Source organism: Streptomyces sp. NPDC007088 (genome assembly GCF_042869355.1).
In the GTDB taxonomy this organism is placed as follows: domain Bacteria; phylum Actinomycetota; class Actinomycetes; order Streptomycetales; family Streptomycetaceae; genus Streptomyces.
The window spans coordinates 114,524-172,194 of record NZ_JBIAFO010000011.1 but is presented as its reverse complement, the minus strand read 5'-3'; the positions used below and the strand labels follow the sequence as shown (position 1 = coordinate 172,194).

Below are 57,671 nucleotides of genomic sequence, written 5' to 3'. Positions count from 1 at the left end.
CGAGACCGACACCGCTCCACAGGTCGGCCCGCCGGTCCCGGGCGAAACGCCCGACCGCCTCGGCCACCGCGGTGCAGCGGCCCCCGTGGATGAACCACAGCGCGCGCCCGACGCCCTGGTCCACGGCGCGCGGGAAGTACCCGGGATGCCCCTCCCACGGGTACGGCTCGGGCCGCGACTGGCGCTCGACCCAGCGCTCCGTGTCGAAGTACGCCAGGTCGAAGCCGTAGCCGTCGACGGCCAGCCAGCTCATCGTGGGGTGAAAGGGGATCTCGCGCAGGTCGGGCATCACCTTGCGCCACAGCGGTCGCGGCAGCCGGGCCATGGCGAACCCGACGCCGATGCAGGCCAGGAAGTAGTGCGGGCGCCCGGGGCCGAGGATCAGCTCCCGGGTGCGGTGCCCGCGCACCGCGTCGCGCACGGTGCAGGCCATGACCGCCCCCTCGTACGCGAATCCGCGCAACTCGGGTTCCACCATGGCCAGTCGACGCTCGATCTCCTCCAGTCCCCGCGCCTCGACCCCCCATTCGAAGCCGACGACCACCGACTGCGGGATCGCCTCCAGCCGTGCGGTGGCCGGGGTCGGGGTGACCGGGAACCCCCGGCCGGCGAAGCCGACCGAGTGCAGCGAAGGGGCGAGCAGGAGCCTGCGCAGCGAGCCGAGCGGGGTGGCCATGGGCAACTCTCCCTGGGCGGTCGGTCGGGCGGTGTGGTCCGGGTCCAAGCACCCCGGACACCTGTGCCAGACATCGTCGTCGCCACGCGGGCGTCCCGGCTACTTCCGGAGTGCGCCGTCACGAGGAATCCGGGACCACCCCAAGTCGGCTTTTTGCGACCGGAGTTGCGTGGGCCCGGCCTCGCCGCACACCGCGGCCGAGGGCTCCGGTCCGGTCGTGCGCGCCGGCCGGACCGAGGGCGCGGGAGCGCGCGGGCCTCGGGGCGATCCCCGCCTCCGGTGCCCTTGGCGCGGGAGTGGGCGTACAGGCGCCCGGCCGTGTCGAAGGTGGTGACGCCGGGCGCCGGGCGCCGGGCGCCGGGCGCCGAGTGCCGAGTGCCAGGCGCCGAGTGCCGAGTGCCGCGCCCACGGGCACGGGCGGCGTCGGTCCCGGTCCGCGACCGGTGGGTGGTCCAGTTCCCGTGGGCCGGCACGCTGACCGTCAGGCCCCCTCGGCCGACGAAGCGGTACCCCATGTTCCCGGCCTCGCGGTTCAGCCGGTCGGCCTGCGGGTGTCCGGACACCTCGCTCGGGGCCCGCTCGCACGGACGGACGGACGGCGGGCCGAGGGCGCGGCGGACCACGGCCGCCTCCGGGAGACCTCCCGGGGGCGGCCTTTCGCGCTCCCGGCCCGCCGTACGCCTCAGAGGGCGAGCCGGCGGAATCCGCCGCCGAAGTACAGCAGCGGATCGTCCGTCTCCTCACGGCCGGTGTCGAGCACCGAGCCCAGGAAGATCGAGTGGTCGCCGCCGTCGTGGACCGCCGTGAGAGCGCACTCCAGCCAGGCCTGCGCGCCGGCCAGGAGCGGGGTCCCGGTGTGCCGTCCCGGTACGGTGCCGACCGTCTCGAACTCGCGTCGGCCCCGGGGCCTGCCGCGGTCGGCGAAGTGCCTGGCCAGGTCCTCCTGCCGTCCCGAGAGCATCGAGACGGCGAAGGCCTTCTCCTCCAGGATGGCCTCGTGGATCGCCGCCGTGCGCACGACGCACACCAGGACCAGCGGCGGCTCCAGCGAGACCGAGGTGAAGGAGTTCGCGGTCATGCCCCGGGGGGTGTCCCGGCCCGCGGTCAGGACGGTGACACCCGTGGCGAAGCGGCCCAGTACGGCGCGCAGTTCACCCCGGGCGCGACCGGGCTGCGACAGGTCGGCGAGGGGCGAGGGGCCGGGGCGCGCCGGCAGCGGTTCGGCGCTCACGCGCCGGCTCCGCTCGTCGCCGCGGCGGGCCGCGCGGCCGCCCCCGCCGCGTAGGGCGCGAGGGCGGTGCGCAGCGCCTCGGGGACCCGGGTCGGACGGGTGTCGGTGTTCGGTCCGCGCATGCACGCGATCCGCTGCCGCCCCTTGGCCACCAGATCCTCGGCGCCGCCCTCGCGCAGGCGGACGTAGTCGAAGCTGAAGGCCACCTGGGTCTGGGTCAGGTCGTCGAGGCGCATCCGGATCGACAACTCGTCGAAGGCCGTGATCTCCGCGAAGAACTCGCAGTCCACCTTGAGGGTGAACAGCTTCAGGTCCTCCCTGATGTCCGCGAGCACCTCGGGCGCGCGGTCCAGCAGGAACATCTCCCGGCATCTGCCCTGCCAGCGCAGGTAGTTGACGTAGTAGACGTTGCCGACGAGGTTGGTGTCCTCGAAGCCCACCAGATGGCGGTACTCGTAGTAGGGCCGCATCGTCAGTCGCTCCTCTCCACGGCCTGGGCCATGAGCGCGAACACCACGGGCCCGGCGACATCCCGCAGCGCCGTCGGGAAGGTCGCGATCCGGGCCGTGCCCGAGCGCAGCGACACCCAGCGGGCCTCGCCCCGGGGGGCGCTGTCCACCGTGAGCCCGGCGAGCGCGCGGCCGTTCTTGCGCAGGCACTCGACGGCGCTCCACACCCGGGTGGCCGCGAGGGACAGCTCCTCCTCGTGCTCGGCCGCGATCAGCCGGGCGAGGGCGAAGCCCTCCGCGCCCAGCAGCCCCCGCCACTCCTCGGCGGAGCGGGGCTCGGCCGTCTGCACGTCGCAGGCCACCGGTACCTCGCCGGTGACCAGCAGGGTCACCCCCGCGCCGTGCGAGGCGGAGACGTGGGGGCCGCCCGGGATCTCCGGCCGTCCGTCCGGGGCGTGGGTCACCTCGGTGGCCCGGCCCAGGGCCCAGCTCGCGGCCTGGTCGGTGGCCTTTCGGCGTGCGGCCACCCCCTGCGCGGGCTCCTCGTCGGGCCGGACGACGACGCGTACGGCGGCGGGCAGCAGCCGCTCGGCGCGCCGTTCCAGGTACGGGCCGAGCAGGGCGGGCTGCCAGGGCCCGGTGCCGTCCCGCTTGCGCACCGCCTGGAGCCGCAGCCCCTCCCAGCGTTCGACGAGCCTGCCCGAGCGGTCGCGGACGTCGAGGTCCCAGACGTAGCTGTCGCCCGTGCGGGAGCGCTCCTCGGCGTGCAGCGTCACGTGTTCCCGTCCGTGCGCCTCGGCCGGGTCGGCGAGGTGGAGGCGCTCGACGCTCACCGGGAGCAGGGTGGCTTCCGGCACGCAGCACTGGATCGAGTGCATCAGCGCGTCCCGGGTGCCCGGGTCGGCCAGGACGAGGGAACCGGGCAGGTGGTGCGCGAACCAGGCCCGGCCGGCGGTGTCCGCGATCTCCGCGACGCACCCCCTGGCGGACAGCCGGCGGTAGCCCACCAGCCGCTGGAAGCGCGGCCCCTGGAAGAGGACCGGCCCGTAGAGGTCGCGGTCCGGGGCGAGCGGGAGCCGCGGCGCGTCCCCGGCGAGGGGTACGGGCCCGGAGTCCTCCGGCTCCGGGCGGTCGTAGCGGAGCGTGGCGCGGAAGTGGTCGGCCTGGAAGCCGGTCTCACTGCTGCGGATCACGGCCTCCACCTCTCCGGCGTTCCGGGCCAGTACCGCGACCCGGACGGTGGTAGCCCCCTGCGGCGGGATGACGACGGGGCGCAGGAACTCCATGTCCTCCAGGGTGGGCGCCCCCTCGAACCCGGTGAGCGCCGCGGCGGCCTGCGCCATGGCCTCCATGCCGAGGACCGCGGGGAACAGCAGGTCGCCGTCCAGTTCGTGGTCGGCCAGGTAGAGGTCCTCCGCGGCGGTCAGTTCGGCGTCGACGACCAGCTCGATGCCCGGGTAGTGGGCCCGGGGGCGGTCGACGAAGCGCAGCAGCGGGAGTTCGCGCCGCTCCAGCGCCAGCGTCGGCAGCCCGCCCGCGCGCCCCGTCACGACCAGGGCGGCGGGCGCCTGCGGGTCGGCGAGCACCTGCTTGAGCAGGGCCACGCCCTCCCGCGTCGGGATCGGCTCGATGCCCTCGCGGATCAGCGACTCCAGGACGCCGAGCCGCTCCCCCATACCGGACCCGGACCACACGGACCACTCCAGGGCCAGGCAACGGCAGTGGGGGTAGTCCTCGCCCACCTGACGGGTCAGGTCGGTGAGCCAGTCGTTGGCGGTGGCGTAGTCCGCCTCGCCGCGCAGACCGGCCCGGCCGATGACGGAGCCGAAGGTGACGAGCAGGCGCAGGGCGGCCGGGTCGACCGCGGTGAGCACGTTCCCCAGGCCGGTGATCTTCGGGGCGAGGGTGCGGCGGAAGGACGCCTCGTCCAGCTGGGCGAGGGCGTGCGGCTCGTTGTGGCCCGCGCCGTGGAGGACGGCGGTGACCGGGCCGAGGGCCGTACGGATCTCGTCGACCGCCGCCTTGACCTCGTCGGCGGAGGTGACGTCGGCGCGGACGTAGCGGACGTTGACGCCCGCCGCGGTCATCCGCTCCAGATTGGCCCGCAGTTCGGGATCGGTGGCGGGGTCGGACCGGCCGAGCAGGGCGAGGCCCGCCCCGGTGGACTCGGTGAGGGCGAGGGCGCATTCGGCGGTGATGCCCTTGCCGCCGCCGGTCACGAGCAGGACGTCCCCGGCGTCGAGCACCTGTTCCGGCCCGGGTCCGGCGCCCGGCTCCCCGGCCGGGGAGGCGGGCGGCAGCGGGCGCAGCACCGGCACGGTACGGCGGCCGTCGGCCCCGTGGTGGACCTCGCTGAACCCGCTGGTCGCCGCGACGTCGCGTACGACGCGGGCGCTCAGCTCAGCGGCGTGTTCCGGCGGCATCCGCTCCGGGAGGCTCGCGGTGACCACGGTGGTCGCGATGCCCGGCGCCTCCAGGTGCAGGGTCTTGGCCAGGCCCGCCGCGCCCCGCCGGTCGCCGACGGCGACGAAGCGGGTGGCCCCGGAGCGGGACAGCGCGGCGCGGGCGGCGGAGATCATGAGCTGCGCGTGGTCCTCGTCGCAGTCCCGGGGCAGGCACAGGAGCACTCCGCCGCCGAGCCCCGCGGCGCGCAGGGCCTCGTGCAGGGCGGGGGCCAGCGGATGCCGCGCGGGGGCGAACAGCTCCCAGTCGCCCTCGCCTGAGGGACCGGCGGCGGGGGCCGGTTCGGCCGGCGTCTGGTCGACGGCGAAGGCCCGGACCCAGGGGGCCACGCCGAGGGGCACCGCGGGCTCCTCGGCCCCGCCCGTGTCCGTCTCGGCCAGCCCGTCGAGGAGTTCCGCGAGTTCGGCGAGGGTGGAGGTGGCGAAGGCGGTGGTGACCGTCGGGGCCGGGACGCCGAGTTCCTGGGTGGCGCTGTTCATGATCTGGGCCACGGTGATGGAGCTGAGATGCAGTTCGTCGAGCGGGTTGCTGTGCGGGCTGACGGCCTCCAGGGGCAGTTCGGCCCGCTCGGCGGCCAGGCGCAGGAGGACCGGGAGGCTGCCCTCCGCCCCGGACACCGAGGCGGCCGGCGCCTCGTCCTTCGTCTCCGGGGGAGGCGGTGCGTCGACGCGCACGCCCGCCAGGGGCAGCTCGACGTCCGGGGTCGACTCGCAGGGGCTCGCGAAGAAGCGGAACTCCTTGTCCAGGGGCAGCGGCCGGGTGAAGCGGTCCTCGAACAGCGCGGCGTGCCGCACGGGCGCGCCGAGGGTGTACGCGGCCGCGACCGCGGTCAGCAGTCCGGACAGGGAGGTGGAGTCCGCGTCGAGCGAGACGGCGGGCACCCCGGGCGCGATGTCCGCGGCCAGGCCCTTGAGGGTCCGCCCGGGGCCGACCTCGATCAGCAGGTCCACCTCGGCGGCCAGGGTCTGGACGGCCTCCGCGAACCGCACCGGCTCCAGCACCTGGCGGGTCAGCAGCTCCGCCACGTCGGTGCCGGGGGTGACCTCGCCCGCCGTCACCGTGGAGATCATCCGCCGGGCGGGGCGGGCGAAGCGCTGGGTGCCCAGGTAGGCGCCGAGTTCCTTGGCGGCGGGCGCGACGGCCGGGGAGTGGAAGGCGTGCGAGACGTTGACCGGCGCCGTGCCCAGGCCCCGCGCGGCGGCGAGGGCGCAGACCCGCCGCACGGCCGCGGCCGGACCGGAGACCACGGTCTGCCGGGGGCCGTTGTAGCCGGCGACGACGACCGGTTCCCCGGCGAGCAGCGGTTCGGTGTCGGCGGCGGCGGCGGCGATGCCCGCCATGGCGCCGTCCCCGTCACTCGCCTCGGCCATGAGCCGCCCGCGGGTCGTGGCGGTGCGCAGGACCGAGGACTCGTCGAGCACTCCGGCCCAGTGCAGGGCGGTGACCTCGCCGAGGCTGTGTCCGGCCGCCACCACCGCCTCGATGCCGAGCGCGGACAGCACCCGCAGTCCGGCGAGGGAGGAGGTGACGATGCGCGGCTGCGCCACGGCGGTGGCGGCCGGGTCGCCGCCGGCGGGCAGCGGGTGGGCGCGGTACAGCTCGTCGACCGGGGCGAAGCGGCGGCGCAGCGCACCGCCGTCCGCGCGCCGGCCGGCGCCCTGGCCGGGGAAGAGGAAGCCGACGCGGGGTCCGGCCGCCGCGCTGCCCAGGAAGACCCCTCCCGGGGTGTCGAGCACCGAGCGCGCCCCGTCGTCCAGCAGGGTGAGCAGTTTGCCGAAGCGCTGCTCCGCCTGTTCCGGTGAGGCCGCGAGGACGGCGGCCCGGACGGGCCGTGCCGCCAGCTCGCCCTGCAAGGTGGCGGCGAGGTCGCCGAGTTCGGCGAAGGACAGCCGCGGGACGAAGGCGGCCAGACGGGCGGCCTTGCCGCGCAGCTCGGCCGCGCTGTCGGCGTCGAGCAGCAGCAGCTCGGTGTCCTGACGGGACCGGACGAGCCTGCGGGTGACCCGGCCGACGTCCTCCTTGCGCACCCCGTCGGCGTGCTCGACCACGATGTGCGCGTTGATGCCGCCGAAGCCCATGGAGGAGGCGCCCGCGCGGACGGGGGCGTCGCGCGGCCACAGTTCGGCCTCCGCGGGCACCCGCAGGGCCGGCCGGTCGCCGGTCAGTTCGGGGTGCGGGTCGACGTGGCTGGTCGCGGGCGGGATGACCTGATGGCGTACGGCGAGGACGGCCTTGAGGAGACCGGCGACACCGGCCGCCGCCTTGGTGTGGCCGAAGTTGCCCTTGACCGTGCCGAGGGCGGCGGGCGGCGCGTCCGGGTCGGCGGCCCGGCGGGCCTCCGAGAAGGCGCGCAGTTCGGTGGTGTCGCCCACCGCCGTACCGGTGCCGTGGCCCTCGAAGTAGCCCACCGTCTCGATGCCGAACCCGGCGGAGGCGTAGGCGCGTTGCAGGGCGAGCCGGTGCCCGGACGCCTCCGGCCGGGTGATGCCGCCCCGGCCGTCGGAGGAGTAGCCCCAGCCGGCGATGGTCGCGTACCGGAACCTGCCCTGCGCGACGGCGTCCTCGTCGCGCATGAGCACGAGCATGCCGCAGCCCTCGCCGGGCCAGAAGCCGTTGGAGCCGCGGTCGTAGACGCGCATCTCACCGGTGGCGAGCGCGCCCGTCTTGGCGAAGCCGATCACCTCGAAGGGGTCGATGCTGAGGTCGACTCCGCCGGCCACGGCCACGTCGAGCCGTCCGTTCGCCAGCGCGTCGCAGGCCGTGGCGGTGGAGAGCAGCGAGGAGGAGCAGGCCCCGTCGACGGTGAACCCGCCGCCCTTGAAGTCGAAGTGGTTGCAGATCCGTCCGGCGATGGTGTTGGCCAGCCCCCCGGCCAGGGTGTCCTCGCCGATCGGCGGGAAGGGGCTCTTGTAGCGCTCTTCGAGCTGGTCGAGGAAGGCGGCCAGGGCGGTGTCCTCCCAGCCGTGCTCGCGCAGCGCCGCCCCGACGGTGCGGCGCACGTAGGGCCAGCGCAGCCGCATCAGGTTGGCCCGGCTGAACTCGCCGGTCAGGGTGTTGCCGACGACCACCCCGGTGTTGAGGTCGCCGAGGCCCTCGCCGAAGGGGAAACCGGCGTCCTCCAGGGCGCGCGCGGCGGTGTCGAGGGCGAGCCAGTGCGTCATGTCGGTGGCGCGGAAGGTGCTGCCCGCGACGCGGTACTTGACCCGGTCGAACTCGAACCCGTCGAGGACGGCGGCCTTGCTGGAGTAGAAGCGGTCGGGGGCGGCGGGATCAGGCGAGTAGTAGTCCTCGGCGCGCATCCGCTCCTCGGGCAGCCGGCGGAAGGCCCGCCGGCCGGCCAGGACGTTCTGCCACAGCTGCTCGGCGCTGTCCGCGTCCGGGTACCGGCAGGCGATGCCGACGACGGCGATCCTGGCGGGGGCGGTGGAGCCGGGGGCCGGGGGCGAGGAAAGGGGGGAGAAGGGCATCACGCGGCCACCGTCTCGATCGTGGACTTGTCGCCGAGCGCCGTACCGCGGCCCCCGGACCGGTCGTCCCCGGGCGCCTGGGGGCGTCCCTTGCGCCGCTGGACGAGATGGGCGACCCACCAGCCGATACCGCGCACCGCGCAGACCGCGGTGGTGGCGAAGAACAGGGTGTAGACGACGTTGAACAGCATCATCACGCCGTAGACGGTGGCGACCGAGGCGCCGAACACGAACTGGTTGCGCCCTTTCGTGGGGGTGGTGCCCGGGTCGCTGATCATGTAGTTCGTGAACAGGATGAAGGCCACCCCGCTCATCGGGCCGAGCGCGGAGGCGAGGGCCACGTCCCAGAACCAGTGCCGGATCAGGGCCTGGATCACGAATCCGCCGAGCCAGCCGACGATCAGCGCGGTGCGCTTGGTGAGCGCGGTGTTGATGATGGTTCCCGCGGTCGCGATGATCAGCGGGATCGAGGCGCGGAAGAAGGTGTTGGCGTTCTCGGTGAACTCGTAGGGCGGGGCGATGCTCACCCAGGAGCCGAAGCAGACCAGCGAGAGGGTGATCCCGAAGTTGGAGGGGTTCATGAAGTGCCGCATACGGCCCGCGACCGGGGCCTGCATCGCGTGCTTGCCCGCGACCCCCACGAACACCGCGAAGAGCACCGGGAACAGCTGGTTGTTCGCGTACAGCAGCATGTTCGCCGCCAGCGCGGTGATGTGGGCGGGCAGCAGGAACTCGTAGACGCCGCGGAAGCCTTTGCCGGTGAAACGCGCCGGCCTGCGCTGGGCCCAGGCGCTCAGCATTTCGAGGAGGATCTCGGTCGTGTAGCCGGCGGCCACCGCGACGAACGGCCACAGCCAGGGCTGTTCGAAGCCGAGCACGGTGTACCCGAGGATGTTGAACACGCTCATGGAGAGGGCGAAGTTGCGCAACGCCAGGTAGCGCGGGTCGCGTGCGGCCGCCGGAGGGGAAACGGCTGGTGAAGGGGTGACGGTGGTCATCGCTCGGCGACCTCCTGCGCGGTGTCGGTCAGCAGATACGTGTGGGTTCCGGGGGTGAGCTTCTGGGTCGTGCGGTGCCGGCCCCCGTCGGCGTCCCGCCAGGACAGCTGCACGGTGGCCGGACCGTCGTAGGAACCGAGTCCGAAGTGCACGTCGAAGCTGCGGAAACCGCTGTGGCCGCCGCCGCCGTCGAGCTGGGAGACCTGGGTGCCCTCGGGGGTGGTGACCTTGACGGTGGCTCCGTAGGCGGGGGTGCCGGTGTTCGCGATGCCCTCGCCCGCGTCCGCACCGGGGCCGGTGGCGGGGCGGTACAGGCGCAGACCCAGGTAGTTCCCCTTCTCGGGGGCCTGGTTGGCGTAGAAGGCGGGCGGTCCCCACTGGCGCGCGACGGCGAAGTCGAGGACGCCGGTCCCGGTGGTGTCACCGGTGGCGAGGGCCCGCGTCGGGATCTTGACGTCCAGCCCCAGCTGCTTGGAGACGTTGGCGTACTCGCCGCTCTCGGTCTTCGCGTAGAAGCCGAGGACGTCGTCGCCCGCGATGTCGTCGCCGGGCTGGACGTGCGGCCACATGGCGGGGTTGGACAGCAGGTTGTCGTTGCTCATGGCCAGCTCCTGGAGCCAGGGCCAGCGGTCGGTCTTTCCCTTCACGAAGCCGGTGGCCTGCATGATCGACACGTCGCCGTCGTTGAGGAAGTCGGCCATCTTGGTGTCCCAGCCCCAGCCGGTCCAGGCCACGCCGTGCTCCTGCGCCTCCTGCTCGAAGGGCGCCTCTCCGGACTCCAGCTTCCGGCGCGCCTCCTCCTCGCTGCCGGCCTTGTTCATCCAGAGGAAGTTGCTCTCCTCCAGGCCCCAGGCGGCGGTGATGTTGCTGACCATCATGTCGAAGCGGCCGTTGCGGTCGACGTCGGCGAAGTCGACGCCCATGCCCTTGAAGGAGCCCTTGCCGAGCACGAAGGACTTGGGCGTGGTCGGTGTGCGCTTCCCGGTGGCCTCCGAGTACCTGATGTGTCCCGGCGTGGACCGGTTGTACAGCAGGTGGTCGTGGCCGAAGTCGTCGGCGATGTACATTTCGGGCAGGTCGTCGCCGGTCAGGTCGGCCCCGGAGACCGCGAGGGTCCAGCCGGTGGACGCCCCGTAGGGGATGGCGCCCTTCTCCTCCACGAACGAGACGCTGGGATCGTCCCCGGCGCGGGCACCGGTCCAGCGCATGACGTGGTCTCCGCCGGCGTTCTTCGCGTTGGACAGGGAGTCGTTCATCAGCACGTTCTTGAGACCGTGCGGGTCGAGTACGTCGGAGTCCGGGAAGTAGTTCCCCACCACGATCGACGGGTGGCCGCTGCCGTCGAGGTCGCCGACGTAGACCGCGTCGGTGTTCCAGCGGGGGCCGTGGTAGGCCCCGTCGTCGCTCCGCGAGGCCACCACCTCGCGCGGCACGTAGGAGGCGGGAGACAGGTCGTTCGCACTCGCCTTGGCCAGGAACACGACGGGGGTGCGCCCCCAGTACGAGACCAGCAGGTCCATCCTGCCGTCGCCGTTGAAGTCTCCCGGGGCGCAACCGGTCGGCGCCATCGCCGCGTCCGTCGGAAGCGGGGCCGCGTCGAGGACGAACGGGGTGAACCGGTCCGCCTCCGGCGCGGTCGGCGTGTACGTCACCACGACCTGATCGGTCCGGGTGTCGACGATGCACATGCCGTCGGCCTTCCCGTGCCCCATGAGGTCGTTGACGGCTATGCCCGCGCCGACCGAGGAGATCCAGGACCGGATCTTCTGATACGCCGGATTCACCTTGCGAACCGTGTTCATGGGCTGTGACTCGTAGCCCGGTGGCAGCGCGATGGCCATTTCCTGGAACTTGTACTTCGCCGCGGCCTCGTCACCGCCGGCCACGGCTACGGAAGTCCGGACCGTAAAGAACAGTGACGCGGCCACCAACACCGTCACCACACCCGGTGTCATTCTGCGGAATCGCTCGCGTCGATCCATCGCACTCCCCCTCACTTACCGCCCAAAAGGGACAATTGCTCGGCTTGAGTTCGCATTCCGAGAATGGGTGACGGCAGATCGCGGTGCCTCTCCGACATTGCCCGAAACAGCCGGGCCGTCGCGGCGCGCCGAACGCGGAGAGGAAAACGGCAGGCCGGAAGAGAGCCGCGCGCAACCCCGGGCCCGGACCACGGAAAACCGCCGCCGGACCCGTCACGCCTGATCAGCCCGCATTCACCGGGAAAGCGAGTGAGGCGGGGCCCGGGGTGCGGTCGGGGGTGCGGTCGGGGTGCTGTCGGGGTACGCCGAGGTGCGCGGGAGGGACGGCGGCGGCGCTGCCGGGAGGCATCGCGGTGGCGGGCGGCCGGGAGGGGACGTCACGCCTCAGCGGAGGAGGGCGACTCGCACCGGCGGACGAGGACGTCACCCGCCGGCGAACAGCCGTCGAGCGGCCCGCGCCGCCGGCGGGAAGCCCGGCCAGGACCCGCCCGGCCAGGACCCCCGGCCAGGACCCCCGGCCGGGACCCGCCCGAGCCAGGCCCCCCGAGCCCGGCGGGTCGCTCAGCGGCCGCCCCCCGTGCCGCCGCGTCCCCGGAACGCGGCGGCCGCCTCGTCCCGGTCCGCCCCGGCGCTCACGAGGAGGCCGACCACCTCGGCCTCCAGGCAGACGTCCGCGTCGTAGGGCTCGATCAGGTAGCCCCCGAGCTCCAGGGTGACCAGGCCGTGCAGCGCGACCCACAGCTGGTGGGCCACCAGATGCGCGTCCCCCGGGCGCAAACCGCCCGCCTCCATGGCGCGTTCGACCGCCAGGACCAGGACGTTCAGCGTGTACCGGCCGTGCTGGCGGTCCTCCTCGGACAGCGAGAAGCCGCCCAGGCTCGCACCGCCGAACATCACGCCGTAGAGGTGGCGGTGCTCCAGCGCGTTGTCCCGGTACGCGGCCCCGAGGGCGCAGATGTCCGCGACCGGGTCCGAGGACCGCGCCACGCCCTCGAAGCGCCGGTCGAGCAGCCGGAACCCCTCCTGGACCATGGCCCTGACAAGATCGTTCTTCCCCCCGAAATGGGTGTACACCGCCGTCGTGGAGGTGCCCACCGCCGCGGCCAGGCGCCGTGTCGACAAGGCGGAGGGCCCCTCTTCGGCGAGCAACTGCGCCGCCGCTTCGAGGAGTTGGACGCCGAGGGCGGGATTCGCTGTCCGTGGGCTCACCGTTGACATCCTCTCACGGGGGTGCGATTTTGATGTAACGATGTTACGTAACAGTGATTCCCGAGGACGGACAGCGATGCCCACTCGTCACCAGAACAGCACGTCACATCTGCTGAGCAGCGGCTACCGGCCCGTCACCGAGGAAGTCACCGTGCTCTCCCCGCCAGTGCGCGGAGAGCTGCCCTCGGAACTCGACGGCACCTTCCTGCGGATCGGCCCCAACGCGCTGGGCGGCCACGACCCGGCCCGCCACCACTCCTTCCGCGGTGACGCGATGGTGCACGGGCTGCGGCTGCGCGGGGGCCGGGCCGAGTGGTACCGCAACCGCTGGGTGCGCACCGACCGGGCGGCGCGCGCTCTCGGCGAACTGCCCACGCCAGGGCCCCGCCACGGCGCCTCGGACAACACCAACGCCGGCCTCGTGCGGCACGCCGGGCGCACCCTCGCGCTCGCCGACGGCGGGGCGCTGCCGACCCGGCTGGGCGAGCGGCTGGAGACCCTGGACCGGGTCGACTTCGACGGCACCCTGCCCGGCGGCTTCAGCGCCCACCCCGTCCTGGACCCGCTCACCCAGGAGATGCACGCGGTGGCCTACGCACCGGGCCGGCCCGGCGTCGACCTGCTGACGCTGGACGCGTCCGGCCGGGTGCGGCGCCGCGAGAACATCACGGTGAAGGGCACCCCGATGATGCACGCCTTCTCGCTGACCGACCGGCACGCGCTGCTCTACGACCTGCCGGTCACCTACAGCGGCCGGGCCGCGGCGGCGGGCTCGGACGTCCCCTACGCCTGGGACGACGGGCACGGCGCCCGCCTCGGCGTGCTGCCCCGTGACGGCGGGGACGCCGACGTGCGGTGGGCGGAACTCGCCCCCTGCTACGTGTTCCACCCGGTCAACGCCTACGAACAGGGCCGGTACACCGTGGTCGACGTCATCCGCCACGAGCGGGTCTTCGACCGCGATCCGCTGCATCCCAGCGAGTCCTCGCCCACCCTGTGGCGCTGGATCGTCGACCGCTCCGGCGCCACCGTGGCCGAGCACCCGCTCAGCGAGGCGGTGCAGGAGTTCCCGCGCATCGACGACCGGTACGCGGGCTCCCCCTACCGCTACGCCTTCACCGTCGGGCTGCGGCCCGGCCGGGGCGCCGCGCTCGCCGGACCGGCGCTGCTGCGCCACGACCTCGTGACCGGCCGGGCCGACCGGCACGACTTCGGCCCGGGACGCGAGGGGGGCGAGGCGGTCTTCGTACCGCGCCACGGCGCCGCCCCCGAGGCGGACGGCTGGCTGCTCAGCCTCGTCCACGACACCGCCACCGGCCGCGGCGAACTCGTCGTCCTGGACACCGCCGACTTCACCGGGCCGCCGCTGGCCACCGTGCCGCTGCCGGTGCGCGTCCCGCACGGACTGCACGCCCAGTGGACGGCCGGCGGCTGACCGGCCCCGTACCGGTGAGGGCCGCGCCCGGTCCGGCGGGCCGGGACCGGACGATCCGCGCGCAGCCCGGGAGGCGGGCGGACCCGGCAATCTGCGAGAAGCCACCGCCCCCTGTCGCCCCACACGATGACACGCGTGTCGCACCGGACGAGGACGGCGACACCGGCAACCGCCGCCCCTTCCTTCCGACACGTCACCGAGGGATGCCATGTCCGTTTCCAGCTCAGGAAGAACAGCCCGCCACCGCGGTACCGCCGGCCGCGGCTTCGAACACCCGTGGGCCTTCTGGACCGGCGCGCTGGCCTGCACCACGGGGGTGCTGCTGCACCTGCCCATGTACGTGAGCGCCCGGAGCATGGGCTACCACATGAACGGTATGCGGGCCGACGCCCCGATGATCACCGGCATGGCCCTGATCGTCGTCGGCCTGCTCGCGGTGCTGTACGGCCTCGTGCCCCGCGACGGCCGGGAGATCGGGCGCAGTTCGGCGCGCATCCGGGTCCGCGCCCTGGACGACGCGCCGGTCAAGGGCCAGCACGTGGCGCTGCTGATCGTCATGGCGATCGCCGTGACGATCGACGTGATGAAGCCGACCACCCTGTCCTTCGTCGCCCCCGGCGTCGCGCACGAGTACGGGCTGAAGTCGCCCCTGAACCCGGGCGGGGACATCCCCGTGGCCTGGCTGCCGCTGGCCGGTATCACCGGCACGGTGATCGGCTCGCTGGTCTGGGGCTGGCTCGGGGACCGCATCGGGCGCCGGGCGTCCCTGCTCTTCGCCGGGATGCTGTTCGTGACCACCTCGGTCTGCGGCACCATGCCGGGGTTCACCTGGAACCTCGTGATGTGCGCGGTCATGGGGATCGGCGCCGGCGGCATGCTGCCCATCACCTTCACCCTGCTCGCCGAGACCGTACCGGCCCGGCACCGCGGCTGGCTGCTGGTGCTGATCGGGGGTGACATCGCGGGCGCGTACGTCATCACGAGCTGGCTCGCGGCGGAGCTCACCCCCACCTACAGCTGGCGCATCCTGTGGCTCGTCGGCCTGCCGACCGGGCTGCTCTTCATCGCCCTGAACCGGTGGATACCGGAGTCTCCGCGCTACCTCCTGGCCCGCGGCCGCCGCGAGGAGGCCGCGCTCGTGCTGGAACGCTACGGGGCGGTCGCCGAGGAGGACGGGGAACCGGAGGAGACGGTCCGCCAGCCGGCCGGGCACGGCAGCTATCTCGCCCTGCTGCGCGGCCGCCTGCTGGCGCCCACCGCCGCGATCGGGATTCTCGGCCTGGGCACCGGCCTGGTGACCTTCGGCTTCCAGCAGTGGGTGCCCACCAACCTCCAGCATCTCGGCTACTCCGAGGTGAACTCGGACTACGTCGTCCGCAACGCCGCGCTTCTCGGCCTGCCGCTGACCGTGCTCACGGCGTGGATGTACGGCGTCTGGGGCAGCCGGAAGACGCTCGTCACGGTCTCGGCCGTCACGGCGCTCACCCTCGTCGGCTGCGTCGTGGCGGGCGACGCCATGGGCAGGGACCACGTCCTGGCCTCGCTGCTCCTGGTCGTCCCGCTGTCCGGGGTCAGCTCCGTCGTGGCCGTCGTGGCGGGGTACGCCGCCGAGGTCTACCCCACCCTGGTGCGCTCGCGCGGGACGGGGCTGGCCGCCGGGATGACCAAGGTGGGTGGCGTGCTGATCCTCGCGCTCACCGTCGCGGCGGCGACGGTACCCTCGATCGGCGTGACCGCTCTCATCGGCGCGGTGCCCCTGCTGCTGGCGGCGGTGATCTTCCTGTGGGTCGGCCCGGAGACCAAGGCGCGCCGGCTGGAGGACATCAACCGGGAACTGATGGCCCCGCGGGCCTGAGCGTCCGACGCTCCGGGTGGCGGGCCGCCGGTTCTCTCCCGAGCCGGCGGCCCACCGGGCCAAACGATCAAACGTGCAGGTTGAATTTACCCATTCCCGTCCGGAATTCAAGATGGCCGACAAAGACCCTGACGGTGTCCTAAAGGTAATGAACCACCACGTGGCGGCCCCGGTCGAAAATCCGTGCTTGACGCCGGACTTGATCTCCACCTTTAATGGGCCCGTCTGAGAGCCCTCAGGAATTCCGCAGTACAAGCAGTCGCTGTTGCAACCAAAGCAAATGAGATGCTTCACGGGGCAGGTGCAGTGTACAGGCAAAGACTACTGAGGTATCTCCCGCATTCCGGCGGTCGCCATCCCATCGCCGACCTGCCCCTTTCTCTCCGGACGGCCCCGTCACGGGCCTCGCGCGCCGGCCTCCCCCGAGGACGCCGGCGTGGCTGAATTCCGGCTCGCGGTCCGCACCCGCCCGCTCCCCGGACGGGAGGCCGAATACCACGAGTGGTACGACGGCTTCCACCTCGACGAAGTGCTCCGGGTACCCGGATTCGTCGCCGCCGAGCGGTACGCGCCGCTGCCGGACGGCGTCGGCGCGGGGAGCGCCGAGGACGGCGACTACCTCGCCCTGTTCACCATCGAGTCCGAGGACATCGCGGCGACCGTCGCGGCCTTTCGCGCTGCCCAGCGCACCATGGCTCAGCCCCCGTGCCTGGACCCCGACAGCGTGGTCCTCGCCTGGTGGCGTCCGCTCGGAACCCGCAGGACGAGACCCTCCCCCGCCGACGCCCCGGGCACGTGACGCCCCCGGGCGGGCCGGTTGCTCCCTCTCACGGACGACGACGTCCGCCGTACCGATGGCCATGTCAGTCCCCGACACCCCCAGGCCCGGCGCCCACGTGCCCGTCCGGACGAAAGGCATGACGACATGACAGCCCAGCTCGACTCCGCACACCACGCGGTGCCGCCGACCCCCGAAGCCCAGGACCCGGCCGGCCGGCACGGATGGCGGGTGAGCACGAGCAAAGAGGTCGCCTACGAGGTCCGCCTGGTCGCCGGGCTCCTCGACCCGGAGAACCCGGCGCTCGCGACGGCGGGCGCCCCCGCCTCCTCCCGGCCGGGCCGCCGGCTCGTGGTCCTCGACGCCACCGTCCACAAGCTGTACGGGGACCGCGTCCGCGCCTACTTCGAGAAACAGAGCGTCGAGTACGCCCCGTGCGTCATCGACGCCCACGAGACCGTGAAGAACATGGAGACGGTCTTCGAGATCGTCTCCGCGATGGACGCCTTCGGGGTCTCCCGGCGCCGCGAACCCGTCATCGCCGTCGGGGGCGGCGTCCTGACCGATCTGGTCGGCCTCGCCGCCAGCCTCTACCGCAGGTCGACCCCGTACGTCCGGGTCCCCACCACGCTCATCTGCATGGTCGACGCCGCGATCGGCGCGAAGACGGGCGTCAACTTCCACGAGCACAAGAACCGGCTGGGCACCTACCACCCGTCCGCCGTCACCCTGATCGACCGGGAGTTCCTGGGCACCCTGGACCGGCGCCACATACGCAACGGGCTCGCCGAGATACTCAAGATGGCCCTGGTCAAGGACGCCGCCCTGTTCGAGCACCTGGCCGCGTACGGGCCCCGGCTGGTCGAGGAGCGCATGGCCGTGGAGACCGCCAGCGGCGACGTGGCCACCGAGGTGATGCGGCTGGCCATCGCGGGCATGCTGGAGGAGCTGGAACCGAACCTCTGGGAGCACGACCTCAAGCGCCTGGTCGACTTCGGCCACACCTTCTCGCCCACCGTCGAGATGCACGCCCTGCCCGAACTGCTGCACGGCGAGGCGGTCTCCGTCGACATGGCGCTGTGCGCGGTCCTCGCCCACCGCCGGGGGCTGCTCGACGACGCGGCCCTGCACCGCGTCCTGGCCGTGATGGCCGACCTGGGCCTGCCCGTGTGGCATCCGGTGTGCACCACCGAACTGATCGTGCGCGGGCTGGAGGACACCGTCCGCCACCGCGACGGCAGGCAGTTACTGCCCCTGCCCGAGGGCATCGGCCACGTCCGCTTCGTGGACGACGTGACCCCCGCCGAACTCGACGCGGCCCTGCGGGTCCTGGCACGCACCGCCGAGGGGGCCTGAGTGGACGGCGTACGCGCGGTACTCCTGGCCGGCGGGGAGGGCCGCCGGATGGGCCCCCTGGGCCGCGGGCGGCTCAAACCCCTGGTGCCCTTCGGCGGGATCAGCCGGCTCATCGACTTCAGCCTCGCCAACACCCGCGACTCCGGCTTCCACGAGGTGCTCCTGCTCTCCCAGTACGAGGAGCGGCAGCTCATGGACGACCTGCACACCGTGTGGAACCGGACCCCCTCCCGCCACCGGGTGCACTTCGGCCCCTACGACGCCGCCTACCGCGAGGCCGGGGACCAGCTCCCCCTCAGCCTCCCCGAGCGGACCTGGCCGCAGGAGCGCGGCACGGCCGACGCCCTCATCGCCAAGGCCCCCTACGTGTTCGGCCCGGACACCTCCGAGGTGATGGTCCTGCACGCGGACCACGTCTACCGCTTCGACTACGGCGACATGATCCGCCGCCACCGGGCCGACGGCGCCGCCCTCACCGTCTCCTACCAGCGCATCGAACGGCGCTGGGTGCACCTGTTCGGCATGGTCGGCTTCGACGCCTCCGGCAACCTCACCGAGTTCGTCGAGAAGCCCGAGAACCCGTCCAGCGATCTGGTGTTCGCCGCGTTCTGCGTCTTCGACGCGAAGGTCCTGCGGCGCTACCTCGAACAGCTCGACGGCACCGACTGGCAGCACGACATCAGCCGCGACGTCATCCCCGCCATGCTCGCCGCGGGCGAACGTATCCGCGGCTACGAGGTCACCGGGTACTGGGACGACATCGGCACCGTCGAGCGCTACCACCGCGCCCACCGCGGCCTGCTCGCCGACCCGCCCACCCTCGCGCTGGACGAACTGCCGCGCACCGTACGGCCGCAGGTGCCCCGGCGCCGGGTCGCCGAGGAGGCCGGGGTGCGCGCCAGCCTCGTGGCGGCCGATCTGGTCAACGAGGGCCGGATCGAGGACAGCGTCGTCTACCCGGGGGTCCGCGTCGGCCCCGGGGCGCGGGTGCGCGACTGCGTCCTGCTCCCCGGCGTCCAGGTGCCCGCGGGGGCCGAACTCACCTCGGCGATCGTGCTGGAGGACGGCACGGTCCAGCAGTGCGAACCCGTCCCGTCCCCCGGAGGTGCCGCCTCGTGACCACCGCGCCCCCACCCACCCAGGACCCCCGGGCCCGGGTCGTCGCGGACCTGGGCGGCACCACCCTGCGCCTGGGCCGGGTCACCGGCGGCGTCCTCGACCCGGGCTCGGTGCGCCGGGTCCCCACCGAGGGCATCGGCCGCCACCCCGGACTGTCCCCGCGACTCCTCCAGGAGAAGGTCGTCACCCAACTCGCCGACGAACTCGACGCCTACCTGCGTTCCCCCCACGGCGTGGGCGCGGACGCGGTGGGCGTCTCCTTCGCCGGGCCGATGACCAAGGACGGCACGGTCCTCGCCGGCCCCACCCTGTGGGGGAGCGCGGCGGCCCCCCTGCCCGTCGGCGCCCTCCTCGAACGCCGCCTGCCGCTCCCGGTGTTCGTCGCCAACGACATCACCGCCGCCGCCTGGCGGTACGCGGCCACCGAGCCCGAGCCGTACTGCCTCGTCACCATCAGCTCCGGCATCGGCCACAAGGTGTTCCGGCACGGCGAGATCCTCGTCGACGACGCCGGGCACGGGGGCGAGATCGGCCACTGGCGCGTCGACGCCTCGGAGGACGCGGTGCCCTGCGAGTGCGGCGGGCGCGGCCACCTCGGCGCGATCGCCTCCGGCCGGGGCGTCCTGCTCGCCACCCGCCGCGCCGCCACCGCCGACCCGGAGGGCTTCGCCGCCTCCGCGCTCGCCGGACCGGCCGGGCGGCGCCCCGGCGGCATCACCAACGAGGCGATAGCGGCCGCCCTGCGCGCCGAGGACCCCTTCGCCACCGCGGTGCTGAACGACTGCCTGCTTCCGCTGGCCCAGGCGGTGAACTGCGTCTTCACCGCCATCGGCGTCCGGCGCTACCTGTTCATCGGCGGGTTCGCGCGGGCCGTCGGCCCGCGCTTCGTCCGCCTGCTGGGCGACCACCTGACCCGGCTGGGCTGCTTCGGACTGAGTGAACAGGAGACCCGCGACATGCTCGCCCTCGGAGCCGACGACGACGACCACAGCCTGATCGGGGTGGCCCGCATGGTCGACCACGCGCTGCCCCTGCCGGCCGGGGCCGGCCGGTGAGGGCCCTCGTGGTCGGCAGCGGCTTCGTGGGCCGCGCCGTCGCCCGCCACCTGCTCGCCCGCGGCGAGGAGGCGGTCCTCGCCTCCCGCACCCCGCCGCTCGCGGACGGCCACCCCGTCGCCCCGCCCTGGGTCCCCCTCGACATCACCCGCCCCGGCGCCTTCGCCGCGGCACTCGCCGAGGTCCGCCCCGACAGCGTCGTCCTGGTGCACGGCCCCTCCGACGTCACGTGGTGCGAGAGCCACCCCGAGGAGGCCATGGCCGGGCACGCGGGCGCGGCCCGCGCGGTGGCCGAGGCGATCGGCGGCCGGCGGCTCGTGTTCGTCTCCACCGACAACGTCTTCGACGGCACCGCCACCACCTGCACCGAGTCCTCCCCCACCCGGCCCGCCAACGCCTACGGACGCGCCAAACTCGCCGCCGAGCAGGTCCTCTCCGCGCTGCCCGGCGCCGTCCTGCTGCGGGTGAGCCTCATCTACGGCTGGGAGGCCGCCGACACCCCGAAGTGGCTCAACTTCTTCGCCTCCTGCGTGCACCGGCTGCGCTCCGGCGAGACCGTCACGGCCCCCTACGACCAGTGGACCACCCCGGTCCTGGTCGACGACGTCGCCGAGGCCACCCACGCCCTGGCCGCCGCCCCCGAGGTCCCCCCGCTGCTCCACCTCGGCGGGCCCGACCGGCTCTCCCGTGCCGACTGGGCGGCCGGTATCGCCGCCGGCCTCGGACTGCCCCCCGGACGCGTCGTCGCCGAGCCCCGGGCGGCCGGCCGCTACGCCAACCGCCCCGCCTCCACCTGCCTGTCCAGCGAGGTGCTCGCGACCCACCCCGCGACCGCCGCGCTGCGGCCCCGGACGGTGCGCGAGGCCACGCGGCTGCTGCTCGACGCCCATGTGACCCCGAAGGCGAGGAGCGCCGGATGACCACCCACACGGACCCCCGCGGCCGGCCCGGCACCGCCGGGGTGCCCACCGCCCGCCGCGTCGACCACTTCGCGCTCACCGTGCCCGATCTCGACGCCGCCGTGGACTACACCGTCCACGGGCTCGGCGGTGAACTCGTCTACCGGCTGCCGCCGCTCAGCCACGAGGACGACTGGATGCGGGCCCACCTCGACGTGCATCCGCGCGCCGCCGCCGAGATCGCGCTGGTGCGCCTGGGGCCCACCACCAACCTCGAACTCTTCGCGTACACCGCGCCCGGCCAGGTCGCCACGGCGCCCGCCCCGCACGCTCCCGGCGCCCCGCGCCTGGGCCTGCGGGCCGACGACATCGAGGCGGCCCTCGACGCCCTGCGGGCCCGCGGGTACCCCGGCGCCCAGGGACCGGTGCGCACCTGCGGGGCCGGGCCCTGGGCCGGGACCCGGTGGGTACGCGTCCCCACCCCGCTCGGGGTCCCCCTCGAACTGCGCTCGGTCCCCGGAAAGGCTCCCCGCGCGGCGCGCCGGTACCGGGCGGCCGGCCCGTGGACCAACCGCGAGGACGGCGCCGCCTCCCCCACGGCCCTGCCCACCGTGCGCGGGCTGGACCACCTGGGCTGGACGGTGCCCGACCTCGACGCCGCCGAGGACTTCTTCGTACGGGTCCTCGGGGCGGAGCCGCTCGGCCGCACCACCCACGACCTCGCCGACCCCGCACTGGCCGCGGCGCACGGCGTACCGCCCGGCGGCGTCCTGCACCACAGCGCGCTGCGCGCCGGGCCCACCGACAACATCGAGCTGTCCGAGTACCGGGGAACGCCCGGCCCCCGCCCCGCCCGCCCGCGCAACAGCGACGTCGGCGGCACCCATCTCGCGCTGTACGTCGACGAGGTCGACGCCGCCGCCGCGTACCTGGCCGGGCACGGCTGCACCGTCCTGGGCGCGCCCGAGACCATCGACGAGGGCCCGCTGACCGGGGACCGCTGGGTGTACGTGCGCACCCCCCTCGGCCTGTACGTCGAGGTGGTGCGGATGCCGGACGGCGAACTGCCCTACGAGCGGGGCACCGAGGCCAGGCGGCGCGCCGCCCACGGCCTGCGCTGGGAGGACCGATGAGCACTCCGGCACCCGACGGCCACCTCCGGCCGACCGAAGGAAGGACGCCTGTGGAGACCCTGACGCCCAGCTCCGCCGAGACCCTCGCGGCGGCAGTCGTCACCACGCTCGCCGTGGACGCCGATCCGCAAGCCCGCGAGGCCAGCATCTTCTACTGGGAGCGCGGACTGCGCCACCGGGAGGCCGTGGTGGCGGCCGCCGCGCGCACCGGGGACGCCGAGACCGGCGCCCTGGCCGCCGCGCTGCGTCAGAGCCCGGCCGATCCGCGACGCCACCACGCGCTCACCCGGCGGCTCGTCCTCGCCGCCGGGCAGCACCCGACTCCCGGGCTCAGCGCCCTGTTCGAACTCGCCTGGCGGGCCGAGGCCAACTCCCGCCTCGGCTACCACCTGGGCCCGTCCTACACCACCGCCGGCCGGCCCTCCCTCACCCGCGAGGAACTCGGCGAGCGCCCCGGCGGCCCCCGTCTCGCCGAGGGCGACTCCCCCGAGGTCCTGGTGGTGATCCCGTTCCGGGACCAGGGCTCCGGGCGGCGGCTGCGCAACCTCCTGGCCTGCCTCCAGGCGCTGCGCGACCAGAGCGCGCCGCGCGGCTTCTACCGGGTCGTGGTGGTCGAGACGGACGTAAGGCCCCGCTGGCGCGAGGCGGTCGAACCCTACGCGGACCACTACCTGTTCGCGCACAAGCCGGGCGCCTTCAACAAGTCCTGGGCGGTCAACGTGGGCGTGGTGAACGCCCCCGGCCGCGCCGAGATCGTCTGCGTCCTGGACGCCGACGCGCTCGCCGACCGGGACTTCGTGGCCCGCAACGCCGCGCGCTTCCGGCGCCCCGGTGTCATGGGCCACCTCAGTTACCGCGACATGTGGTGCCTGGACGAGACGTCCACCTCGCGCGCCGTCGACGAACGCCTGTGGCGGGGCGCCGCGCAGGCCGACGCGGACGGACTGCGCGCCTTCGTCCTGCGCCGCCCCCCGGGCTGCTGCGTGTGGGTCCGCACGAGCGCCTTCCACCGCATCGGCGGCATGGACGAACGCTTCGAGGGCTGGGGCGGCGAGGACAACGACTTCGCCTACCGCATGGACATCAACTCGGCCTTCGACCACTACGACGACCCGTTGCTGCACATGTACCACCCGTCCTCGGCGGTACTGCGGGAGGACGGCGAACTCGTCAACGCGCACATACCGGCGCTCAGTTGGGGGCCCTCGGAGACCCCCATCGGCGATCCCGACCGCTTCGCGCCGCAGCCGGCGGCGGCGGACGCCTCCTAGACAGCGCTCCGGCCCGCCCCACCCGAGACGACGAAGGGCAGAGAACCATGTCACGCGCCATACCCCTGCTGGACCTGAGCGAGTGGCGGACGGCCGACGCCGCCCGGCGCAGCGCGATCTCCGCCGAACTCGACGCCTCGCTGCGCGAGACCGGCCTGTTCCTGCTGGGCGGTCACGGAGTGCCGCCGGAGGTGACCGCGCGGATGCGCGCGGAGGGCCGCTCCTTCTTCGGCCTGCCCGCCGAGACCAAGCAGCGGTACGCCGTCGCCCGCCCCTACGACAACGGCTGGCGCGGACTGGGGGCGCTCGACGTGGGCGCCGTCGAGGGCATGTCCGGCGCCTCCGACCTGCACGAGGCCTTCCACGTCGGCCCCAGCCACCGCACCGGCGACGCGGCCTTCGACGCCGCCTACTACCCGGCCAACAAATGGCCCGGCGAACTGCCCGCTCTGGAGGGGACCGCGCTGGAGTACACGGGCCACATGACCCGGGTCGCCCTCGGGGTGCTGGAGATCCTCGCGGCCACCCTCGGCCTGCCCGAGGACTACTTCACCGCCAGGTCCCAGCGCGCCACGTGGACCCAGAACGTCAACTGGTACCCCTCGCTGCACACCGTGGGAGACGTGCGGGAGGGCCAGATGCGGGTCGGCCCGCACACCGACTTCGGCACCATCAGCCTGCTCGACCGCCAGCAGGGCGTCGGCGGCCTGGAGGTGTGGAACGAGCGGGAGGGCTGGTTCGCGCCGCCGTTCGTCGAGGGCACCCTCGTGGTCAACCTCGGCGATCTGATGCACCTGTGGACCGACGGCCGCTGGTGCTCCCTGCGCCACCGCGTCCTCGCCCCCAGCGCCCAGGCCCCCGACGAGGAACTCGTCTCCCTGGTCTGCTTCTTCGAGGCCGACCCGGACACCGAGGTCGTCCCGCTGGCGGCCCCGGCGGGCGGCGGCGCCGGCATGGAGACCGTGGTGGCCGGCGAGTACATCCTGGACAAGGTCGGCGTCACGGTCACCGTCGACTGAGCCGGGTGCGGCGCGCGGCCGGGGCACCCCCGGCCGCGCGCCGCCCGTAATCCCCGCCCGTGGTCCCTCAGGAGGCGTCCGCCACCGCGAGTTCCGACCAGGCGGTCCGGCCGTCCGCGGCGGTCACCAGGACCACGAGGACACCGTCCCCGGGCGCGGCCACCAGGCCCGCGAAGCCCTCGCCGTCCCGGTCCAGCTCCACCACCTCGGCCCCCGGCCCCACCGGCACGATCTCGACCCGGTGGACGTCCCCGCCGGCCCAGTCGACCCGTACCGCCCCGCCCTGCCGCACCGCCCGGCCCGCGCCCGTGGCGAGCGGCCCGGTGCCAAAGCGCGCGTCCGGTGTCCGCGGCACCGCCCCGGCCGGCCGCCGCCCGGCCCGGACCGCCTCGAAGACCGCGAGGAAGCGCGCCGCCGCGGCGCCCCACGTGAAGGAGCGGGCCACCTCGACCGACCGGGCCCGCAGCCCGGCCACCCGCTCCGGCTCCTCGCGCCACATCCGCAGCATGCGCTCCAGCCCCGCGCGCACCGCCTCCGTCAGCAGCGGGTCGTCCACCCGGAAGGAGCGCGGCAGCGCGAGCCCGGTGGCGCCCGGCGCGCAGGGGTCCGCGGCGTGCCGGAAGTGCCGCATCCCGCGCTGCGCGGTGGCCACCGGCACCGCCCCCGAGGCCATCGCCTCACCCATCGCCATCAGGAAGGTGTCCATCTCGAACTTGGACGGGAAGACGCAGAAGTCGGCGGCGACCGCCCAGTCCTTGATGGCCGCGTTGCCCATCGGCCCGGTGCTCACCCGTACGAGGTCCCCGTACTCCCGGGCGAGCCCGTTCAGGTCCTCGTCGTCCGGCGGCTGCGGCGCGAGGCAGTGCAGCAGCACATTGCACCGCTCCCCCTGGTCGAGCAGCGCCCGTACGCCCTTGAACAGCTCCTGCTGGCCCTTGTGCTGCACCGAGTAGCGGGCGTTGTGGAACAGCGTGGGCAGCTCCGGGTCCAGGCCCAGACCGGTCAGCGTCCGCTTGCGCACCTCCTCGTCCCGGGGCACGTCCAGCCACTCGTCGCCGATCGCGCAGCCGCCCACCACCAGCCGGTCCTCGTGGGCCCGCAGCTCCCGCCGGACCGCCAGGCGCCCGAAGAGGTCCTCGAAGGGCGTCTGGGCCTGCGTCAGCGCGTGCTCCAGCTGCCCCTCGGACAGGAAGTCCATGGCGGCCACCGAGCGCACCACCAGGCCCAGCATGGTGACGTAGTCGTGCCCCGGGCGCTCCGGGTAGTCCCGGTACAGCAGGGTGCGCGGCAGGAAGGCCCGCATGGCGCGTTCCAGGCGCGAGTCCAGGGGCGGATCGGCCAGTCCGTCCGCGACCGAGGCGTCCGAACCGAGGTGTTCCAGCACGGCCCGCACCTGCGGTCCGTACACCTTCGTGTTGACGGCCAGGTTGGTCTGCACGGTGGAGACCACGTGGAAGCCGTGCCCGGCCAGCAGTCCGGGCAGCAGGTAGTGGTGGATCGGCTCGTGCAGGTGGACCACCGCGCCCGGCTCGACCCGCTCGCGCACGTAGCGGGCCGCCATCACCTGGAACACCAGGGGCTTGAGGAAGTCGAGGCTGCGCCCCTCCAGTTCGCGCGGCGGGTGGAAGCTGTCCGGGAAGGCGTCCAGCAGGCCGCCGCTCAGCAGCACGATGTCGATGCCCTCGACGGTGATCCGGTGGGCGCGAGCGGTCGCCTCCAGGGTGATCTCCTCGTCGAAGCCCGGCCAGAGCGCGGGGTCCAGCCGGACCGGTATCCGCTCGTGCGCGCTCCAGTCCAGGTCGGTGACCTCGTGCTTCCGCGCGATCACCGGAAGCAGTCCGTGGGCGGCGGTCACCGCGCCCGTCCGGTGCCCCGCCGCCCGGAACTGGCGCACCAGATTCCACAGGTAGACGGAGGTACCGGCTTTGACCAACTGGTCGTCGTAGCCGCTGAACTCGATGTGGCACTCGATGATGCGCATGGTCATCCCTGTTCGCCGTCGACGCGGTCGCGTGGCCGGTCGGTGGATTGATCGGGGGCAGCCGCCCCGCGCGGGCCCCGCAGCGCGGAGGCGCCGAGGGCGACGCACAGGACCAGCAGCGTCGGTACGCCCAGCGCGGTCGGCAGCCCGGTCACGGTGCTCATCGCGCCGACCACGACGGGCCCGACGAGGAAGCCGGTGTACCCGAGGCTGACCACGAGGGACAGCGCCGCCCCGGCCCGCGCCGGATCGCGCTGCCCGGCCGCCGAGTACACCTGCGGGGCGATGCAGGACATGCCCGCGCCCAGGCAGGCGAAGCCGATGATGCCGGCCACCGGGTGCCCGACGAGCAGCGCCACGAGCATGCCCGCGGACGCGAACACGCTGCTGACCCGCACCAGCCGGACCGGCCCCAGACGGGCCGCGAGCCGGTCGCCGACCAGTCGGCCGACCGTCATCAGGATCGAGAAGGCGGCGAAGGCGCCCGCGGCCGTACCCGCCGAACTGCCCAGGCTGTCGCGCATGTACACCGCGCTCCAGTCGGCGGCGGTGCCCTCGCCGACCAGGGCGCACATGGCGAGCGTGCCGAGGAGTACGAGATCGAAGGAGACGATCGAGGTCCTGGCGGCCGGCGCCTTCGCGGTCGCGGTGCTCTCGGCCGCGTCCCGCGGCGCCCCGGTGCCCGCCGAGGGCGCCCGGTCCGGGGCCGTCTCGGGCAGCGCCCACAACGCCCCCCAGCAGGCCAGGACGAGGACCCCCGCCCCGACGGAGACGAAGGTCGCGCCGGTGCCCACGTGGTGGCGGGCCAGGAGGCCGCCGGTGACCGAGCCGAGGAACCCGCCGATGCTGTACACGGCGTGGAAGGACGACATGATGGGCCGCCCCCAAGCGCCTTGTACGTGGATGGCGTTGGCGTTCATGGCGATGTTCAGGGTGCCGTGGGTCAGGCCGAAGAGGAACAGCGCGACGATCAGCGCGGCCAGCGAGTCGACATAGGCCGGCGGGATCAGCAGCAGCCCCTCCAGTACCGCCGTCGGCACCATCACCTTGGTGCTGCCGAGCCGGTCGGCGAGCCGGCCGAGCACCAGCATCCCGACGATCGCGCCCGCCGAGAAGGCCAGCAGGGCCACGCTCAACAGGCCGTCGCCCAGGTCGAGTCGGTTCTTGACGTCGGGGATGCGACTGGTCCAGACGCCCAGCGCGGCGCCGAACAGCAGGAACATGACGGACGTGGCGGTACGGGCCCGTAACAGCGTGCGACGGTCGTACGGCTCGGTGGACACAGCCAGCCCTCATCTCCCCGGCGAACGGCGGCGGATCGGCGGTGGGTCCGCGTCCGGGACGGGCGGGACCGGCACGACCCCCAGAGTCAACGGGATGCGCCACATCGCGTCAAGATCTGATCGACTCGTCCCGGCCACCGGTCCCCGCGCCCGTCCCGAGGTCCCGCCGTGGCGTGGACGGGCCGCCCCGGTGGTAGTGGTTAGCTGTCAACGGCACCGGAGATCAACGGGCTTGGAGAGCCGGCCGCGGTCTCGGGCCAGAATCCGTGAGGAGCCTCGTGATGGAACACCGCACCGTCTGCGGGACGGAGATACCACCGCTCGGCATGGGCTGCTGGGCGGTCGGCGGTCCCTTCTGGGAGGGGGAGACGCCGCTGGGCTGGGGCGTCGTGGACGACGCCGAGTCGACGGCCGCGCTGCGCCGGGCCGTCGAACTCGGCGTGGTGCTGTTCGACACGGCCGACCTCTATGGTGCGGGACACAGCGAGCGGCTGCTCGCCAAGGCCCTCCGCGGCCACCGCGACGACATCCTGATCGCCACCAAGTGGGGCAACGTCTTCGACGAGGAGACCCGGCAGCTGACCGGCCGGGACGCCGGGCCCCGCTACGTCCGCCGGGCCGTGGAGGCCTCCCTGCGCCGCCTGGAGACCGACCGCGTCGACCTGTACCAGCTGCACCTGGGTGACGCGACCGTCGAGGAGGCCGCCGCGCTCGCCGGGACGCTGGAGGAGCTGGTGGCCGAGGGCAAGATCCGCTCCTACGGCTGGAGCACCGACGACCCGGACCGCCCCGCGGCCATGGCCGGTCCCCATTTCGCGGCGGTGCAGCACCAGTTGAACGTGCTCGACGACGCTCCCCGGATGCTGGCGCTCGTCGAGGAACGCGGCTGGACGAGCATCAACCGCGGCCCGCTCGCGATGGGCCTGCTCAGCGCCAAGTACGCCGGGGGCCACCGGGTGGACCGGGAGGACGTGCGCGGGGCCGAGGCGCCGGAGTGGATGAAGTACTTCGCCGACGGCCGCCCCGCCGAGAGGTGGCTCAGGCGCCGCGAGGCGGTCCGGGACGTCCTGACCTCCGGGGGCCGGACGCTCACGCAGGGCGCCCTCGCCTGGATCTGGGCGCGCAGCCCGCGCACCGTCCCGATCCCGGGCTTCCGGACCGTCGCCCAGGTCGAGGCGAACGCCGGGGCGCTCGCGTACGGCCCGCTCACCGCGGACGGGATGAAGGAGATCGACGGCCTCCTGGAGCGCGAGGACTGAAGCGGCGGCCCCGCCCTGAGGCGCCCCGGCCGGGCCAAGGCGCCCCCGGAGGAGGCCGGGGCAACCCGGTTCCCGGCGTGGCCCGTTCGCCGCGGTGGTAGAAGTACACGGACCGAGTGGGAGAGGAACACCGTCATGGCGCACTACCTGCTGCTGATCCACGACAACGAGGCGGACGGGGAGGCGGCGGACGAGAGGGCCGTCCGCGCCAGGGACGCGGCGCACGACCGCTGGCGCGAGGAGCACCGGGACGTCCTGCGGTACACCGCCCACCTGCGACCGACCTCGGCCTCGACGACGGTGCGCGAGGACGGCCTCGGCGGCCATCTGGTGACCGACGGGCCGTACGCGGAGACCAAGGAGGCGCTGGGCGGCTTCTACGTCATCGACGTGCCGGACCTCGACGCGGCGCTCGCGGCGGCCCGGCGGCTGCCCTACTTCGGCGCCGTGGGCGATGCCGCCGTCGAGGTGCGCCCCCTGTACCACGCGGGTTAGCCCGGTGGACGTCGCGGAGGCCGTCGCGCGGGCGCACCGCCAGGAGTGGGCCTTCGTGCTGGCCTCGACCGTGCGGGTGTGCCGGGACCTCGACCTGGCCGAGGAGTGCGTCCAGGACGCGTACGCCAAGGCCCTGGTCAGCTGGGAGCGGACCGGGGTGCCCGAGCGGCCCGCCGCCTGGCTCACCACCACGGCCAGGAACCGGGCGGTGGACCTGCTGCGGCGCGCCGCGCTGGAGCGCCGGACCCTGCCGCTGCTCGCCGGTGACGAGGGCGTCGTGGCCGGTCCCGGCGAGGACGCCGGCCTCACCGACGAGCGGTTGCGCCTGGTCTTCACCTGCTGTCATCCGGCCCTGGACCCGCGGGCGCAGGTCGCGCTGACCCTGCGGCTCGTGTGCGGACTGACGACCGCGCAGGTGGCCCGCGCCTTCCTGGTCAGCGAGACGACCATGGCGGCCCGCATCACCCGGGCGAAGAAGAAGATCGCCGCGGCGCGCATCCCGTACCGCGTCCCCGCGCCCGAGGACCTGCCGGAGCGGACCGAGGCGGTGCTCACCGTGGTCGACCTCCTGTTCGCCACCGGGCACACCGCGCCGAGCGGCCCCGATCTCGTGCTGACCGGTCTGGTCGAGCACGCCGCGGCACTCGCCCGGATGCTGCGGCTGCTGCTTCCCGGGGACGCCGAGGTGGCCGGGCTGCTCGCGCTGATCCTGCTCACCGACGCCCGCCGCGCGGCCCGGCTCGACGCGGCGGGCCGCCCCGTGCTCCTCGCCGACCAGGACCGCGGCCGCTGGAACCACGCGCTGATCGCCGAGGGGCTGGTCCTGGTGCGTGCGGCGCTGCGCGGCGGTCCGCCCGGCCCCTTCGCGCTGCGTGCCGCGATCGCCGCCGTGCACGCCGAGGCGCCCTCGTGGGAGAGCACCGACTGGCCCGAGATCGTCGGGCTCTACGACCTGTTGCTGTCCCGCCGGCCGACGCCGGTCGCGGCGCTCAACCGGGCGGTGGCGGTGGGTTTCGCGTACGGGCCCGAGGCGGGGCTGTCCGCGCTGGACGAGCTGGCGGACGAGCCGGCCCTGGCCACGTACCCCTACCTCCCCGTGGCCAGGGCCGACCTGTCGCGCCGCCTCGGCCGGGCGGAACAGGCGCGCCTCGCGTACGAGGAGGCGCTGCTCTTCACGGAGAACGACGTGGAGCGGGGCTTCCTGCGGGAGCGGATCGCGGAGCTGGGCTGACGGGGACGCGCGGGCCCCTCGTCAGCCCAGCTCCGCGCGTCCCCCGCCCCGCCCCCCGCGCCGGGGCGCCCCCTCGCCGCGCCCCGGACGGGACCTCCGCGCCGCCTTCCGGCCGCCTCAGCCGCGCGCCGCGGGCATCGGCACCACTCCGTCCAGCGGGGTGTTCGCGTAACTGTCCACGGCCCATTCACCGTCCCGCTCCGCGAAGAACCACATGGCGCGGATCGCGTGCTCGGCCGGCACCTCGGTGGCGCCCGGCGGATAGGCGCCGCCCTCGGAGACGAGCAGCACGATCTCCTCGTTGCCGCCGAGGTAGCGCAGCTCCTTGGGCACGCCGAGCACCTCGGTGCCCTTCCACTTGCCGCGGAAGGCCGCGGCCATGTAGTCACGGATGGCAGGGCGGCCCTTGATCAGCGCGCCCGGCAGGACGACGCTGGCGTCCGCCGCGTACACCTGCGAGAACTTCTCGGCGTCCTGCTCGCGCCAGGCCTCGACGATACGCCCGACCAGCGCGCGGACCGCCCGCGCGTGCTGCGGCCGGACCGGGGCGACGGGCGCTTCGGCCGTGGTGTCCGTGCTCTTGGTGGTCATGGTTTCCCTCCGGGGATCAGACGAAGAAGGTGTTCGGTTCCAGCCCGCACAGCACTCGGCCGTACAGTTCGAGGTTGGTGCTCGGCAGGTTGAGCGCGTGCAGGGTGACGGCCTGGACGTCCCGGCGGACGCGCTGGACGAGCTGGTCGCGGCGGAGGGACGAGGCGCCGGCCGCACCGGCCACCACCTCAACCGCCTGTGAGGTCAGTTGGCACACGCGGCCGACGGCCACCCGGGCGTAGGCGCGTTCCTGGAGAGTCCACTCCTGCCCGGCCGCCGCCTTGTCGTCGACCATCGCGGCGAGCCTGCGGGCGTGGTACTCGGCCTCGTCGGTCTTCAGCGCCGCCTCGGCCACCTGGAGATGGGTGACGGGTGCGTCGAGCCGCCGCGCGTAGTCCGTGTCGCCGATCGGGCGCCCGGCACAGCGTTGCAGGAAGTCCTCCTGGGCGGCGCGGGCGAGGCCGACGAGCTTTCCGCAGGTCGCGGCGGAGAGGGCACCCACGACCGGGGCCCGGTACATCGGGGTGTCGGCGTTGAGCTTCGAGGCGTACTGCTCCTGGAGCAGCTCCGGTACGGGGAGGTAGCGCGCCTCGGGCACGAACACCCGGCGACCGGCGAGGGTGACGCTGCCGGTGCCGCGCAGACCGGCCGCGCTCCAGTCCTCGACGACCTCGAAGGCGTCGATCGGGGCGACGCCCATGATCGGGACCGCGCCGCCGTCCGGAGTGGCCAGGTGCGCCGCGAACACCGTCCAGGAGCTGTGCGCGGCACCGCTGTTGAAGGCCCAGGAGCCGTCGACCAGCACACCCCCCTCGGTGGGTACGGCCGTGGCGGTCGCGGCCAGGGTGCCGCACACGCGCACGTCCGGGTCGGCGAAGACCTCGTCCTGCACCTCGTCGGGGAACAGGCCGACGTTCCAGGACATGACCCACCAGGCCACGACGTCGAAGGCCACCGAGCCGTCCCCGCGGCCGAGTTCGGTGGACACGTCCACCAGCGTGGCCGTGTCGCACTCGTAGCCCCCGAAGCGCGCCGGCAGGCGCATGCGGAAGATCCCGGCCTCGGTCAGCGCGTCGACCACCTCGTCGGTGAGCCGGGCCTCGCGCTCGGCCCGGGGGGCGTGCTCACGCAACAGCGGCACGAGGTCACGCGCGCGCGAGGTGAGCGCGGACCGGGAGGGTACGGAGGCGCTCGGCACGCTCGTGCCTCCCCCGGTCGCCCTCGTGTCTCCCTCGGCCGCCCTCCCCCCTTCCCCGGTCGCCCTCATGCCGGTTCGGGGGCCCGGTCGCGCACCGCCGCGGCGAAGGAGCGCAGATCGGCCAGGAGAGGGCCGGGCTGCTCCATCGCGGCGAAGTGACCGCCCCGGTCGTGTTCGGACCACTGCACGATGTTCGGGAAGACACGCCGGGCGAAGCGCCGGATCGGCTGGGCCGGGTCGCTCGGGAAGACCGAGACGCCGAGCGGCACCGGCAGAGCGGGCGGCGGCGGGGGCGGGGTCGGGGCCGTGGGCAGGTGCGCCGCGTTGTCGTAGTAGAAGTGCGCGGAGGAGGCACCGCTGCGGGTCAGCCAGTAGAGCGTGGCGTTGGTGAGCAGCTGATCGCGGTCCACCGCGTCCTCCGGCCTCTTCTCCGCGTCGGACCATTCCATGAACTTCTCGACCATCCAGGCCAGTTGTCCGACCGGGGAGTCGGTCAGCCCATAGCCGAGCGTCTGCGGTCTGGTCGCCTGGATCTGCATGTAGCCCAGTCCGTCCTCGGCGAAGCGCTGCAAGCGCCCGAGCCGGCTCAGCTCGGTCCGGCTCAGCCCCGCCAGATCCGTCGGGTCCGGACTCGGCGGCGTGATGAGGAAGTTGAGGTGCAGCCCGGCCACGTGCTCGCTGTCGAGGCCGGCCTGGACGGAGCCGACCCAGGTGCCCAGGTCGGCGCCCTGGACGAGATACCTCTCGTAGCCGAGGCGGCTCATCAGCTCGGCCCAGGCACTCGCGACCCGGTGGAAGCTCCAGCCGCGGTCGGCCACCGGGCCCGAGAAACCGAAGCCGGGCAGGCTCGGGACGACCAGATGGAAGGCGGTCGCCGGATCACCTCCGTGGGCGCGGGGATCGGTGAGCGGCCCGATCAGCTCGGTGAACTCCACGAAGGAGCCGGGCCAGCCGTGCGTCATGATCATCGGCGTGGCGTCCGGTTCGGGCGAGCGCACGTGCAGGAAGTGGATCGGGGTGCCGGCGAACTCCACGCGGAACTGCGGGAAGGTGTTGAGCCGGGCCTCCGCGGCCCGCCAGTCGAACTCCTCGCGCCAGTACGTCGCGAGCTCGCGCAGGTAGTCCAGCGGCACGCCACGTTCCCAGCCCGGCGCCGGGGACGGGCCGGGCCAGCGGGTGGCGGCCAGCCGCCGGCGCAGATCCTCCAGATCTGCCTCGGGGATGTCGATACGGAAGGGTTGCATCTGCGCTCCTTGACGTGAGGGCGGGGTGAGGTCGAGGGCGACGACGGTGCGGCGAGGGGGGAGCCGCACCCGGCGGAAGGGGGGTGGGCGGGGCTCACGCTAGCGGCGTGCGCGGGGCGACGGAAGCGCCTGGCTGACCAGGGCAATCGTGAAGAAGAACTCCGGCACGGCGGAAGAAGAACGACGCTCGAAGCGGCCGTCGTGAGGCCCGGACGAGGGCGGGTCGGCTCTTCCCGCGCACGGTGGCCGAGCACCGGGGCGGCGCACGCCGGAGACCGCGCGGTCGTCCTCGGTGGCGGGGGCGCGGAGCGGTCCGCCGCCCGGTCCGTCCCTCTCCTTCGCCTCCCGCAAGGCCATCGCCCTCGACCGGGACACGCGCACCGGCCCCGCGGTCCGCCGTCCCGCCCGCGGGACCTGGCCCGGGTGACCGACGCACCGCGGCCGCCGCGGGCGCTGACGCGCGCGAAGTTCACGGACCACGCCCCGCCACGGGTGCTGACGCGCCCGGAGTTCACGGACCGGGCCCTCACCGCCCACCGCCCCCTTGGCCGGTCTTCCTCCGAGTCGCCGTCCCTCGCGGTCACCGGGCCGCCGGTCCGCCGGTCCGTTGGACGACCGGACCGCCCGACCGGAACACACCGCCCCGCCGCCCCGGCCGCCGTGTCCACCGTGCCCGGACGGCGGACTCCTTCCCGGGATTACTCGGTCGCCGTGTCGATCCGGGCCCCGCCCCCTTCGTCGTTCAGATGCCAGGCCGGGCCCGCCACGGACAGGCGGTACCACCTCACGTCGGAAGAGGACTCGACCATGTCAGTCAGCACCGCCCACCCCCGGGTGTCGGTGATCATCCCCACGTACAACCGGTCCGGCCTGGTCCGTCTGATGCTGGACCAGTTGCGGCGCCAGACCCTGCCGCTCGACGCGTTCGAGGTCGTCGTCGCCGATGACGGCTCCTCGGACGACACCGAACAGGTCGTCCGCTCGTACGCGGACCGCTTGCGCATCGCCTACCACTTCCAGGAGGACGAGGGCTTCCGGGTCTCCAAGGCGCGCAACGCCGGTGCGCGGCTGGCCTCCGCCCCCGTGCTGCTGCTGCTCGACGCGGGCGTCGTCCCCGGCCCGGACCTGCTGCGCCGCCACCTGGCCGCGCACGAGGAGCAGCCGGGGCGGGGGGTGGTCGGCTACGCCTGGGGCTACGACCCGGTCGCCGCCCCGGTCCCGGGCCTGGCCGAGGCGCTCGACCGGTTCCCGCCGGAGCAGGTGGTGGAGAAGTTCCGCGAGGACCCCCTCTTCCGCGACGCGCGGCATGAGCAGTTCGCGCTGGACGGCTTCGACCTGGAGCGCGCCCCGCTGCCCTGGCGGCTGTTCTACACGCTGAACTGCTCGGTGCGCGCCGAGGACTTCTGGGCGGTCGGCGGCTTCAACGAGGAGTACGTCCAATGGGGCACCGAGGACCAGGAGTTCGCGCTGCGCCTGGTGCGGCACGGCGTGCGGATGCACCTCGACCGCGCGGCCTGGGTCGTCGAGTGGCCGCACGAGCGGGACTTCGCCTCGCAGTGGCCGCTGTACCTGGAGAACGTCGACCTGTTTCTCCGCCAGTTCCCCGAGCCGGCCGTCGAGATGGGCCGCACGCTGGCGCACGCGGACCGGTACTGGCAGTGGCGCGAGCTGTACCTGGAGTTCGAGGACTGGTCCGCGCGAGCCCGCGGGATCGACGTGAGCGGTCAACTCGCGGACGCGGCACGGCGCTTCGGTGGCGCGGGCCGGATCGCGGTCTTCGGCTGCGGCGGCGAGCTGCCGGCCGGCCTGCCGGCGACCGCCGTACTGGACTTCGACCGCGAACTGCTGGACCGGGCGGTGGGGGGCACCGGTGACGGTCCCGCCGCCCACCACGCGATCGGCGTGACGACGCCGCTTCCCGACCAAGGCGTCGATCTGGTGCTGATCACCTCACGGCTGTCCGGGCTCTGGCCGAGCTGGGGCGAGCTGATTCTCGCGGAGGCCCGGCGGACCGGCGCCTCGGTCGAGGTCCTCGACCCGGCTCTCGGCGGGAAGTGACCTGAGCCATGGCCGTCTCCGACGAGACCGAGTCCCCCACCACCACGGCGGACACCAAGGACCCCCGGCACGCCGCCGTACGGGCCCGCTGGGCGGTCACCGCCGTGTTCTTCCTCAACGGCATGATCATTTCCGCCTGGATCGCCCGGGTGCCCTCGATCCAGGCGGATCTGCGCTGTTCGGACGGCGAACTCGGCCTGATCCTCTCGACTTTCGGCGTCGCCGCCATCGTCGCGATGCAGTTCGTCGGGGCGCTGGTCGGCCGGCTGGGCAGCGCTCTGGTCATCCGGACCACCCTGCTGATCGCGCCGCTGCTGCTGGCCTGCGTGGGCCTGTCCCACAACGCCGCCGCCCTCGCCGTCTCGCTGCTCCTGCTCGGCGCCTCGCACGGCACGATCGACGTGGCGATGAGCGCGCACGCGGTGGCGGTGGAGCGCACGCTCAAGCGGCCGGTCATGAACGGCTGCCACGCGGCCTGGGGGATCAGCGCGGTGCTCTCCTCGCTGATCGGCGCCGGTTCCACCCGTGCCGGTATCTCCCCCGGCACGCAGTTCGCGGTGATGGGCGCGGTGCTGCTGCTCGCGGCCGTCCCGGCGACCGCCCGGCTGCTGCCCTCGGCGACGGACCGCGGCCCGGCCCCGAGGACGCCGGAGGCCGGGCAGACGAAGACGAACCGGCGCGCCGGCTGGCGCGGCCCCGTGCTGGTCTTCGGCGCGCTCGGCGGCATCCTGATGGTCTGCGAGGGCGCGGTCAACAACTGGAGCGGGATCTTCCTGCACCACGAACGGGGCTCCACCCTCGCGGCGGCCTCCCTGGGGTACACCGCGTACGTCGCCTGCCAGTCCGCGGGGCGGCTCGTGGGTGACCGGCTCAACCGCCGGTACCCGGCCGTCACGCTGTTCCGTACCAGCGCGGTCATCGGGGTGCTCGGCCTGGCGGTGGCGGTCCTCGTCCCGTCCGGGACCGCGGCGGTCATCGGGTTCGGCGTCCTCGGGATCGGCACCGCGCTGCCCCTGCCCATGCTCTTCAGCGCGGCCGGCCACGCCGGGGGCGACGGACCGGGGGCGGCGGCCTTCGTGTCCCGCTTCACCACGTTCACGTACGGCGGTGTGCTGCTCGGTCCCCCGCTGGTGGGCTGGTGCGCCGAGTTGACCGGGCTGGGCTGGACGCTGACGGTACTGATCCCGCTGATGGCCGTCGTCGCCTTCAAGGCGCGGATCGTGGCCGTCGCCGACGAGGGCCGAGCGGACACCGCGTGACGCCGGACGAGAGCGGTGGCCCCGGCCCGGAGGTCACGGCGGACACCCCGGACGAGCCGGCCGGTGCGGAACGAGGACGCACCGACCGCACCGACCGCACCGACCGCACGGTGCCGGTCGAGCGGGGACCCGGCCGGCCCCGGGCCGGCCGGGTCGCCCTGTCCGGGGTGGCACCGCTCGCCTGCGGCGGCGAGTCCGGGGAGCGGGCCGGGGTCGCGGGGCACGGCCACGACCCCGGCGCCCGCGTCGAGGAGGTCCTCGGCGCCACCGCGGCCCAGGCCCCGGCCCCCGCCGGCCACCAGGGCGCCCTTCCCGGTCAGTTGGTTCATTCCGTTCCCTCCCTCCTGAGCGGACGGTCAGTAGGCGCCGGCCATCAGGCCGTGGTCGCGGCAGTCGAGCTCCGGCAGCGCGAAGAGCACGGGGAGGTCGAAGAGGCTGCTGGGACGCAGGGTGATGTCCAGTTCGATGTCCCGCCCGGACTGCACGGTGACCACGGGACAGGTGCCGATCAGCATGCGGCGCTGCGCGCTGTACTCGGGGGCCGATCCGTCCAGCCCGGCCGCCCGGATGTGCCAGGAACCCTCCGGCAGGCCGTGCAGTTGGAAGCCCGGCTGTCCGGGCCCGAGGATGTCCCAGGAGACCGGCCTCCCCTCGGGGATCGGACCGCCGAACGCACCGACGTACACGTTGCGCAGCGGGACGACCCCGGAGCGGTTCACGGTGCCGACCACGTTGCCGCGCCTCGGGTCGAGCTGGGGCGGCCCCGGCAGTGGCGAGGGGCCGACACCGGTCAGCCGCGCCTGGTCGCGGTAGCGCGTCGGCGAGAGTCCGACACTGCGGGTGAACCGGGAGGTGAAGGTGCCCGGACTGTTGTACCCCACCTGATAGGAGATCTCCGTGACGCTCAGCGCGCTGTTCCTCAGCAGCCCCTTGGCCTGGTGCAGCCGGATCGCGGAGAGGAACCGGCCCGGGGAGGTACCGGTCACCTGCCGGAAGACACGGGAGAAATAGAATCTGCTGAGGATCGCCGCGTCGGCGAGGTCGGACAGCGAGACCGGCTCGCTGTAGTGGTTCCACATCGTCTCGATCGCACGGTGCACAGCGTCTTGCACGAGGCCTCCAGTGAGAGTGTCGGCGTGAGCGGATCAGGACGCGGACTTACGACTGCGGGCGCCGGGACCAGCGGGGCCACGGACGTGGACGCCGTGGCGGCCATCGGGTCAGCTCGGCAGCTCAGCGCGCTGCGCGGACCGCGGGCGCAGTACCTCGAAACGGTTCTCGGAGCTCTGATCCAACGCGGCCGTGGAGGCACTCGGCGGCGGCTCGGTTCTCCCTGGAGCAGTGGCGCGCCCCGGGGCCGGGTCACCCTCGGGCGGGGACTGACGAGAAGTGGTGGAGTACGGCGCGTGTCCGGCCGCCGGGAGCCGCCGGAAGAGCCGAGAGGCCGGGACCGGCCGGTGAAGGCAGAACGGCCGGGGCACACGGGACGGGCGGGAAACCAGGGACGGCCGGAGAGCACGGGACGGGCAGGACGGCCGGAAAGCACGAGACGGGCGGGGCGGGCGGGAAACACGGCTCGCGCGGAGTGTCCGGCGCCGGACCCGGAGGCCGGCTCTCGGTGGCTCCGCCTCCAACTGATCTGATCCGGACACGCCTTCGCCCATCACGTGGGTGTTGGTCCTCCGGCTCCCCGGCGGGGGAACCGCTCCCACCGCATCCCCCTCCAGCCCCGGCCGTACGCCTCCCGCCGTCCCCGGCGCGGGACGGGCCGCGCCGGACACCGGACGAGGTCCCCGGCCCCCCGCGCCCGGTGGGGACGCCCGACGGCGCCCGGCGGGGGCCGCTTCGGTCAGCCTCGCCGACGGTCTGCGGATTCGCTCGCCAAGCGTCATCGCGCTCTCCTCACATGTCGCAACGGGACACCCAACAGGACCTCGCGGACAGCGGGAACAAGCCGCGAGTAACGACGACTTCGAGGCGGCCCCTCCCGGCTCGCCCGAGCCGGCCCGCCGTCCGGCACGGCCAGTCGCCTCGATCCGTCGGCCGCCGTGGACTCCGGGACCACGCTGCCCCGGCCCGACGCGCCACCCCGAATTTGCGCCACGTAGAGCGCCGTTACTTCTCCGTAATTGCCCAGCTGATCAATCCGATGGGACTGCACACGGAATGCGCGGAATATGCCACGTCGATGTTTGACCCAAGAATTGCTATCTCTTTGCCGAAGGGGAGAATAGATTCCCGGAACCGGGCGCGAGCGGCCTTCGCGCGTGCGTGATCCTTTCCGTCGCGGCCCGCGCGCCCGCTTCCGGGCACGACGAGGCCCGCCGGGACAAGACACATCTCGGCCGCCGCAGCCCCGCGGGAGCGAGGGGCTTCCCGGCCCGGCGGGGCCTCCCCGCGCGCGCCGGCCGCTCGGCCCGCGCGCTCCCGGGTGCCGGTCAGTCCTGCCGGACCGGAGCGAACTGGCCCGGCTTCCGCCCGGCGCCGGCCGGCCCCCGGTAGGCCTGTGCGATACCCAGCCACTGCTCGGCCCGCGCCCCCTCGGTCCGTACCGCGAGGTCCGCGGGGTGACGGCGCCGGGAGACCAGCAGGGCGAAGTCGACGGCCGGGCCGGTGACCCGGTCGACGGCGTCCCGCGGCCCGAACTCCCAGACCCTCGCGCCGGAAGGGGCGGTCAGCTCGAAGCGGAATTCCTCGTCCGGCGGGACCAGCCCGTGCGCCTGGTAGCCGAAGTCCCGCGTGTGGACGCCGAACCAGGCCAGATGCCCGACCCGGTCGGTGTACTCCCGGCGCACGCCGAGCGCGTCCGCGATGTCCTGTCCGTGCGCGAAGATCTCCATCAGTCCGGCTGCGGCCAGCACCGACGGCGGCAGCGGGTTGACCAGCCAGGGCACCGTGCTCTGCTGGTCGGCGGCCGCGAGCCCGGCCGCCGAGTCGGCCAGCTCCTCGCGCCAGCGTGCGCGCGCCGCCTGCGGTCCCCCGGCGAGGAAGTCGCCGAGCGCCGCGTCCACCGCCGCCTGGAAGCCGTCCCCGGCCCGCGCCGCGTACCCCGCGAAGCGCTGCGGGTCGCGCGCGGAGGTGGCGGCGAGGTGGCACACGAAGGCGAGATGGGCGACCTGCTGCGCCACCGTCCAGCCCGGGGCCGGGGTGGGCGACTGCCACCGCCGTTCGTCCAGACCGTCGAGCAGCGCGTCGATCTCCTCGCCCTCGGCCAGGAGATCCGCGTATATGTCAGAGGATTTCGTCACGAGTGGTCCTTCCCGGGAAAACCGGTTGTTTCGGGGGCTGTCGGCGATGCCGCAACGAGTCTGCTGGCGCACCGCACGCATGTCTTCTCGGCCGTTGCCCGGTGCCGGCTGCCCTGTCGAAGCGGCCCACGGGAACCGGAGCCCAACCGGCAATCCCGAAGATGCGCGTCCCCCGCCGGGACCGAAGAATCGTCCCCGCGACAGAAAAGGCAAGCGCACTGACACCGACCGCCAGACGGCTTTCGCCGCGTGCCGAGGGAGTCCGCCATGTCAGACCCGGAGGACCGGGAAGACCGGGAAGACCAGAAAGACCGGGAGACCCCGGAAAGCCGGGAGTGGAGAACCGCGGTTCTCGAAGCCTTCGCGGACACGATCGTCCCCGGCGAGAAACGCCACCCCGGCGACCGCGCGGTCGCCGGGGTGAGCGCGGACGGGGGCGCGGTGGCCTCGGGCGCGATCGACGTCCTCGAAACCCCCGAGGGCGGTATGGCCCCGGCCCTCGACGACCTGGCCCGCGCGCTCGACGGCCATGCCGTCCGCTTCCGCGCCGAACACGGGCTGCCCCCCGAGGACCGGGAGCCGTTCGTCGGGCTGGACTACGCGGACCGGCTGACGCTCGTGGGCGAACTGCTCGCCCCCGGCCACCCGGAGCGCGTGATGTGGGCGGGCCTCGCGATGTTCAGCTTCATGGCCTTCGACACGGGCGCGCACCTGCACACCACCGAGGCCATCGCGTCCGGGCACCCGGGCCTCAGGATTCTCGGTTTCGCGCCCCCCGGCGAGGACGGGCTGTGGCGCTTCCCCGCCTTCTCCTACGGCCGTCGACTGGCCGACCTCCACCCCGACACCGACCGCTCCGGGAGCCCCGCGTGAACGCCACCGAGAACACGGACGTGCTGATCGTCGGCAGCGGCTTCGGCGGCGCGATCACCGCCTACCATCTCGCCGCGGGCGGTGCGCGGGTGACCGTACTGGAGCGCGGACCCTGGCTGAACAGCGAGGAGTTCGACCACGACTTCAAGTTCGGCTCCTCGACCACCCGCGTCTTCGACTTCGTGGTGGGCGACGGGATGAGCGTGCTCGGCGGCAACTGCGTGGGCGGCGGCAGCGTCGTCTACTTCGCCACCATGCCCCGCGCCCCGCGCTTCGTCTTCGAGCGGCACGGCTCCGTCGGGCGGCGGATGTGGCCGGCCGCCATCAACCGCGACGTCCTCGAACCCTGGTACGACCGGGTCGCCGAGGCGCTGCCGGTCAAACCCACCTCCTGGGACGAAGTCCCTTACATCGGAGGGGTGTTCGCCGCCGCCTGCCGGGCCGCCGGGCACACCGCGAACCCGTCCCCGTCCGCCGTGGACACCAGCCTGTGCACCAACTGCAACTGGATGATGTCCGGTTGCCGCTTCGACGCCAAGCGCTCCCTGCTGCTCAACTACCTTCCCGCCGCCCTCTCCCACGGAGCCGAGATCAGGCCCCTGCACGAGGTGCAGAAGATCAGCCGGCTGGACGACGGCGGCTACCGGGTGCACTACACCACCGTCGACGAGGTCGACTACCGGCAGCACACCGGCAGGGGCACCATCGACGCGAAGATCGTGATTCTCGCCGCCGGCAGCGCGGCCACCCCCGTCATCCTCCAGCGCTCCGAGGACGGACTCGGCCCGATGCCGCACGCGGTCGGCCGCTACTTCTCCGGCAACGGCGAACGGCTGAACACCGCGGTCCTGGACGACGACAAGGTACGAGAACTGCTCGGGCTCTCGCGTGACGAGGCCGAGGCGTACGGCGCCTACCAGATCGGCCGCGGGCCGGTCGTCGCCTCGTGGGACCGTCTCGACGCCGGCCTGCCCGAGTACGAGCGCTTCTCGCTGGAGCAGCTGTACTTCCCGCCCGGCTTCGGCACCATCCTGGCGCAGGTCCCGGACGCGACGGGCCCGGCCTGGTACGGGCCGCAGAAGAAGGAGATGCTGCGCCACTGGCGCTCCTGGCTCACGGTCTTCACCATGTCGGAGGACGACAACGAGGGCGTGTTCGGGCCGCCGCCGCCCACCGGCAACTCCGAGCGGCTCTCCCAGCAGCTCCTGGGCTTCGGCCCGCTGCGCTACCGCCCCACCGCGAACACCCGCCGGGGCTGGGAGGTCTCGGACGCGGCCGTGCGGCAGATACTCGAACACGACGGCCTCTCCCGGGTGATGCCGTGGACCAACGACGTGGTCGGCGCGTACACCGTGCACCCGCTCGCCTCGTGCCGCGTCGGCGACGACCCGGCGACCTCGGCGCTCGACGACCGGCACGAACTGCGCGGCCACCCCGGCGTCTTCGTCACCGACGGCTCGGCGGTGCCCGGCGCGCTGACGGTGAACCCGGCCCTCACCATCGCGGCGCTCGCCGAACGCGCGGTGCCCGGCATCGTGCGCGCGCTGCGCGAACGCGGCGTCGAGGTCGGCTACGGCGCGCCCGCCCCCGACGGGGCGGGCGCGGCCCGGCGGGGCACCGCGGCGGCCGCCCGCGCGGTCCTGGGGTGAGGGGCGTGACCCGGCTCTCCGCACGCGCCCTGCGCGGACTCGCGCTCGCCCAGATCCGCCACGTCACCCCCGTGCGGCCGGGCGAGGCGAAGGGCCTCACCGCCCAGGTGTACGGCAGCGCCGAGCGGGAGTTCGGCGTACTGGTGCCCCCGGTGGCGCTGCACTCCCCCGCCCCCGAGACGCTGGCCGCGGCCTGGCTGATGCTGCGGGAGACGCTGCTGGCCCCGGGCCTGGTCGACCGGGCGGTACGGGAGGCGGTGGCCGCGGCCGTCTCGGTGGCGAACTCCTGCCCGTACTGCGTCTCGGTGCACAGCGCCACCCTGCACGGCCTGGCCGGCGGCCGGGACGCCCGGACCATCGCCGCCGGACAGCTCGCGGAGGTGACCGAGCCCCGGCTGCGCGCGGCCGCGACCTGGGCGACGGCCTGCGCCCGGCGACCGCGGCCGAACGAGGTCCCGCACGTCCCGTTCACCCGTGAACAGGCCCCCGAGTACGCCGGTGTCGCCGTCGTCTTCCACTACCTCAACAGGATGGTCAACACCTTCCTGGAAGACGCCCCGATGCCCCCGGGCGCCCCACGCGCCGGGCTGCCCGTGGTCGAGCGCGTCCTCAGCGCCGTGATCCGCGCGACCGGCCGCGGGATCGCCCCGCCCGGAGCCGCACTGGACCTCCTGCCGGCGGCCCCGGTACCGGACGACCTCGCCTGGGCACAGCCGAACCCGGCGATCACCCAGGCCTTCGCCCGAGCCGGCGCCGCCGTGGACCGCGCGGCCCGCCACACCGTGCCCCCGGCCGTCCGGGAACTCCTCACCACGGAGATCACGGCCTGGGACGGCCGCCCACGCGGCCTCAGCCGCGCCTGGGTTGAACCCCCACTCGCCGCGCTGCCCCCGGCCGACCGCCCGGCGGGCCGCCTGGCGCTCCTCGTCGCCTTCGCCTCCCACCAGATCGACCCCGGCGTCGTCGAGCCCTACCGGAAGACCCACCCCACCGACGCCGCTCTGGTGACCCTGGCCTCCTGGGCGGCGCTCACCGCGGCCCGCCGCGCCGGCTCCTGGCTCGCGGTGGCTCCCGGGGACGCACCGCCGGCCTGACGCGAAGCCCGCCCCGACGGTTCGGGGCGGGCTTCGCGTACGGCTCGGCACTCCCGCGGGCACCCGGGCACCGCGCCGGCGGGGCCGTCGCCCGCACTGGACCCCGCCACCACGCCGGGCCCGTGCCCCGGCGGGGGCACGGGTCCGGGCCGACGACCTGCCGCCCCGTGCCGGCCTTCAGGCCGCCCCCGCGTCGACCACTCGGCGGCCGATCCGGTGCGCCTCCGCGAGCAGGTCGTCGTTCCAGCGGTGCCGTAGCCCGGACAGCCGCGAGGTGATCACCACGAGGTCCGCGCTCCCGTCGGGCAGCGGGGTCTCCAGGCCGATCGCGTGATGACCCACGTGGGCACCGCCGTCCAGTGCGCTGTCCAGTAGCGCACGGTCGAACTCCAGCAGCGTCGCGGGCGGCAGGGACGCGGGAGTCACGCCGCCCGCTCCCATCACCACCACCCGGTCGTCGGGGCCCGCGTGGGCGCGCAGCGCCCGGTCGATCTCGTCGGACACATCCAGCGCGTGGGCCCGCCTGGTCCAGTCCAGCAGCTCGCCGTAGCACTCCTCCCACGGGAACAGGAGGTACTTGGCCACCAGCCGCACCCCGATCTCGATCTGGGGCTCGCGGTGCTTGGCGAGGAAGTGCCTCATGTTCTTGAGGAAGCCCGGTTCCAGGACGTCCCAGTCGTGTTCCACGGGCGACTCGATGACCCACGCCTCGCGGTCGAGGTGGAATTCCACCCCGTTCCGATAGAGGCGGTAGGCGAATTCCAGGTCCTCGGCGCCCCAGCCGACGAATGTCTCGTCGAAGCCTCCGACAGCCCGGAAATCGGCCGCCGAGACCGAGCAGTTGATCGTGAAGGACAAGTTCCAGGGCACGTGCCGGCGCATCAGGTCGAAGCCGCAGTCGACCAGCGACTCATGACGCAGGTCGAGGAAGGCGGGGTTGCCGGCGTACCGTTCGACCGTCTCCTCGGGCGTGCACTGTTCCAGTACCCCGGCGAGCTCCAGCAACGGCTCGTCCGGGTTGTACCCGTAGGCGTAGCCCAGCGACATCCGGCGGGGGGCGGGCCCACTGTGCGCGCGGAGGTGCTGTTCGAGAAAGCCGGGCGCCGCCATCGCGCCGGTGTCCAGGAAGACCAGCAGCGGTGCGCGGCACATGCGGGCGCCGGCGTTGCGCGCGGCGCCGGCCCGGAAACCCCGGTCCTCCTGGAAGTGGTAGCCGATCCGCAGCACGTCGCCGAACTCCTCGACCACGGCCTTGGTGTCGTCGGTCGAACCGTCGTCGGCCACCACCACCTCGAACCGCTCCGGCGGCAGGGTCTGCCGGGCGAGGTGGGACAGTGTCCTGCGCAGCAGCCGGCTCCGGTTGTACGTCGGGATGACCACGGCGATGCGCGGGTCCCCGTCATGACCGGTCATCGGACCTCCAGGTAGTCAGAAACGCAACAGGACCTTGCCGCGGTAAGCGCCCTCAAGCTGTGCCCGCGCCGCCGGCACGAGTTGCCCGAGACCCTCGATGATGGTTTCACGTACGACGACCCTGCCACTGGCGACCAGCGCGGGGAACTCCTCCTCGAAGAGCGGGAACAGGTCCCGGTGGTCATCCGTGGTGAAGCCGCGCAGGGTCAGCCGCCGTTCCACCACCAGATCCATGTTCTGGACGCTGTGCCTGCTGCCCGTGCGCAGCTGCTCGGTCCAGCCGCACAGCACGATGCGCCCGTGCACGTTCATGGCGGAGACGGCCGCTTCGAGCTGCCGGCCACCGACGTTGTCGTAGTACACGTCGACACCGCCGAGGTCCGGCCATCCCTCGTGGTAGTCGAACGCGGCGTCGAAGCCGAGTTCCTTCACGACGAACTCCGCCTTCTCGGCGGACCCCACACTGCCGATGACCCGGCCGGCCCCGCGGACCCGGGCCAGTTGCCCGGCCATGCCGCCCACCGCGCCTGCCGCGCTGGAGACGACGACGGTGTCCCCCGGACGGACGTCGATCTGGCGCAGCCCCACGTAGGCCACCACCGCCGAGCTGAGGTGATGGGTCAGCGAGGGGTACAGGTCGCGGTCCACCACCCGGAACTCCGCCGCCTCCGCGACGGCGTACTCGCGCCAGGCGAGGCTGTGCAGGACCACGTCGCCCGGCCGCAGCGCGGGACTCGCGGACTCGACGACCTCGCCGAGCGCGTGCCCCCAGGGGACCTGGCCGAGTTCGTAGTCCGGCACCTCGGGGGGTTCCACGTCCTGCATCCGCATCAGGAGGCCGGGGTCGATCGCCATGTACAGGTTGCGGACGACCGCCTCACCGGGGCGAGGGGCCCGCACCTCCACCTCCGTCATGAGGAGTTCACCGGGCACCGGCAGCGTGCCCGGTGGCCGGGCGATCAGACGGATCTCACGACTGGTCGTCATGTCGCGTCACTTCCTTCGGTTTGCCGGGGCCTCCGGCGCACGACCTCGACGGCCGTACCCGGGGCCGGAAGGGATACGTGGCCGGGGCCGGCCCACCGCGCCGTCACGGGCCTCACGCGTGCGCCTCGTGGTGGCGCCGCGCCGCCTTCAGGTAGCGCGTGACGGGGTGCCGCTCCGGGTCGGGCGAGAACACCACGGTCAGCAGGACGTCCATGTTGAGGGCGACGGGGGTGTCGAACAGCCCGTAGTACTGGCGGGCGATCCGCCGGTAGTGGTCGTCCAGCGGCGAGGTGCCGCCGTAGCCCGCCGGGAGGTGCAGTCCGTCCTCGAAGCCTCCGGACACCGCCTGCATCGCGAACTCCTCCACCGACACCTCCGGCGTCATGGTCTCGATCGGTGCCCGCTCCGGCGCGAACAACGGCAGCCGGTCCGCGAGGGCGCCCTCCCCCAGCAGGTCGTCGGCGACCAGGCGGGCGATCACCGGTGAGCAGTGGAACCCGTCGCGGTAGGTGCCGGTGGCCACCACCAGGCCACTCAGCGAGGTGCGGCCCAGGAGCGGGAAACCGTCCGCCGTCGCGGGCCGGTTCCCGACCAGCCACCGCTCGATGTCGGACTTGTAGATGCCCAGGTCCAGTTGCTCGTACGCACACACCGACAGGAACTCGCTCTGCCCGAGGTCCGCCCTGGTCTGCGCCACTTCGTACAGCGCGTTCGTCGCACCGAGGTACTCCACGCCGTCGCCGAGCGGCACCACGTGCAGACCACAGGCACCGGCGCGCGTCGTGGTGCGGACGACCCCGGAGAAGCCGGCCCCCTCGGTGCGCCGCGTCAACGCGGCGATCCCCTTGCCCGCGTACATCATGGGCACCGCGCCGGAGGGCAGCACGTCGAGCAGCCGGCCGCTGAAGGCGCCCGCGGCCACGACGACCGTCCCGGCCTCGATGATGTCGCCGTCGGCCAGACGGACCCCGGTGGCCCGGTCACCCGTGGTCAGGACCTCCGCGACCTCGTTCTCCTCGCGTGTCACGCCGAGCGCCACAGCGGCCGACTCCAGCGCCCTCAGGACGCGCCGGGCGTCGATCCCGCCCTCCCTCGGCACGTGCACGGCGCGCAGGGGCCGCGCCTGGGGAACCGGGTTCAGGCCCGGTACGTCGCCCGGGTCGATCTCCTCGTGAGGCTCCCCGAACTTGGTCAGGGCCTCGCGGAAGGCGCTGTAGTTCAGGTCGTCGAGCCGGCCCGAGACGGCGTTGGATATGACGGTCGTCCCCTGCGCGAAGGAGCGGCGCAGCGCGGTGTCCCCGGAGTCCGCCGCGAGTTGGTCCATCCAGGACGGCCACCGGTCGAGAGCGTCGCGACAGAGCTGGAACTTGGCCTCTCCGGCGGCGGACCGCAAGGTGTACTGGGTCACCTCGCCGAAGGTGTTGAGCATGGCGCCCGCCGCGGTCGACGCGGCGCCGCTGCGGTGCCGGGGACCGCACACCGCGACGCGGAGGTTCCCGGGACGACTCGCCAGTTCGTAGGCGATGGACAGGCCGATGACACCGTTGCCGACGACGAGCACGTCCACCGGCTGATGGGCGGTCATGTGGTACCCCCTGCTGGGTGCGAGAATCAGTGCTCCCAGAGCATCCCCACCCCCGCGCCGGCACCGCATCTTCCGTCGTGCGGTGGTCGGTTCGGCCCCGCCCGGCCGTCTTGGCAGGAGCGCACTCTCAGAGAGGTCCCGCCCGCCGGGCCGACCCTACGATCCCCACGAGGGCGGCTTCGACGCCTCAGCGACAAGGGACGGGGCTCATGGTGGCAAAGACGGTAAGCGGCACCACACTTCAGACGTCGGCCGGCACGCTGGAGGACCTGGACCGGGCTCATCTCGTGCACCCCCAGCAGTCGGGAGACCACCCGGACCGGCTGATCGTCGTCCGCGGCTTTGGCTGCACCGTGTGGGACGCGCACGGCAGGGAGTACCTCGACATCGCCGGGGCCGGCAACTGGGCGTGCCAGGTGGGCCACGGGCGCGCCGAACTCGTCGCCGCGGGCGCCGAGCAGAGCGCCCAGCTGGCCTACTTCTCCGGTTTCTACGGCTACTCCAACGACAAGGCGGTCCAGCTCGCGACGCGGCTGGCCGGACTGGCCCCCGCCGGGCTCGACCACGTGTTCTTCACCTGCGGCGGCTCGGAGGCGGTGGACAGCGCCATGAAGATCGCCCGGCTGTACCACAGTCACCGCCACGAGCCGGAGCGGACTTGGTTCATCTCACGGCACTTCGGCTATCACGGCTCCACCTACGGCAGTGGCACGCTGACCGGGTTCCCCGACATGCACGAGGGGATCGGTCCCGGCCTGCCGCACGTCGAGAAGGTCTCCCCGCCGAACCCGTACCGGGCGGGCGAACTGTACGGCTCCGAGGACCCCACCGCCTTCCTGCTGCGCGAGCTGGAGGAGACCATTCAGCGGATCGGCCCCGGGAAGGTGGCCGCCATGATCGGCGAGCCGGTCATGGCCGGGGCGGGCGTGCTCGTGCCCCCCGCCGACTACTGGCCCCGGGTGCGGGAGCTGCTGAGCCGCCACGGCATCCTGCTGATCGCCGACGAGGTGGTGACGGCGTTCGGGCGGTCGGGCCACTGGTTCGACTCGCCGGCGCGCGGCATGTCCCCCGACATCATCACCGCCGCCAAGGGGCTCACCAGCGGGTACGCTCCGCTCGGCGCGGTCCTGATGCGCGGCGAGGTGGCCGAGACCGTCGCCGGGGCCGGCGTGACCTTCGGCCACGGTCACACGTACTCGGCCCATCCCACCGCCTGCGCCATCGCGCTCGCCAACCTCGACGTCCTCGAACAGGACGGCCTGATCGACCGGGCCCGGGTCGTCGAGGGCTGGCTGCGAGAGGACCTGGCGCCCCTCTCCCGGTTGCCGAGGGTCGGCGATGTCCGGGTCGTGGGGGCGATGGCCGCCGTCGAACTGGTGGCGGACCAGGCGAGTCGCGAGCCGGTGATGGGAGAGGCGGTCTCGGAGCGCCTACAGCACGAGCACGGGATCATCCTGAGGGCGTACGGCCAGAACGTGGTGCTCTGCCCGGCGCTGGTGATCGAACGGGCGCAGATCCGCCGCGCCGTCGACGCTCTCGCCGAGGTCCTCCTGCGGCTGGGTCCCGACGGACGGGTGGCCGTATGAGCGAGGTCAGCGACTACGTCGTCGTCGGCGCCGGCTCCGCCGGCTGCGCGCTCGCCGCCCGGCTGAGCGAGGACCCCGAGGTCAGCGTCTGCCTCGTCGAGGCGGGCACGGGGGTCACCGACGAGACCACCCGGGTGCCGCTGTACGGCGGGCGGCTGCTGCGTACCGGGCTGGACTGGGACTACGACACCCACGCGGAGCCCGAACTGCACGGCCGGCGCCTCTTCCTGCCCCGTGGCCGGGTGGTGGGCGGCAGCAGTGTCCTCAACGGCATGATCTACGTCCGGGGCAACCCGCTCGATTACGACGGCTGGGGACAGCCGGGCTGGAGCTTCGCGGAGCTGCTGCCGTACTTCCTGCGCGCCGAGGACAACGAACGCGGGGCGAGCCCGTGGCACGGCGTCGGCGGCCCCCTCACGGTCTCGGACGGCCGCTCCAGGAACCCGGGCAGCGGCGCCTTCGTCGAGGCCGCCGCGGAGGCCGGGTACGCCCTCAACGACGACTTCAACTCCGGCCGGCAGGACGGGTTCGGCGCCTACCAGCTCACGCAACGGGACGGCGAGCGGTGCGGCAGCGCCACCGCGTACCTGGACCCGGCCCTCGACCGGCCCAACCTGAGGGTGCTGACGCATGTCGCGGTGCACCGGATCACCTTCGACGGCGACCGGGCCTCGGGCGTCGTCGGCTCGCGGCTGGACGAACGGATCGAGGTGCGGGCCCGCCGCGAGGTGATCCTGTGCGCCGGCGCGTACAACTCGCCGCAGCTGCTGCTGCTTTCCGGCATCGGCCCGGCGGCCGACCTCGCCGCTCTCGGCATACCGGTCCGGCTGGACCAGCCGGAGGTCGGCCGGAACCTCCAGGACCACCCGACGGTCAACATGGTCTTCGGCCACTCCCGGCCGGTCAGCCTGTGGACCGGGAACGATCCCCGGCACGTGCGGGAGTACGCCGAGCACCGGCGGGGGCCGTTGAGCTCCAACGTCCCGGAGGCCGGCGGGTTCGTCCGCACCAGGGCCGAACTGCCGGCGCCGGACGCGCAGTTCCACGTGGTGCCGCTGATGATCGTCGACGGGGGGCTGGCCGCGCCCACCGGGCACGGGATCACGTTCGGCCCCTGCCTGCTCCAGCCGCGCAGCCGCGGCAGCGTCACCCTCGCCTCGGACGACCCCACCGCCAAACCCCGTATCCGGCACAACTACTACCAGGACGAGGCGGACATGGAGAACATGGTGGCCGCTGTGCGGATCGGTCTGGAGATCGGCCGGCAGGCCGCTCTCGCGCCGTACACCGAGCGGCCCCTCCAGGTCCCCGCGTCCGCGCGCGAGAACGACGTACGGGCCTTCGTGCGGCGCCACACCGAGACCCTGTTCCATCCCTCCGGCACGTGCGCGATGGGGACGGTACTGGACGAGGAGCTGCGGGTCCGCGGTCTGGAGGGTCTGCGGGTGGTGGACGCCTCGGTGATGCCGACCGTGGTACGGGGCAACACGAACGCGCCGGTCATCGCGATCGCCGAACGCGCGGCGGACCTGATCCGCGGCCGTGCGCCGACGGGATCGGCGGACTGGGCGGCGGGCCGTCGATCCGAGGCCGGCTCGTTCGTCGTAGGTACAGGCGGGCCGGAACCGGCCCCAGGACGACAGGACGTGTGAGATGGCGAAGTACCTGCTCCTCATCTACGGGGACGAGCAGACCTGGGAATCGATGTCCGAGCGGGAACAGAAGGAGGTCGAGGCGGGGCACGCCGCGTTCACCGCCGCCGCGGGCGACGCCGTCCTGGCCGGTCACGAGCTGCTCCCGACGACGACCGCGACGACCCTGCGCGGCAACCCGAACGGCCGCCCCACACCGACCGACGGCCCCTTCATCGAGGCCAAGGAGGCACTGGGCGGCTACTACGTCGTGGAGGCCGCCGACCTGGACGCCGCCATCGCCCTCGCCGCGCGACTGCCCGAGGTCGCGGTGGGACACAGCGGCGTCGAGATCCGGCCCGTCAACGAGCCGGGATAGCGCAGGAGCGGCTTCGCGTGGGCGAGGCCCCCGAGAACACCGGCCGCACGCGAGCCGTCGCGCGGGCGCACCGCCGCGAGTGGGCCGGAGTGCTCGCCGCGACGGTGCGCGTCACGCGCGATCCGGACCTTCCCGGGAAGTGCGCGCAGGACGCCCACGCGCGGGCGCTGCGTGCCTGGGTCACCAGCGGTGTCCCGCACCGGCCGGGCGCCTGGCTCACCGCCGTCGCACGCGACCGCGCGAAGGACGTCCCGCGGCGGGAGCCGGTGCCGCGCTCGACGCCCCTGCCCGTCACGTCCGGGAGCGGATCGTCGCCGGACCGCGGGACGGAGCGGGCCCGCGGGCGGTCGGCGACGGCCCCTTGCGGTTCGTCTTCACCCGCTGCCACCCGGCGCTCTCCCGGGACGCCCAGGTGGCGCTGCCCCCGCGCCTGGTGGGCGGACCGTCCACGACGGAGGCGGCACACGCCTTCCCCGTCCAGGAATCCGCGAGGGCCGCACGCGTCGCGAGGGCGAACAAGGAGAGCGGTGGTGCCCGGATCGCCTGCCGGGTGCCCGCCCTCGTCCTCCTCACCGACGCCCGCCGCGACACCCGCGCCCGCGAGGACGAAGCACTCGTCCTGCCCTCCGGACAGGACCGGACGGGGTCGCGCCCCGCACGAGCGTCGTCCGGGGACGCGTCACACGCTGACCGGCACACCGGCGGCCCGGGTCGCGCACTGTCGATTCACGCCTCACCCGTTCGTCGCTCATAGGTACGGACCCGACCGGGCGTCAGGCAGAAAGGCAGCGGAATGCGGGCAGAGCGAATGTCCTCCACCATCAGGCCGGCACGGTGGGCGGTAACGGCGATCTTCGGGATCAACGGGGTGCTGATCGCCAGCCTGGCGGTGCGCACCCCCTCACTCAAGCAGGACCTCGGCCTCAGTGCGGCACAACTGGGCCTGGTGTCGGCGCTGTTCGGAGTGACCGGGGTGCTCACCATGCAGGTGACCGGTGCCCTCACCGCACGGTTCGGCAGCAAGGCGGTGGTCCGGGTCGTCACTCCGGCCCTGCCCGTTCTGCTCCTCGGCATCGGGGCCGCGCCGCAGTACCTGGGGATGGCCGTACTACAGATGGCGTTCGGCGCGGTGAACGGCATGCTCGACGTGAGCATGAACGTGCACGCGGTCGCGGTGGAACGGGCGGCGAAGCGGCACATCATCAACGGCTGCCACGGAGCCTGGAGCGTCGGCTCGGTCATCGGCGCGCTGCTCGGCTCGGGCGCCGCCCACATCGGCATGTCCCGGGGTGGGCACTACGCCGTACTCGCCGTGGTCCTCACTCCCGCGGCCCTGGTGGCGGGGCGGTTCCTGCTGCCCACCGAACCGGAGAAGGACACCGCGGCGGCGGCCCCCGCGCGGCGCGGCTGGTCCGTGTGGCGGACCGGGTGGACCCGGCAACTGCTCGTGTTCGGCGCGATGGGCGCGACGGTGCTGACGGCCGAGGCGGCGGCCGCCGACTGGAGCGGGGTCTTCCTGCACGACGTGCGGCACGCGACCCTCGGCCTGGCGGGGCTCGGATACGTCGCCTTCGCGGCCTGCGAGACCTCGCTGCGTCTGGTCGGGGACCGGATACAGGCCCGGGTGTCCGCGAGGCGCCTGCTGTTCTGGAGTGGTCTCACCGCGACCGCGGGCATGACCGTCGTGGTGCTCAGCCCGTGGCCCTGGCTCGGCATCGCCGGGTTCGGCGTCACGGGGCTCGGCCTGGCCACGTCCCTGCCCGTGCTGTTCGGGCTGGTCGGTCACCTCGGTGCGGAACAGGCGGGCGGCGACGCCGGCGCCGCGACCATGGTCTCGCGCTTCACCACCATGACGTACACCGGCATCATGATCGGCCCCGCGATCATCGGCTGGGTCGCCCACCTCGTCGGCCTCACGTGGACGCTGACGCTCCTGATCCCGTTCCTGCTCGGCACCGCGGTCGCGGCCCGCACCGTCGACCTCACCGGACGGCGTACCGAGGCGGCGCCCGCGGACGCCGACGCCGCCCAGTAGCCCGGCCCCCTGACTGGGCAATCTCAGAGATCCAGCCGCGGCGGTCGCGGGCCTACCGTGAAATCGATCGAGCGTCGACCCGGACGGGGCCGCTCGACCTACGCCCGCTCGACATTGCGGCGATTCCACGAGACCCATCCGCAGGGAGGAACTCCATGGCTGAAGCCGTGTGCCCCTACGCCATCGACCCCCAAGGCACCGACACCCACGCGGAGACCAGCCGGCTCCGTGAGCAAGGCCCGATAGCCCGGGTCGAGCTCCCGGGCGGTGTGCTCGCCTGGTCGGTGCACAGCTACGAACTCGCCAAGCAGATCCTGCTCGACGAACGGTTCTCCAAGAACCCGCGCCGCAGCTGGCCCGCGTACATGAACGGGGAGATCCCCCGCGACTGGCCCATGATCAGCTGGGTGGTCATGGACAACATGGCCACCCACGACGGCGCTGACCACGCGCGTCTGCGCAGGCTGCTCCTCAAGGCCTTCACCACCAGCCGCGTTGAGGCCATGGCCCCGCGTATCGAGGTGATCGTCGACAAGCTCCTCGACGAGATCGCCGCCACGGACCCGGAGCAGACCGTGGACCTGAAGCTCCGCTACTGCCAGGCGCTGCCCGCCGAGTTGATGTGCGAGCTCTTCGGGGTTCCCGAGGAGGCCCGCGCCGACGTGCTGCGCGGGGGCCACGTCAACGTCGACACCCGGATCACTCCCGAAGAGGCCGAGGCCAACGTCGACCAGTGGGAGAAGGCCATCGCCGACCTCGTCGCGTACAAACACGCGGTACCCGGCGACGACCTGACCAGCGCCCTGATCGCCGCCAAGGAGGAGGACGGCTCGCACCTGAGCGACTCGGAGCTGATCGGGACCCTGCACCTGATGCTGGGCGCCGGCTCGGAGACCATGGTGAACTCGCTCACCTACGCCATCATCGCGGTCCTCGACGATCCCGCGCTGCGCGAGAAGCTGACGCTCGGCGAGATCGGCTGGGAGGACATCGTCGAGGAGACGCTTCGGGCCGAGTCCCCCGTCGCCCACCTGCCGTTCCGTTTCGCCACGGAGGAGTTCGAGCTCGGCGGGGTGACGATCGCCAAGGGCGACGCGGTGCTGGTCGACTACGCGGGCATCGGCCGGGACCCGGCCGTGCACGGTGAGACGGCCGACGTCTTCGACGCCACCAGGGCCGACAAGACGCACCTGACCTTCGGCCACGGTGTCCACTACTGCCTGGGCGTAAGGCTGGCCAAGGTGGCCACGCTGATCATGCTGCCGGCCCTGTTCGCCCGTTTCCCCAAGGCCGAACTGGCGGTCCCGCGAAGCGAACTGGAGCCCCAGGGCAGCTTCATCATGAACGGCCGCAAGAACTGCCCGGTGTACCTGGGCGGTCGCGCGGCGGCCGGCCTCCAGAGCGTGTGACCGCGGGTCCCGACCCACAGAGGGGGTGACCGCGGGAAGCGCCCACAGAGGGTGCGACCGCGGGTAGCGACCCACAGAGGGTGCGACCGCGGGTAGCGACCCACAGAGGGTGCGACCGCGGGAAGCGACCCACAGAGGGTGCGACCGCGGGAAGCGACCCACAGAGGGTGCGACCGCGGGAAGCGACCCACTCGCGACGTCCCGACGTCCGGTACGGCGCTTCCCCTCCTTCGGGCGCGGAGCCGCGACGCCGGACCTCGCGAGCTTCCGGTACCCCTTCCGGCCACGACGCCCGGACTGGTCCGTCCGCCGTGCCGGGACCGGCCCCCGGGCAGCCGGTCCCGGCGCCCGCGTGGGGCTGTCGCCCCGCGCCGTCAGAACAGAGGAGCACGGCATGCAGCCCTTCCGCCTGGAGATCCCCCAGGCCGCCCTGAACGACCTTGGCCGGCGCCTCGGTGCCACCCGCTGGCCGGACGGGCTGCCGGAACCCGGCTGGAGCCGCGGGGTACCCCAGGACTACCTCAAGGAACTCGCCGAGTACTGGCGCACGGAGTACGACTGGCGCGCGGCCGAGGCCGAGCTGAACGCCCTCGCACAGTTCACCGCCGAGATCGACGGCGCCCGGGTGCACTTCCTGCACGTCCGCTCGCCCGAACCCGACGCCGTGCCCCTGATCCTCACCCACGGGTGGCCCGGTTCGGTCGCCGAGTTCCTCGACGTCGTGGGGCCGCTCTCCGATCCCCGTGCCCACGGTGGCGACCCCGCCGACGCCTTCCACCTCGTCATCCCCTCCCTTCCGGGCTTCGGGCTCTCCGGCCCCACTCGTGAGCCGGGCTGGGGCGTGGAGCGCATCGCCCGCGCCTGGGCGGAGCTGATGCGGCGGCTCGGCTACACCCGCTACATACCGCAGGGCGGGGACATCGGTGCGTGGATCTCGCTGGCGCTCGCGGGGCTGGACCCGGAGCATGTGCGCGGAGCGCATGTGAACTTCCTGATCACCGATCCGGCCGGTGGCGACGGCACGGAGGAGTTCGGCCCCTCCGACCTGGACCGCCTCCGGCGGCTGGCCGAGTTCGTGGAGAGCGGCTCCGGCTACATGCGGCTCCAGGCCACCCGGCCGCAGACGCTCGGCTACGCGCTCACCGACTCCCCGGTCGCCCAACTGGCCTGGATCGTGGAGAAGTTCCGGGAGTGGACCGCATCGGCTCAGGCCCTGGAGGACTCCGTCGACCGCGACCGCCTCCTCACCAACGTCATGCTCTACTGGCTGACGGCCACGGCGGGCTCCTCGGCCCAGTTCTACTTCGAGATGGCCGAGGCCCTTCCGACCGCGCCCGCCCGGCCCGAGCGGGCCGCTCCGCCGGGCCCGGCCGTACCCCTGGGCGTGGCCGTGTTCCCGCACGACTCGGCCCGGCCGGTGCGGCGGCTGGCCGAGCGGGCCTTCCCCGGGATCGTGCACTGGAGCGAGTTCGACCGGGGCGGGCACTTCCCGGCCCTTGAGGAGCCCGGCCTCTTCGTGGCCGACCTGCGCGCGTTCCTGCGGACCCTACGGTGCTGAGCCGGCGCCGGGACCCCTCGGCCGGCCGTGCGAGACCCGGCCGGCGGAGCACAGCGCGCGGCGCACGGCCGCCCGCGGCGGGTGGGCACCGGGGAAGAAGGAACTCGCCCCCGTGGACCGGAAGATGACCAGCAGACCAGGGCCAGAGCGTGACGGCCGCCGGGGGCGGAACCACCCCCCGGCGCTGGAGCGCGGCCCGGAAAGGACCACCGTGAGCACCTGCATCGGAGACCACGCCGTGGTACTCGGAGCGAGCGTGGCGGGACTGCTGTCCGCCCGTCTGCTCGCCGAGCGGTACCGGAGGGTGACGCTGGTCGACCGCGACGTCCTGACCGGGTCCGGTCCGCGGCGTTCGGTCCCCCAGGGACGGCACATCCACGGTCTCCTGGGCAGGGGGCAGCAGGTCCTGGAGGAGCTGTTCCCCGGCCTGACCGGCGAACTCGGCGCCATGGGAGTGCCGGTGTGCGACTTCGGCACCGGACTGGGCTGGTATTTCGGGGGACGCGCGATCGAGAGGACACGCACCGGGCTGGTCTGCGTGTCGGCGGAGCGGCCCCTGCTGGAGGACCGGATACGCGCCCGTGTCCTCGCCCTGCCGAACGTGACGAGCCGGGAGCGGACCGACATCGTCGGGCTCACGACCTCACGGGACCGCGGGCGGGTCACCGGTGTCCGCCTGCGGCCGGCCGGGGGTCAGGAGGGCGTCCTCGACGCCGACCTCGTGGTCGACACCACTGGCCGCGGCTCGCGCGCCACCCGCTGGCTGACCGAGCTGGGTTATCCGCGCGTCCGCGAGGAGCGCATCAGGATCGACCTGACCTACACCACCGTCGACTTCGCTTCTCCGCTGCCGGTCGACCCGATCGGAGACGGCGCCGCCCTGGTCTGCGTGGCGAATCCGGCCAGCCCGCGTGGGGCGACGCTCGCCCGGCTGCGTGACCGGTACTCCCTCTCGATGTACGGGCTGCTGGGCCAGGCGCCGCCCACCGACCGCGCGGGTTTCCTGGATTACGCGGCCGGCCTGCCGGTACCGGAGATCCACCGCGCCGTCCGCGACGCGAAGATGCTCGACGACCCGGTCTCCATGCACTTCCCGGCCAATGTCAGGCGCCGGTTCGAGAAGCTGGACGACCTGCCCGACGGCCTGCTGGTGCTCGGTGACGCGGCCTGCGTGTTCAACCCCGTCTACGCCCAGGGCATGACCGTCGCGGCGGTGGAGTCCCTGGTACT

The 57,671-nt window shown here is 73.5% G+C and carries 42 protein-coding genes (2 of these 42 running past the window's edge); 25 read left to right on the top strand and 17 right to left on the bottom strand.

Annotated elements, in window-relative coordinates; genetic code table 11:
- The 7 genes from ACFYMP_RS19415 to ACFYMP_RS19385 all read right to left on the bottom strand — a co-directional run.
- On the bottom strand, positions 1-676 hold the 5' portion of the coding sequence (locus tag ACFYMP_RS19415) for a DUF1702 family protein (RefSeq protein WP_388858710.1). 323 nt of this gene lie to the left of the window's left edge; only the first 676 of its 999 coding nucleotides appear in the window; its start codon is at positions 674-676; the stop codon falls past the left edge of the window.
- 682 nt (positions 677-1,358) lie between these two features.
- Positions 1,359-1,856: a flavin reductase family protein gene (locus ACFYMP_RS19410; RefSeq protein WP_388859024.1), complete on the bottom strand. Its 498-nt coding sequence runs from the start codon at positions 1,854-1,856 to the stop codon at positions 1,359-1,361.
- A 47-nt stretch (positions 1,857-1,903) separates the two neighbouring features.
- A complete protein-coding gene (locus tag ACFYMP_RS19405; protein ID WP_388858707.1) occupies positions 1,904-2,377 on the bottom strand; it encodes an acyl-CoA thioesterase in 474 nt (157 codons plus the stop codon).
- Positions 2,378-2,379: 2 nt separating this feature from the next.
- The gene (locus ACFYMP_RS19400) at positions 2,380-8,286 is read right to left on the bottom strand and encodes an SDR family NAD(P)-dependent oxidoreductase (RefSeq protein ID WP_388858705.1); all 5,907 of its coding nucleotides are present in this window, start codon (positions 8,284-8,286) and stop codon (positions 2,380-2,382) included.
- Positions 8,286-9,284 carry an enediyne biosynthesis protein gene (locus ACFYMP_RS19395; protein WP_388858702.1) on the bottom strand — a complete coding sequence of 333 codons (999 nt, stop codon included), beginning with the start codon at positions 9,282-9,284 and terminating at the stop codon, positions 8,286-8,288. The genes ACFYMP_RS19400 and ACFYMP_RS19395 overlap by 1 nt, the downstream gene beginning before the upstream one ends.
- A complete protein-coding gene (locus ACFYMP_RS19390; protein ID WP_388858699.1) occupies positions 9,281-11,266 on the bottom strand; it encodes a CRTAC1 family protein in 1,986 nt (661 codons plus the stop codon). Before ACFYMP_RS19390 ends, ACFYMP_RS19395 begins: the two co-directional genes overlap by 4 nt.
- Positions 11,267-11,827: 561 nt before the next feature.
- Positions 11,828-12,475: a TetR/AcrR family transcriptional regulator gene (locus tag ACFYMP_RS19385; protein ID WP_388858696.1), complete on the bottom strand. Its 648-nt coding sequence runs from the start codon at positions 12,473-12,475 to the stop codon at positions 11,828-11,830.
- A 76-nt stretch (positions 12,476-12,551) separates the two neighbouring features.
- Between ACFYMP_RS19385 and ACFYMP_RS19380 the strand changes: the two genes are divergently transcribed.
- From ACFYMP_RS19380 to ACFYMP_RS19335, 10 genes are all read left to right on the top strand, one after another.
- Complete coding sequence (locus ACFYMP_RS19380; RefSeq protein ID WP_388858693.1) at positions 12,552-13,910, top strand: carotenoid oxygenase family protein; 1,359 nt, start codon at positions 12,552-12,554, stop codon at positions 13,908-13,910.
- Between the two features lie 208 nt (positions 13,911-14,118).
- Positions 14,119-15,765, top strand: a complete 1,647-nt coding sequence (locus tag ACFYMP_RS19375) for an MFS transporter (protein WP_388858690.1) — start codon at positions 14,119-14,121, stop codon at positions 15,763-15,765.
- A gap of 436 nt (positions 15,766-16,201) precedes the next feature.
- A complete protein-coding gene (locus ACFYMP_RS19370) occupies positions 16,202-16,564 on the top strand; it encodes a hypothetical protein (RefSeq protein WP_388858687.1) in 363 nt (120 codons plus the stop codon).
- Positions 16,565-16,690: 126 nt separating this feature from the next.
- Positions 16,691-17,899, top strand: coding sequence for a sedoheptulose 7-phosphate cyclase (locus ACFYMP_RS19365; RefSeq protein WP_388858684.1), 1,209 nt, complete (start codon positions 16,691-16,693; stop codon positions 17,897-17,899).
- Positions 17,900-19,018: a glucose-1-phosphate adenylyltransferase family protein gene (locus ACFYMP_RS19360; RefSeq protein WP_388858681.1), complete on the top strand. Its 1,119-nt coding sequence runs from the start codon at positions 17,900-17,902 to the stop codon at positions 19,016-19,018.
- Positions 19,015-20,073 (top strand): ROK family protein, encoded by a 1,059-nt coding sequence (locus ACFYMP_RS19355; RefSeq protein ID WP_388858678.1) that lies wholly within the window; start codon positions 19,015-19,017, stop codon positions 20,071-20,073. The genes ACFYMP_RS19360 and ACFYMP_RS19355 overlap by 4 nt, the downstream gene beginning before the upstream one ends.
- A complete protein-coding gene (locus ACFYMP_RS19350) occupies positions 20,070-20,993 on the top strand; it encodes an SDR family oxidoreductase (RefSeq protein ID WP_388858675.1) in 924 nt (307 codons plus the stop codon). Before ACFYMP_RS19355 ends, ACFYMP_RS19350 begins: the two co-directional genes overlap by 4 nt.
- A complete protein-coding gene (locus ACFYMP_RS19345) occupies positions 20,990-22,105 on the top strand; it encodes a VOC family protein (protein ID WP_388858672.1) in 1,116 nt (371 codons plus the stop codon). Before ACFYMP_RS19350 ends, ACFYMP_RS19345 begins: the two co-directional genes overlap by 4 nt.
- 50 nt (positions 22,106-22,155) lie before the next feature.
- On the top strand, positions 22,156-23,376 hold the full coding sequence (locus tag ACFYMP_RS19340) for a glycosyltransferase (RefSeq protein ID WP_388858669.1): 1,221 nt from the start codon (positions 22,156-22,158) through the stop codon (positions 23,374-23,376).
- 47 nt (positions 23,377-23,423) lie between these two features.
- Positions 23,424-24,395, top strand: coding sequence for an isopenicillin N synthase family dioxygenase (locus ACFYMP_RS19335; RefSeq protein WP_388858666.1), 972 nt, complete (start codon positions 23,424-23,426; stop codon positions 24,393-24,395).
- A gap of 67 nt (positions 24,396-24,462) precedes the next feature.
- On the opposite strand, the gene ACFYMP_RS19330 is transcribed toward ACFYMP_RS19335, so the two are convergent.
- Complete coding sequence (locus ACFYMP_RS19330; RefSeq protein ID WP_388858663.1) at positions 24,463-26,376, bottom strand: glycosyltransferase; 1,914 nt, start codon at positions 26,374-26,376, stop codon at positions 24,463-24,465.
- Between the two features lie 2 nt (positions 26,377-26,378).
- Positions 26,379-27,659: an MFS transporter gene (locus ACFYMP_RS19325; protein WP_388858660.1), complete on the bottom strand. Its 1,281-nt coding sequence runs from the start codon at positions 27,657-27,659 to the stop codon at positions 26,379-26,381.
- Positions 27,660-27,940: 281 nt separating this feature from the next.
- Between ACFYMP_RS19325 and ACFYMP_RS19320 the strand changes: the two genes are divergently transcribed.
- The 3 genes from ACFYMP_RS19320 to ACFYMP_RS19310 all read left to right on the top strand — a co-directional run bounded on the left by ACFYMP_RS19320 (position 27,941) and on the right by ACFYMP_RS19310 (position 30,644).
- The gene (locus ACFYMP_RS19320; RefSeq protein ID WP_388858657.1) at positions 27,941-28,918 is read left to right on the top strand and encodes an aldo/keto reductase; all 978 of its coding nucleotides are present in this window, start codon (positions 27,941-27,943) and stop codon (positions 28,916-28,918) included.
- Positions 28,919-29,053: 135 nt separating this feature from the next.
- The gene (locus ACFYMP_RS19315) at positions 29,054-29,413 is read left to right on the top strand and encodes a YciI family protein (protein WP_388858654.1); all 360 of its coding nucleotides are present in this window, start codon (positions 29,054-29,056) and stop codon (positions 29,411-29,413) included.
- A gap of 4 nt (positions 29,414-29,417) precedes the next feature.
- Positions 29,418-30,644, top strand: coding sequence for an RNA polymerase sigma factor (locus ACFYMP_RS19310; protein ID WP_388858652.1), 1,227 nt, complete (start codon positions 29,418-29,420; stop codon positions 30,642-30,644).
- A 117-nt stretch (positions 30,645-30,761) separates the two neighbouring features.
- Here ACFYMP_RS19310 and ACFYMP_RS19305 read toward each other — a convergent pair whose 3' ends face one another.
- The 3 genes from ACFYMP_RS19305 to ACFYMP_RS19295 form a co-directional block, all read right to left on the bottom strand.
- Complete coding sequence (locus ACFYMP_RS19305; RefSeq protein WP_388858649.1) at positions 30,762-31,235, bottom strand: SgcJ/EcaC family oxidoreductase; 474 nt, start codon at positions 31,233-31,235, stop codon at positions 30,762-30,764.
- 16 nt (positions 31,236-31,251) lie between these two features.
- Positions 31,252-32,433, bottom strand: coding sequence for an acyl-CoA dehydrogenase family protein (locus ACFYMP_RS19300; protein ID WP_388858646.1), 1,182 nt, complete (start codon positions 32,431-32,433; stop codon positions 31,252-31,254).
- A gap of 65 nt (positions 32,434-32,498) precedes the next feature.
- Positions 32,499-33,677 (bottom strand): epoxide hydrolase family protein, encoded by a 1,179-nt coding sequence (locus tag ACFYMP_RS19295; protein WP_388858644.1) that lies wholly within the window; start codon positions 33,675-33,677, stop codon positions 32,499-32,501.
- A gap of 807 nt (positions 33,678-34,484) precedes the next feature.
- Here ACFYMP_RS19295 and ACFYMP_RS19290 point away from each other — a divergent pair.
- Together ACFYMP_RS19290 and ACFYMP_RS19285 are read left to right on the top strand one after the other, a co-directional pair.
- Positions 34,485-35,735, top strand: coding sequence for a glycosyltransferase (locus ACFYMP_RS19290; RefSeq protein WP_388858641.1), 1,251 nt, complete (start codon positions 34,485-34,487; stop codon positions 35,733-35,735).
- 8 nt (positions 35,736-35,743) lie between these two features.
- Positions 35,744-36,994, top strand: a complete 1,251-nt coding sequence (locus tag ACFYMP_RS19285) for an MFS transporter (RefSeq protein WP_388858638.1) — start codon at positions 35,744-35,746, stop codon at positions 36,992-36,994.
- Between the two features lie 356 nt (positions 36,995-37,350).
- On the opposite strand, the gene ACFYMP_RS19280 is transcribed toward ACFYMP_RS19285, so the two are convergent.
- Positions 37,351-38,106: a helix-turn-helix domain-containing protein gene (locus tag ACFYMP_RS19280; protein ID WP_388858635.1), complete on the bottom strand. Its 756-nt coding sequence runs from the start codon at positions 38,104-38,106 to the stop codon at positions 37,351-37,353.
- Positions 38,107-39,432: 1,326 nt separating this feature from the next.
- Entirely contained in the window at positions 39,433-40,242 is an 810-nt protein-coding gene (locus ACFYMP_RS19275) for a TIGR03084 family metal-binding protein (RefSeq protein ID WP_388858632.1), read from the bottom strand.
- Between the two features lie 267 nt (positions 40,243-40,509).
- Here ACFYMP_RS19275 and ACFYMP_RS19270 point away from each other — a divergent pair, with 267 nt between their 5' ends.
- From ACFYMP_RS19270 to ACFYMP_RS19260, 3 genes are read left to right on the top strand one after another with little or no spacing between them, the layout of a single operon-like run.
- Complete coding sequence (locus tag ACFYMP_RS19270; RefSeq protein ID WP_388858629.1) at positions 40,510-41,115, top strand: DUF5987 family protein; 606 nt, start codon at positions 40,510-40,512, stop codon at positions 41,113-41,115.
- The gene (locus tag ACFYMP_RS19265; protein ID WP_388858626.1) at positions 41,112-42,764 is read left to right on the top strand and encodes an FAD-dependent oxidoreductase; all 1,653 of its coding nucleotides are present in this window, start codon (positions 41,112-41,114) and stop codon (positions 42,762-42,764) included. Before ACFYMP_RS19270 ends, ACFYMP_RS19265 begins: the two co-directional genes overlap by 4 nt.
- A gap of 5 nt (positions 42,765-42,769) precedes the next feature.
- Positions 42,770-43,858, top strand: coding sequence for a carboxymuconolactone decarboxylase family protein (locus tag ACFYMP_RS19260; protein ID WP_388858623.1), 1,089 nt, complete (start codon positions 42,770-42,772; stop codon positions 43,856-43,858).
- Positions 43,859-44,035: 177 nt separating this feature from the next.
- Here ACFYMP_RS19260 and ACFYMP_RS19255 read toward each other — a convergent pair whose 3' ends face one another.
- The 3 genes from ACFYMP_RS19255 to ACFYMP_RS19245 all read right to left on the bottom strand — a co-directional run bounded on the left by ACFYMP_RS19255 (position 44,036) and on the right by ACFYMP_RS19245 (position 47,843).
- Positions 44,036-45,271 carry a glycosyltransferase gene (locus tag ACFYMP_RS19255; RefSeq protein WP_388858620.1) on the bottom strand — a complete coding sequence of 412 codons (1,236 nt, stop codon included), beginning with the start codon at positions 45,269-45,271 and terminating at the stop codon, positions 44,036-44,038.
- Between the two features lie 15 nt (positions 45,272-45,286).
- Positions 45,287-46,258: a zinc-binding dehydrogenase gene (locus tag ACFYMP_RS19250; RefSeq protein WP_388858617.1), complete on the bottom strand. Its 972-nt coding sequence runs from the start codon at positions 46,256-46,258 to the stop codon at positions 45,287-45,289.
- 112 nt (positions 46,259-46,370) lie between these two features.
- Positions 46,371-47,843 carry an NAD(P)/FAD-dependent oxidoreductase gene (locus tag ACFYMP_RS19245; RefSeq protein WP_388858614.1) on the bottom strand — a complete coding sequence of 491 codons (1,473 nt, stop codon included), beginning with the start codon at positions 47,841-47,843 and terminating at the stop codon, positions 46,371-46,373.
- Between the two features lie 209 nt (positions 47,844-48,052).
- On the opposite strand from ACFYMP_RS19245, the gene ACFYMP_RS19240 reads away from it, so the two are divergent.
- From ACFYMP_RS19240 to ACFYMP_RS19210, 7 genes are all read left to right on the top strand, one after another.
- Positions 48,053-49,429 (top strand): aspartate aminotransferase family protein, encoded by a 1,377-nt coding sequence (locus tag ACFYMP_RS19240; RefSeq protein WP_388858611.1) that lies wholly within the window; start codon positions 48,053-48,055, stop codon positions 49,427-49,429.
- On the top strand, positions 49,426-51,081 hold the full coding sequence (locus ACFYMP_RS19235) for a GMC family oxidoreductase (protein WP_388858608.1): 1,656 nt from the start codon (positions 49,426-49,428) through the stop codon (positions 51,079-51,081). The genes ACFYMP_RS19240 and ACFYMP_RS19235 overlap by 4 nt, the downstream gene beginning before the upstream one ends.
- 1 nt (position 51,082) lies before the next feature.
- On the top strand, positions 51,083-51,439 hold the full coding sequence (locus ACFYMP_RS19230) for a YciI family protein (RefSeq protein WP_388858605.1): 357 nt from the start codon (positions 51,083-51,085) through the stop codon (positions 51,437-51,439).
- Between the two features lie 793 nt (positions 51,440-52,232).
- Positions 52,233-53,474, top strand: a complete 1,242-nt coding sequence (locus ACFYMP_RS19225; protein ID WP_388858602.1) for an MFS transporter — start codon at positions 52,233-52,235, stop codon at positions 53,472-53,474.
- A gap of 155 nt (positions 53,475-53,629) precedes the next feature.
- Positions 53,630-54,883 (top strand): cytochrome P450, encoded by a 1,254-nt coding sequence (locus ACFYMP_RS19220; protein WP_388858599.1) that lies wholly within the window; start codon positions 53,630-53,632, stop codon positions 54,881-54,883.
- A gap of 394 nt (positions 54,884-55,277) precedes the next feature.
- Positions 55,278-56,441 carry an epoxide hydrolase family protein gene (locus tag ACFYMP_RS19215; protein WP_388858596.1) on the top strand — a complete coding sequence of 388 codons (1,164 nt, stop codon included), beginning with the start codon at positions 55,278-55,280 and terminating at the stop codon, positions 56,439-56,441.
- Positions 56,442-56,652: 211 nt separating this feature from the next.
- Positions 56,653-57,671, top strand: the 5' portion of a protein-coding gene (locus ACFYMP_RS19210) for an FAD-dependent oxidoreductase (protein ID WP_388858593.1). Its footprint extends 307 nt past the window's final position; 1,019 of the gene's 1,326 nt are visible here — the first part of the coding sequence; its start codon is at positions 56,653-56,655; the stop codon falls past the right edge of the window.

What these genes read in the sequence shown, in the direction of transcription:
- ACFYMP_RS19405 (WP_388858707.1), bottom strand. Translation starts at nt 2,377, where the DNA reads ATGCGGCCCTACTACGAGTACCGCCATCTGGTGGGCTTCGAGGACACC.
- ACFYMP_RS19400 (WP_388858705.1), bottom strand. Translation starts at nt 8,286, where the DNA reads ATGCCCTTCTCCCCCCTTTCCTCGCCCCCGGCCCCCGGCTCCACCGCC.
- ACFYMP_RS19395 (WP_388858702.1), bottom strand. Translation starts at nt 9,284, where the DNA reads ATGACCACCGTCACCCCTTCACCAGCCGTTTCCCCTCCGGCGGCCGCA.
- ACFYMP_RS19390 (WP_388858699.1), bottom strand. Translation starts at nt 11,266, where the DNA reads ATGGATCGACGCGAGCGATTCCGCAGAATGACACCGGGTGTGGTGACG.
- ACFYMP_RS19380 (WP_388858693.1), top strand. Translation starts at nt 12,552, where the DNA reads ATGCCCACTCGTCACCAGAACAGCACGTCACATCTGCTGAGCAGCGGC.
- ACFYMP_RS19375 (WP_388858690.1), top strand. Translation starts at nt 14,119, where the DNA reads ATGTCCGTTTCCAGCTCAGGAAGAACAGCCCGCCACCGCGGTACCGCC.
- ACFYMP_RS19365 (WP_388858684.1), top strand. Translation starts at nt 16,691, where the DNA reads ATGACAGCCCAGCTCGACTCCGCACACCACGCGGTGCCGCCGACCCCC.
- ACFYMP_RS19345 (WP_388858672.1), top strand. Translation starts at nt 20,990, where the DNA reads ATGACCACCCACACGGACCCCCGCGGCCGGCCCGGCACCGCCGGGGTG.
- ACFYMP_RS19335 (WP_388858666.1), top strand. Translation starts at nt 23,424, where the DNA reads ATGTCACGCGCCATACCCCTGCTGGACCTGAGCGAGTGGCGGACGGCC.
- ACFYMP_RS19330 (WP_388858663.1), bottom strand. Translation starts at nt 26,376, where the DNA reads ATGCGCATCATCGAGTGCCACATCGAGTTCAGCGGCTACGACGACCAG.
- ACFYMP_RS19320 (WP_388858657.1), top strand. Translation starts at nt 27,941, where the DNA reads ATGGAACACCGCACCGTCTGCGGGACGGAGATACCACCGCTCGGCATG.
- ACFYMP_RS19315 (WP_388858654.1), top strand. Translation starts at nt 29,054, where the DNA reads ATGGCGCACTACCTGCTGCTGATCCACGACAACGAGGCGGACGGGGAG.
- ACFYMP_RS19305 (WP_388858649.1), bottom strand. Translation starts at nt 31,235, where the DNA reads ATGACCACCAAGAGCACGGACACCACGGCCGAAGCGCCCGTCGCCCCG.
- ACFYMP_RS19295 (WP_388858644.1), bottom strand. Translation starts at nt 33,677, where the DNA reads ATGCAACCCTTCCGTATCGACATCCCCGAGGCAGATCTGGAGGATCTG.
- ACFYMP_RS19290 (WP_388858641.1), top strand. Translation starts at nt 34,485, where the DNA reads ATGTCAGTCAGCACCGCCCACCCCCGGGTGTCGGTGATCATCCCCACG.
- ACFYMP_RS19285 (WP_388858638.1), top strand. Translation starts at nt 35,744, where the DNA reads ATGGCCGTCTCCGACGAGACCGAGTCCCCCACCACCACGGCGGACACC.
- ACFYMP_RS19270 (WP_388858629.1), top strand. Translation starts at nt 40,510, where the DNA reads ATGTCAGACCCGGAGGACCGGGAAGACCGGGAAGACCAGAAAGACCGG.
- ACFYMP_RS19255 (WP_388858620.1), bottom strand. Translation starts at nt 45,271, where the DNA reads ATGACCGGTCATGACGGGGACCCGCGCATCGCCGTGGTCATCCCGACG.
- ACFYMP_RS19250 (WP_388858617.1), bottom strand. Translation starts at nt 46,258, where the DNA reads ATGACGACCAGTCGTGAGATCCGTCTGATCGCCCGGCCACCGGGCACG.
- ACFYMP_RS19245 (WP_388858614.1), bottom strand. Translation starts at nt 47,843, where the DNA reads ATGACCGCCCATCAGCCGGTGGACGTGCTCGTCGTCGGCAACGGTGTC.
- ACFYMP_RS19240 (WP_388858611.1), top strand. Translation starts at nt 48,053, where the DNA reads ATGGTGGCAAAGACGGTAAGCGGCACCACACTTCAGACGTCGGCCGGC.
- ACFYMP_RS19235 (WP_388858608.1), top strand. Translation starts at nt 49,426, where the DNA reads ATGAGCGAGGTCAGCGACTACGTCGTCGTCGGCGCCGGCTCCGCCGGC.
- ACFYMP_RS19230 (WP_388858605.1), top strand. Translation starts at nt 51,083, where the DNA reads ATGGCGAAGTACCTGCTCCTCATCTACGGGGACGAGCAGACCTGGGAA.
- ACFYMP_RS19225 (WP_388858602.1), top strand. Translation starts at nt 52,233, where the DNA reads ATGCGGGCAGAGCGAATGTCCTCCACCATCAGGCCGGCACGGTGGGCG.
- ACFYMP_RS19220 (WP_388858599.1), top strand. Translation starts at nt 53,630, where the DNA reads ATGGCTGAAGCCGTGTGCCCCTACGCCATCGACCCCCAAGGCACCGAC.
- ACFYMP_RS19215 (WP_388858596.1), top strand. Translation starts at nt 55,278, where the DNA reads ATGCAGCCCTTCCGCCTGGAGATCCCCCAGGCCGCCCTGAACGACCTT.